Below are 57,671 nucleotides of genomic sequence, written 5' to 3' on the forward strand. Positions count from 1 at the left end.
AACATTTTCACATCATTAGCATAATAGGCCATTTTAGGGACGAGGGTTTCACCTAGGGCGGTCACAATGACAATCAACAATAACGTAAATTGCAAGACAGATTTAGCAATTCTAAGGACAGACATCCCTGCGGCACGCATGACAATTAGCTCTCGATGGCTAGCCATCAAGCCAAGACCTACTAGGCTGCCTAATAGACAGGCAACTGGAAAAAATAAATAGACTTGATAAGGGGCTTGTAGCAAGACAAAATAGGCCGCGCGAGTAAGCGTAAATTCGGCTCGACCAATATCGTCGAGTTGATTAACAAACAAAATAAAAATCTGTAGCCCTGTTAACAACACGACCACTAGCGTGATCGATGCCAGAATAGTTTTACCTATGTAGCGATCAACCAGTTTCATAAACGCTTCACCTTGCTTTGCCAAAGGAGCAAACCTGCTAATATTAAGAACACCACGTGCAGCCAATTCATCCCCACCCAAACAGGGACTTTCCCTGCCTTCAACCAATCCCTAGCAATGAACATGAAGTTTGCATAGACCACATAAATTAGAATCGCAGGCATCAGTCGCGCAAACTTTCCCGAGCGCGGATTGACCTGGCTTAAGGGAATCGCAATGAGCGTCAAAATCAAAACCATCAAGGGAACGGATAACCGCCATTGCAATTCAGCCGCTTTATTCAAATTTGGGTTATTGTAGGGTAATAAGTTCGCGGTTGGTTCGGTTCGGATATCTTGTTGCAAATTCACAGTTGGATGCGGCAACCGGGCACGGTATTGACCAAAATGCACAACTCGATAATCCGCTCGGCCAGGTTTGCCTTCATATTCCTTCCCTTCATTAAGGATAACGTATTCCTCACCATTTTCTACGTCGGTTTGAGCGTGTGCATCCTTAGCCCACATAATATCCCAACTCCCTGGATTACTTTTTGACTGTTTAGCAAGAAAAATATGGTTTGCTTCATCATGATCTCGGCTAATCGATTCAACATAAAACACTTCTTTTCCACCATGAAACGCTTGGAATCGGCCTGGCATAATCGTTTGAATGAGCGTTTGAATGCCGGTTGATTTTAGCAATTTTGTGCGTTCTTGATTGATGTAGGGACTTAAAAAAAGCATGACACTTAGAACGAGCAAGAACACTAAACTTGCCATAGTCATTGTTTGCTTTAGCAAGCGACTTTGGCCATAGCCACAAGCATGTAAGACCGTCATCTCACTTTCTGCATACATACGGCCATAAGCAATCAAAATGGCGACATAAAATCCTAACGGAAGTAATAAACCTAGCAAATTGGGAAGTTCAAGCATCATGAGCTTTAAAATCACCATGCCTGGAATTTGACCACTCGCAGCGCGACTGAGATAACGAACAAACTGGTTGCTCATAAAAATAAGCAATAAAATACCCGTTAGAGACACTAACGTGATAAAGATTTCTTTGGCTAAATAGCGAAAAATGAGCACAGTTGCGATTCTTCTTGCAGTGGAATATTTTGTTTACACTGTGTAAACTACCAGTTTTTGGCAAAAATAGGAAGTATTATGCACTATGGTATCAGCAAAAGCCCCGAAAATTTTCAACAAGCAGAGGTACTCGTTGTTGGTATTTTTGATGATTTTGAAAGCAAAGACCTTCCCCTGACCAATAATCAACTGACTCAAATCAACCTGCTCGCTAAGCATCTCTCGAAGGCCAAACAGCATCGCTCATTTTATACGGAAGAAGGACAATGCGTCATTGTGATTCACTGTGGGGATCGTTCCAGCTATGATATTTTATCCTTGAAAAACCTATTAAAAACCATTTTTGAGCGCCAAGAAATTGAGCAAGCACTGAGCATTCACCTTCTGATGCCAACCATTGAAGGGCTATCCAATTCTGAAATGTTGCATCAGTTGGTTGTGCATACTGATTTTAATCTATATCAATTTAATCACTTTAAAACCAACGCCAAAGAACAACCTACCCATCATGACAAAACCATCCGCTTTTATATGCCTGATTGTGAAGACAGCATCATCGCAAAAGCGAGCGCCTTGTGTCATGGCATCCGCTTAACGCGTGATTTAGCCAACCACCCTTCTAATGTTTGCACGCCAAGTTTTCTTGCTGAAACAGCCAAACAGCTGGAAAAGCAATTTGCCAACGTCGCTTGCAAAGTGATGGGCAAAAAGGAAATGAAAGAGATGGGTATGAATTTGCTATTATCCGTCTCCCAAGGCAGCTCAAAAGAACCCCAATTGATTGAGTTAACGTATGAAAACGGTGGTGCAGAAGCGCCTATCGTGCTGGTCGGAAAAGGAATAACCTTTGACACGGGCGGCTATTCCATTAAACCTCGTGAAGCCTTAGAGGAAATGAAATTCGACATGTGTGGCGCTGCGACTGTCATTGGAGTGATAAAGGCCATCGCTGAAGCGAAGCTACCTGTTAATGTGGTGGGTATCATTGCGGCAACTGAAAATCTAGTTAATAGCGAAGCAACAAAACCTGGGGATGTTTTTACATCCATGTCTGGCAAAACAGTTGAAATTGTCAACACAGACGCCGAGGGAAGACTAATTTTAGCAGACGCACTCACCTATGCGGAACGTTTTAAACCCGCTTTTGTGATTGATATCGCTACGTTAACTGGGGCGATTGTTATATCCTTGGGCTCGGTTTATTCAGGTATTTTTAGTCAAGATGAGCAACTCGCTAATGATATCATGACCGCCTCGAAGCAAACCCAAGATCTTTTTTGGAGAATGCCCATTCACCAAGAATACGCTGATATGTTAAGCAGCCCTGTGGCAGATATGGCTAATGCAACCTGGGATCGAAGTGCGGGTGCTATTACAGCTGCTTGGTTTCTGAGTAATTTCACTAAAAAATACCGTTGGGCTCATTGCGATATTGCAGGCACTGCTTATCAATCAGGCAAAAAACGCAATGCAACGGGGCGCCCTGTTTCCATGCTATTCCAACTGATTGAAAATCAGGTCAAACAATGAAACAAGCTGATTTCTATTTATTAAGCGTTGACAAGCCAGCCGCCCGCTGGAAGCTTGCTTGTCAACTCACGGAAAAAGCCTATTTGGAAGGTCGTCGCGTTTTTATTTATTGCCATAATCAAGATGACGCTTACCATATCGATGAATACTTATGGTCCTTTCGCCCGCAAAGTTTCATTCCCCATAATTTACAAGGTGAAGGCCCCCTACCGCCGCCCGCGGTACAAATTGGATTTGGGCCTGAACCGCGAGGATTCAATGATATATTGCTTAACTTATCTCCCACGATTCCTGATTTCTTTCAACGTTTTGAAAAAATTATCACGGTAGTTAATGGCAATGAACAGGATAAGCAATATGCTCGGGATCATTATCGTTTTTATAAAAAGCATGGTTTTCACCCAATTGCTCACCCTTTCGAGGAAGAACACCACGAAAGCTAGGTTCACACAGCCTAGAGGTAAGCGATTTGATTTTTTCCTTTCTTTTTACCAATGACGAGCGCAGCATTGGCTGCGTTGATTAATCGCTGTGTATTATCTTCTTCTGGATTAAATATACTCGCACCAATGGTAACATGAACCACGATAGGATTACCCTCATCGTCAAGAAATTTCATGGTCGTCAGTCGATCAAAGATTCGTTTTAAAACTGAACGAATGTTTTCTTCGACACTGATATCAATTAGGCATATAAAATCATGCAAATCACTTTTTGCAATCGTATCATTATCTCGACTAGATTGTCTCAGCGCTTTGGCAGCAGTACGCATAATCTGGTCGCCAAAGGCTTCACCATATTTTTCATTGAGAACAGATAAATTATCGATATCAACAACGGCACAACAAAAGATTTTGTTACTTCGTTTGCTTTCATCGACTTGAAAGTGAAGTATTTTTTTAAACGCATGATAATTCCAAAGCTCCGTTGCCTGGTCGATGTATTGCGATTTATCTTCCTTTTCAATCGATTCGAGCATCAGACGTTGAGCAACAGAGAGTTGATAGCTATTAATTTCCGATTCGATAATCCGAATAATATCATCCAAATTCGACTGATCTAAGTTATCAAATCCTCTACGAGAAAAGCTAGCTAACGCTAATTGCCCCACTTTTCTACCTGTTTTTTCAACAATCGGTGCATTCAAGTAAAATCGAATTTTGGGATCAAGGTTAGTAATGATATCAGAATACTGATCAGCTTGTTTAACCGTATCATTAATCACTATCATTTTGGGGACACCCTTCATATCATGCAGTGACAAGCCTGTCGTTTGCTCTAATTCCGCCAAACCCATATTCGCTTCGATATGAAAACGCCGATCATCGACTAAGTGAATTGCCACAACTGGCACTTGAAATACATTATGGGCAACTTTTACTAGCCGCTCAATATGATCTTGAAGCGGGGTTCTTACCCAATTCGTCAGCTGATTAAAAAGCCCCTGGTAAGTCCTTTCAGCGTTATGCAGCATGTTAATTCCTATAATTCGATAATTATTATTAAAGATAGATTATTATATTTATAGCACATTTATAAATCATTCTTGTTGTTTTTAACGCTTATTTAACACGCGATGATGGAATTATTTGCGCTACCATAGCATTGAAGTATCTTGGGTATATGAGGACACGCCCTAGACAATCGCGAGCGGTAACATCACTGACTGCCATTGATCACAAACAGCCCGGTCAGCAACAGCAACTAACTCGCCATCAATGAATAAGAGTGGCAAGCTATCGCGCTGCCAGGGTGGAATACTCCAGTCTTGAAGTAATTTTTTTAACACCCGGGTCTTCCCTCGCCAGTATAGGCGTTCCCCTCCTTGGCGGAATCGAATTTCTGCTTGGCGAAAGCTGGGTAATTCACTTAACAGTGTTGCATGGAGCTGTTGACATCGCTCAGGCAACACCAAGGGTTCTGGAAAACGTTGCCAAGGCACAGTTTTGGTAGGAAATTGCAGCTGGGATTGATGGAGCAAATACAGGGCGCCATCATAACGACGTGCAACGAAATCGCCGAAATGCCAAGATGGATTTGCATCCTTTTTCGCATGAATCATGGACTGAAAAAATTGCTCGAGTTGTAATAGTGTCGGCATCTTAATATGGTGTTGCTTCAACCAAAGACGAAGCACATTTTTTTGTTCAGTCTCTGATAATTGCAACAACGGTTTAATTGCCAGCCGGTTGGCTGCCTCAAGGCACTTCTCTAACAAGTTTAATGCATTGGACTGCTCGGATTGATAGCTCTTCTGTAATAGGCCGATGCTTCTTAAAATATTCGTGGGTGCCTGCGGCCAATGAGGCTCAAGCTGTGGCAACCATTCCTGGCGAAGCCAATTTCTACGATACCGGCTATCGTCATTACTTGGGTCTTCAATCCACTGCAATTGATGGTGCCTTGCATAAGCTTCCAGGGTCTTTTTTGGGTGGTTTAATAAAGGTCTTAACATCATCCCTTTGGCGAATCGCTGCCGTTCTGGCATACAAGCCATACCGGCTATCCCTGCCCCTCGAAATAAATTAAGAAAGAATGTTTCCACTTGGTCATCGGCATGATGCGCCGTCAATAATGCATCCTCCGAGCCAATTAGGCGTTCAAATACGCCATACCTCGCTTCTCGTGCGCAAGCTTCAATATTGCTTTGATGAGGGATCGCTACTTTGTGGGCAATAAAGCGAATATGCCATTGTTGGCAAAGTTGGAAACACTGATGTTGCCAATCATCAGCGAAGGGTTGTAGCTGATGGTTCACATGCACCGCTATTAACTTGCAAGACAGTTCAGGTACTGAATTTAAGGCATGCAATAGGACAGTGGAATCTAACCCGCCGCTAAATCCAACCAAGAGATGTTGATATAACGTTAGCCATTCAGTCCAGTCATTGGTTAATATTTTAGTCACAGGCACCCATGGCCATTAACTTTTGGTAGCGTCCATCTAACAACTCAGGGATTTTAAGCTGTTTGAGTTCACTTAGATGCTCAACCAGTGCTTTATTCAATCGCGCCACCATTTGACCAAAATGACGATGAGCTCCCCCTAAAGGTTCTTGGATAATGCCATCCACCAGCTTATGGTTAAAAATATTTTGCGCAGTTATGCCCATTGCTTTAGCCGCATCAGGGGCTTTGGCTGGATCTTTCCATAAAATGGAAGCACATCCTTCAGGGGATATCACTGAATAAATGCTGTACTGAAGCATTAATACCCGATCTCCTACCCCAATAGCCAAAGCGCCCCCAGAGCCTGCTTCGCCTGTTACTGTGCAAATAATCGGGGTTTTAAGTTGTGCCATCTCATAAAGATTGCGAGCAATCGCTTCTGATTGATTGCGTTCTTCTGCCCCAATGCCGGGGTAGGCACCAGCTGTATCAATAAATGTAAAGACCGGCATATGGAATTTTTCAGCTAGTTTCATTAGCCTTAGCGCTTTGCGGTACTCCTCAGGCCTTGCCATGCCAAAATTGCGATACACTTTCTCTTTTGTTTTCTTACCCTTTTGGTGACCGAGTACGACGACCGGTTCATCATGGAATCGAGCTACCCCACCGATAATGGCAGGTGCAGCTGAAGCATGTCTATCGCCATGTAATTCTTGGAAATCTGTAAATAGATGTTCGATGTAATCCGTTGTTTGTGGACGCATTGGATGGCGCGCCATCTGAGTAATCTGCCAAGGTTCCAAATTTGAGAAAATATTAGCAGTCAGCTCTTCTGCCTTGGCTTCAAGGCGGTGAATTTCTTCACTCAAGCTTATTTCGCTATCACTGCTAACCATACGCAGTGCTTCGATTTTTTGATTTAATTCTTCAATCGGTTGTTCAAAATCTAGAAATTGTCCAGTCATGGCCTTATTGCTTCAATTACCAATAATCGTTTATGATAACTCCTTAGCTGAATAGATGCTAGTATTAATCGATATGTTCCCCTTTGTTTCTGATAGTCAAGCAGATTGGCAACTTGCTACAGCACAGATCGATATTTGGCGATTTCGTTTATATCAGGATCCCACATCCCTATCAAGCTGCCTTAGCAAGCATGAAATCGAGCGTGCTAAACGATTTCACTTTCCCAAGCATCAACGCCGATTCCAAGTCGCCAGAGCAACTTTGCGTCACATTTTGAGCCATTATCTTACGATTAAGCCCGAAGCTATCACATTCCAATATGAGCCTAATGGTAAACCAACGGTGGTATCGCCCCTGCCATTAACGTTCAATCTGAGCCACACGGGTGATTATGCCTGTCTTGGTATTGGGTTAAGCATGCCGTTAGGGATTGATGTTGAGCAATTTTCAGCACGTCACTACTTAGGCATTGGCCGCCATGTATTCTCAAAGACCGAACAACAGCAATTACAAAACATCCCTGATTATCTTCTGCCGTTGGCATTTTTTTCCCTTTGGAGCCAAAAAGAAGCGGTCATCAAATGCATTGGTCTTGGCATGAAATACCCCTTAAAAGAACTAACCCTTCCTCTTTTTTCAAGCCCTGGGGAGGTGTTTATCGATGCTGTTGATAACAAACCTCGAAAAATTTACCGCTTCACACCCTTTATCGGCACTGCCGCTGCCATATGTTGCCATCCTCATGTCACCACGTTGCGGTTTTTTGACTGGGGTAGTTGAATGATCACGGGTATAATTTACAAAAGCCCCTAATTTTGTTATTTTATCTAGTATGAAAAAACTCGTCCCGTTCATATTAGCCTGCCTTTTAACCAGCTTTTTTATCTCAAGCTGGCAATTTAGCATGAGCGCCTCTAACACAAATGTGGGCCATGTTTATTCAATTTCCGAAGCTCAGCAAAGCAGCAACCAAACCTCAACTTTATCAGCGCGATGCATGACATACATGGCTAGCATGCTTCAAGGAAACTCATTTATTTTGCTTGGCGGTATCTGTTTATTCGTGATCGGTATTTTGCGCCTTTCAAATTGGATTAAACCTTATCAAATTCATCCCTCCGCTTTATTTCGTCCCCCCATCGTTTAGCCTTTCAGGGGGTCCCCTGAGCAACCTATGTTATTTCGATATATTTAAATTGGATGTTAGATTCATTTCACTTTTATAATAAGGAAAAACGATGAAACGATTATTATTTTTGATGGCGATGATGTCTCCGATGTCATTATGGGCGGCAGAAATCGGTTGGAGCAATCCAGCAGCGCTAGCCACCTATATTAGCCAACAAAATCATTGGCTATTATTTCTTGCCTTTTACGGCTTAGGTATTTTATTAGCCTTCACCCCTTGTGTTTTACCCATGGTACCCATTTTATCCGGCATTATCGTGGGCCAAAATGCGAAGAGTGCAAAACAGGGCTTCCAGTTATCATTAGCCTATGTCGCTGGGATGGCTATCACCTATGCTATCGCAGGCATGTTGGCAGGCTGGATGGGATCAACGGTTCAGACCTTAATGCAAACGCCTTGGGTAATCATCACGTTTAGCTTGATGTTCCTATTTTTAGGCTTCAACTTACTCGATTGGGTTAGCTTGCCGATTCCAGGGTTTAGCGGAGCAAATCGCCGTAAAACTCAAAATCAGAAACCGAAGAGCCTCTTTTCCGTTGCCATGATGGGGGTCATTTCAACCTTAGTTGTTTCGCCTTGCGTCACCGGCCCGCTGATTGGCATTTTGACTTACATTGGTCAAAGTGGCCAAGTGGCTCAAGGTGGCTTGTTTTTGTTTATACTAGCGTTAGGAATGGGTACACCCCTGCTATTAGTAGGGTGTGGTTATGGAAAATTCCTCCCCAAAGCAGGTGGTTGGATGCTGATGATTAAAAAGCTATTTGCCTATATGATGTTTGCATTGGCTATTTGGTTAAGCTCACGCATTTTACCCGCCACCCTGACCTATATGCTGTATGCCTCATTAGCCCTGATTGCTGGATTAACGTTAGGTATCTTCCGTCAGGCAACCCATGCGGTTGAGCGTGCCGGGCAGGTTGTTAGCGTGTTCTTATTGATGTTGTCAGGCATTCTTGCCTTCCAACTAATACAACCGATAAGCCTACAACAAACCAGCCAAGCAGCAGCACCCTTCATTCCTGTCAAAAAAGAACAAGATCTGGATCGCTATTTACAGACAGCAAAACTGGCTGGTCAGCCGGTATTTATCGAGTTTTTTGCGGGTTGGTGCAGTGATTGCCAAGCGATGGACAAAAACGTGTTTAGTCTAAACCGGGTTCAGAAAGCCATGGCAAACAGCTTGAACTTACGTGTTGATATCAGTAACAACACACCTGAGGTCAAAGAACTGAGAAAGCGTTTTGGCATTCTAGGAATCCCAACGATGCTGTTTGTGAATAGCTCAGGGGACCTTCAACAATCGCTAACAGCCGTTGGACAGGTCTCATCTGATATCGTTGTTTCTAATTTAGACATTATCAACAAGCGCTAATCTTTAGCCATTGACAGATATATTCTCAATGGTATCTGCAATGGCTATTTTTATATATATACCCGTGATCATTCAAAATGCGAGGATTTATAAGCCTGTATTTTTTGATCCTACAAAACGTTAAAAATCCCACAATGGCTCATTCCCTTGTGTGTTTTTAAACGTTTAGCAGGGCGAAAAAGAAAAAGCAGAAAACTCGCTTTTTGAATGATCACGGGTATATAATCAAACAAGAGTTATAAAAGAGGATATCATTATGTTTAAACAGGCATTAATTGGAATTATGCTCGCTGGCTTATGTATGCAACCACTTTTTGCATCCACAAAAACCATTACCATTTATTCTGCAACAGATGCCCAACAATCCCTTGGGACGGTGACTTTTAAAAATAGTCCTTTTGGCGTTTTGATTTATCCCAATTTAAAAGGGTTACCCCCAGGACTTCATGGGTTTCATCTTCATGAAAAGCCCAACTGTGGTAAGGACGGGATGGATGCAGGGTCACATTATGATCCGAATCAAACCAATACGCACCTTGGTCCCTACGATAAGGGCCATTTAGGGGATTTACCGGTGTTATATGTCAATGAAAATGGGGAAGCAAACATACCAACGTTAGCTCCGCGTTTAAGCATGGATGACCTGCATGACATTTCACTCATGATTCATCAAGGCGGCGATAATTACTCGGACGAACCACCTTTAGGTGGTGGCGGGAAACGAATTGGGTGTGGTGTGTTTAATGGTAAAGATTCATGATTAGGGAGCAACATTGGAAGCTCGAAAGCTCCCATTACGATTAATAAACACCTTCTTTATGGTCGTGGCAGTCAAAAAATAACTCTTGATCTTTGACTTTCAAGGAAACATATCCACCATTGACTAACCGGCCAAACAACAACTCATCAGCCAACGGTTTTTTCACTTGCTCTTGAATTAAGCGAGCCATTGGGCGAGCACCCATGGTTTTATCATAACCATGATTTGCCAACCATTCTCGTGCTTCATCATCGACAGATAAACTAACACGTTTGGCATTTAATTGTTCTTCTAATTCAACTAGGAATTTATCCACCACTAAGCCAATCGTTTGTTTATCCAGCTGTTCAAAATTAATAATGGCATCTAAACGATTTCGAAATTCAGGCGTGAATGAGCGTTTAATCACTTCCATGCCATCGCCTTTCGTATCCTGATCAGAAAAACCAATCACATTGCGTCCAATCTCAAACGCACCTGCATTACTAGTCATCACTAAAACAATATGGCGGAAGTCAGCATGGCGGCCATTGGTATCAGTCAATGTTCCGTGATCCATAATCTGCAAGAGTAAATTAAAGACATCCGGGTGAGCTTTTTCGATTTCATCAAGCAGCAATACCGCATGGGGATGTTTGGTCACTGCTTCAGTCAATAAACCACCTTGATCAAAGCCAACATACCCGGGAGGTGCACCAATTAAACGGGATACGGTATGCTTTTCCATGTACTCCGACATATCAAAGCGAATCAACTCGATACCAAGCAAATTAGCCAGCTGTTTTGTAACTTCCGTTTTACCAACCCCCGTAGGACCCGCAAATAAGAAACAGCCAACGGGTTTTTGCGGCTCTCTTAAACCCGAACGTGCTAGTTTAATAGCTGATGATAACGCAGCAATGGCATTGTCTTGTCCATACACAAGTAACTTGAGGTCTCTCTCAAGATTCTTAAGAACATCTTTGTCGGTCGCTGTGACTTTTTTGACGGGGATACGGGCAATTTTAGCCACGACGCTTTCTATCTCATTCACGGAAATGATTTTCTTTCGTTTACTTGCAGTCAATAGATTTTGATAAGCCCCCGCTTCATCGACAACGTCTATCGCTTTATCCGGCAAAAATCGATCATTGATATATTTTGCGGATAGTTCGGCGGCTGAGCGAAGAGCAGGAATGGAAAATTTCACATTATGATGTTCTTCTAGACGGCTTTTCAAACCCTTCAAAATCTCAAATGTTTCATCAATGGAGGGTTCCTCAATATCTATTTTTTGGAATCGTCGAGCCAAGGCACGGTCTTTTTCAAAGATGCCTCGGTATTCCTGATAGGTGGTCGAGCCAATGCATTTTAAATCGCCATTGGCAAGCAATGGTTTAATTAAGTTTGACGCATCCATTACCCCGCCGGAAGCAGCACCCGCTCCGATAATCGTATGAATTTCATCAATGAATAAGACTGCGCCTTTTTGTTGGCTTAGTTGCTTCAGCACTGCTTTCAATCGTTTTTCAAAATCACCACGATATTTGGTTCCGGCAAGCAACGCGCCCAAGTCTAGCGCGTAGACAACACAGTTAGCAATTGCCTCCGGAACTTCATCGGTGACAATTTTTCTAGCCAAACCCTCTGCGATAGCTGTTTTACCAACACCCGCTTCACCCACTAATAAAGGGTTATTTTTTCGTCGTCGACAGAGCACTTGAACGGTTCGTTGGATTTCTTCATCTCGACCAATAAGCGGATCAATGCGACCTTGTTTTGCACGTCGATTCAGATTAGTGCAATAACTTTCTAAGGGGGACTCGCCTCCTTCGGGTTCCATCATCTCATCATCCATGGATGAATGATTATCATGTAGGTTATCTTTTTGATATTTTGAAATGCCGTGCGATATATAATTGATGACATCTAAGCGTGTGATGTTTTCACGACGTAGAAAATATACGGCCTGACTTTCTTGTTCACTAAAGATAGCCGCTAAGACATTCGCACCCGTTACTTCCGTTTTACCTGCTGATTGCACATGAAAGACTGCTCGTTGCAGTACCCGCTGAAAACCAAGCGTCGGCTGTGTTTCGCGTTCACGCTCATCTGCTGGGATTTTGGGGGTTGTTTCGTCGATAAACTCAGTCAAATCACGACGTAATTTATCGATATCCGCATCACACGCTTGTAAGACATTACCAGCAGCTGGATTATCAAGCAATGATAACAATAAGTGTTCTACCGTCATAAATTCATGACGTTTCTCTTTGGCATCCTTAAAGGCTAGATTAAGGGTAAATTCTAGTTCTTTATTTAACATGATATTTGCTCCTTTCCAGCCAATTAACTATTCAGGTTCCATAGTGCATAAAAGCGGATGGTCGTTTTGTCTGGCAAAATCTGTTACCTGAGCAACCTTTGTTTCAGCTATATCCCTTGTATACACACCGCAAATCGATCGTCCAACGAGATGAATTTGCAGCATTATTTGCGTTGCCTTTTCTTCCGTGTGCAGGAAAAAATGTTGCAACACCCTCACAACAAAATCCATCGGTGTGTAGTCATCATTTAACAGAATGACCTTATATTTTCTGGGCTGTTTGACTTCAGTTTCGGTCTGTTTTTCTGTTTCAACGTGCCCAACAATTTCTGCTAAAAATTGACCACTCATTTTTGACACCTCTTATATAATTTTATAGACGTATCGGAGCAATTTAGCCAGTAAAATCTATGTAAAAATTTCATTAATTCAATGTGTGTTAAGCATGATATCATGCTGGTTAACACTCAACCACAAAGCTGCCTTCTTCTTATTTAGTAAGAGCAGATTTCATTCACCACGACAATTTCTATCCTAACTTAGTTTTTAACCACTTAATCCATCCAGGGCTATACGTGAATCAAGTTGTCCATTATCTGCGCTCTGGAACGATTGGCTGCTTATAAAAGCAGCCAATAGAGTCGATATCGGCCAACTACTTCATGTTTTCAATGAGGACATCACCAAACTCAGAAGCACTGACACAGGTTGCATTATCCATCAATCGCTCAAAATCATAGGTCACTTTACGGCTAGCAATTGCTCCATCCATGCCATGGATGATGAGATCAGCAGCTTCTAACCACCCTAAATGGCGCAACATCATTTCAGCAGAAAGAATTAATGAGCCAGGGTTTACCTTGTTTTGGCCAGCATACTTAGGCGCTGTCCCGTGAGTTGCTTCAAAGACAGCCTCATTATCGCCGATGTTAGCGCCGGGGGCTATACCAATGCCACCGACCTGAGCAGCCAATGCGTCTGAAATATAATCCCCATTTAGATTGAGCGTTGCAATGACAGAATAATCTTCCGGACGTAACAAGATTTGTTGTAAAAATGCATCGGCGATGACATCTTTAATGATAATCTGCTTACCTGTTTTTGGATTATCAAAAGCCATCCACGGACCGCCTTCAAATAACGTCGCCCCAAACTCTTCAGCGGCAAGCTGATAACCCCAGTCTTTAAAGGCACCTTCGGTATATTTCATAATATTACCTTTATGAACTAAGGTGACTGAGTCCCGATCATTATCGATAGCATATTGAATAGCAGCTCTCACTAAGCGAGTGGTTCCTTGTTTCGAAACTGGCTTAATGCCGATACCACAGTTTTGTGGGAATCGGATATTGGTGACGCCCATCTCACCCGTTAGATAGCGAATTAATTTATCAGCTTCCGGCGTGCCGGCTTTCCATTCAATACCAGCGTATATATCTTCTGAATTTTCACGGAAGATAACCATGTCTGTTTTTTCGGGCGCCTTCACAGGGCTAGGAACCCCTTGAAAATAACGCACCGGGCGCAAGCAGGTATATAAATCCAATTTTTGTCGAATGGCCACATTCAACGAACGAATACCGCCACCAACTGGCGTAGTTAAGGGCCCTTTAATGGCAACAGCGTATTCCCGAATAGCATCGAGTGTTTCATCCGGTAACCATTGATCGTCGCCATAAACAGTCGTTGCTTTTTCGCCGGCATAAATTTCCATCCAAGCGATCTTCCGCTTTCCGCCATATGCTTTTGCAACAGCGGCGTCGACTACTTTTTTCATAACCGGGGTCACATCAACACCGATACCATCCCCTTCGATATAAGGTATGATTGGCTGGTCAGGAACAGACAAAGATAAGTCTGCATTCACTTTGATAGCTTGCCCTGTCGCCGGGATGGTGATTTTATCGTAAGACATAGAACTCTCCGCACTAAAAAATTTGATCGGGTCAATATACCATGAGCTAGCCTATATTGCATCAATCAATGTGTATACCCGATTTATTTGACGTGAACGTTTGCGTTTTTCGTCTGCATTACCGAAAAACCTTAGCTCCAGCAATAAATTTTGATTAATATAGTAATAATTGAATGTATTCTGAATTGTTATTTTAAGATTGGAGCAGTAAATATTTTTTTATCTGATTTTTAACCATTAATCTTATCGTAGGCAATTGCTTCGGTAACGCAGACGAAAAACGCAAACGTTCACGAATAAGTCTATATATTTCTTGCATTGGTCGTAGAACGGGGCTTTCTCTCCTTTTTTGTCGTATAATACTATCACTGTTATTCATACATTAGCATCCTCCATGGCGGATATTATTTTACTTAACAAGCCCTTTGGCTTTCTTAGCCAATTTAGTGGTGAACCATCTGATAAGACGTTAGCGCAGCTTATTCAAAATCAACCCGGGTTTTATCCAGCGGGTCGCCTCGATAAAAAGAGTGAAGGATTATTGTTACTCACTAATGATGGACGACTTCAGAATCAACTTTCACACCCAAAATTTGGCAAATTCAAACGCTATTGGGTGCAGGTTGAGGGAGAAATTAGCAGCGAACAATTAGACCCTTTAATCCACGGCTTAGCCCCCTTTTTACCCGCGCAGTGTCAGCCCATTTCACCGCCACCACTTTGGCCAAGAAACCCACCCATTCGCGAGAGAAAAACCATTCCAACAAGCTGGATTGATATCCGCATACAAGAAGGAAAAAACCACCAAATTCGACATATGACAGCAGCCATTGGTTTTCCGACCCTACGGTTAGTAAGATATCAAATAGGCGATTATAAACTAGGAACGCTTCAACCTGGGGAATGGCGAAAAATAAGTGATTGATTTTAAGCCATTATTCTTTTCGGACCAAAATACAAATGCACTAAAGGCCAGCAAGCAGCGGAACTTAACGCCCCTAAGAACAGGGGTGTCCAAGCAATGGTATTACTAAACAACCAACCGATTAGAGCGAATAGCGAGTTATTCAGTAACACTAAGAAAAAGATGATCAAAAACTGTTGGGGCTCGGGAAAAAATTGAAATCGCATTGAACGCTTAAACATCACCAGACAAGTGATTAACACGGGTAATGCATTTTGGCCAAGCACATTGGCGTGCATCACATCCAGTAATAAACAAACAAACAATAGCAGGGACACATATAAATAAGCATTTGCAAACAGCTGCAGGTATAGAAAGATTAGCAAAACAAATTGTGGTCGAAGCGGTGCAATAATTTCAGGTAACGGAAAAATAGAGATTGTCACTGCAAATAGCAACGCTAGGGCAATACGCTGAACAAAACTCATTGATCCTCCTGTCTTTTTGATCGGTCAAGACGATTCTTAATTTGTTCATTTATCAATTCTTGCTCTTCACTGGGAGAGATAATTAAAACTAAACGATCACGGTTTAGATTCGCCATCGGTTTCACACTCACTTGATAAAACCCTTCACCCGGCATCTCGACAACTTGCTCGACCTTCCCAACTGGCAATCCCGAAGGATACCGCCCTCCTAATCCGGACGTAACAAGAAGATCCCCTGGCGAAATCGCAGCTGTTTGTGGAAGGTTTAATAATAACAGCTGGCTGATATCATTTTTTCCCACCAATATCGCCCGTTGGCCTGTTTTATTATTAACGACAGAAATAGCAGATTTAGCATCCGAAATCATTAAAACGGTACTGGTTGCATAGCCCACATCAATAACCTGCCCAACCACGCCCTTGGCATCAATCACAGGCCAGCCAACGGCAATACCATCTCGTTTGCCCTTATTGGTGATAAATATTTGACGCGTGGTATTGGTATACACGGCCATGATGCTGGCAGCGACTGCCAATCCTTCATTTTGGTGAGCACTCGCTAGCAAGGCTTTTAACTGTTGATTTTCTTCTTGAAGGGCCATCATTTTTTGAAGCTTTGCATCGAGTAAGGTCTGCTGATAGCGCAAGCGCATATTTTCTTGGATTAAATCGGTTTTTGCTGTCACTAATGCTTGCACCCATTCAGCAACGCTAAAAGGGTAATCAACCAATTTTTGCAAAGGATACACAAGGTAGGACGCATAATAGCGAATGCTATCGAGATAATGGTATCGATAATCCATCACCATGGTAGAAATCGCCAGCATAATCGAAAAAATTAATGCTGGCAAAGTTTGCTTATCAGCAACAAAAAGTCGCCGTTGATGTTTATTCAGTTGAGAGGAAATCACCGCCACGCAAGTCCATGGTTTCTAATGCTTTACCACCACCACGTGCAACACAAGTCAGTGGATCTTCAGCAATCAGTACTGGCAGGCCAGTCTCTTCCATTAGCAAGGTGTCCATATTTTTTAATAAGGCTCCACCACCGGTTAAAACCATCCCCCGCTCCGCTATATCAGCGGCTAATTCAGGAGGGGCTAATTCTAATGCGGCACGTACCGCTGCAACAATGCCAGACAAAGGCTCCTGTAATGCTTCAAGAATCTCTGCACTGGTTAGGTTAAATGAGCGAGGAACGCCTTCTGCCAAATTGCGACCACGCACTTCAATTTCATACAAATCTCTCGTTGGGAAGGCCGATCCAACTTCATGTTTGATTCGCTCTGCAGTTGTTTCACCGATTAAGGTTCCATAATTTCGACGAACATACGCTGCAATTGCATCATCGAATTTGTCACCACCAATACGAACGGATTGATGATAAACAATACCACTTAAGGAGATAATAGCGACTTCCGTGGTTCCACCACCAATATCAACCACCATTGAACCGCTTGCCTCTTCGACTGGCATGCCAGAACCTAAAGCGGCTGCCATGGGCTCCTCAATCAAAAAGACTTCGCGTGCGCCTGCACCCATCGCAGATTCTCTAATCGCCCGCCGCTCCACTTGCGTTGACCCGCAAGGGACGCATACTAATACTCTTGGTGACGGTCGTAAGAATCGATTCTCATGCACTTTGTGGATGAAATGTTGCAACATTTTTTCAGTGACATGAAAATCGGCAATCACGCCATCTTTCATGGGGCGAATTGCATTGATATTTCCAGGGGTCCGGCCTAACATTCGCTTTGCTTCCAACCCAACAGCCGCCACCCTCTTTTGGCCTGACTCATTGCGAAGAGCCACGACAGAGGGTTCATTCAAGACTATGCCCTTATCCCGAACATAAATCAACGTATTCGCTGTTCCTAAATCAATCGAAAGGTCGTTGGAGAAAGCACCCCTTAGTTTTCTAAGCATGGTAAATCGTCCTAAGAATAAATATATGCAATACTCTAACTCATCTACATGGAAAAATCGATAGTTTTTTATCCTTAAAGCGTGACTGCAAGTGATTGAAAATTTTAATTTGCTTTTCTATACATTCTTGCCAATAATTAATAGTGAAGCTCGCTAAAAATGAAATAACCATGGATGAAAACTACAAGCATCAATCAAATCTTATTCGGTACCAACTGTTACGCGCCCGGGTCAATAAATACACCCTACTTGGATTGATCTTATCATTGATTTCTATATTAATCGCATCCCTGATTGTGTCTTGGCAACTCACAGGACATATCACGTTAGAGGGGATCATCCTTGCACATAAAACAAATCCAGCCTTATGGTTTCTCGACATCACCCCTTTTATGTTCACATACTGGGGTCAACGTTTCTTTTATAGCTTGGTGTGGGAAGCTGATTCGATTATCGAAACCAGTACGAACAAGTTCGAACAATTCACCAAAGAGCTAGAAAATAAACTTAAAATGTCGTCCATGTTTGACAAAATAACAGGCCTACCGAACCAGGACTATCTCCTCCAGTATTGTGAAAAAGCCGCCGCCGCTTGTGATGAAGACGATTCAATTTTATTTTTAGTGGTAGCCGTTAGTAATTTACAATTTATCCAATTTCATAAATCCGGTTCGGATGTGGCTAATAGTTTAAGGATATTTTCCGATCACCTAACCAAAGCTGTCCAACAACCAACCGTGGCCGCGCTATCTTCCGAGCTCCCCTTCATTGCAAGGCTTTACAGCAATGATTTTGCGATAGTTATTCCTCGATATAATAATTTCGCCCCCCATGAAGAGGTTTTGAAGAAGCTGAGCACTTTGTTTTCTTTGAATGAAAAAGACGATGAACAAATCATTAAATATAACCCAATTATCGGGGCAACGATTTATCCCAATATTAGTAAAGAGCCAACCTCTCTCATCAGCCATGGCTTAATTGCCATTTCTCAAGCAATTAATCGACATGAGCAGTATGCGCTTTATGATCCACAATCAACAGAAGCATATCAAGCGCAACCGTTAATTTTAAATGAAGTAAAAAATGCCATTGAAAACCGAGATATACAAATCTATTTCCAACCCACCTATGATTTTAATACCTTAGAAATTATAGGTGCTGAAGCATTAGTCCGAATTACCAATACTGAATTTGGCATTTTGGATGCTAGCCAGTTTATTAATATGCTAGAAGGCACATCGCTCATCCAACAATATAGTTATTATGTGTTAGATGTGGCCATCCAACAAATCGCCACATGCCACCAAGCAGGACATCGTATTTTTATTACCGTCAATTTATCGATTGATGATATCCAGGATACCCGTATCGTTAACTATATTGCCACGTTAATCAAGCAATATAATATCGACCCCCACTATCTACATCTTGATTTCAGTGAAAAAGCCATTGTCGCTGATTTCGCAAGAACGCTAAAAACGTTAACGCCTCTTGCCACCATGGGCGTTGGTATTGCTGTCGATGACTTTTGTAGCGGCTACTCATCATTCGTTTACCTAAATAATCTCCCAATTAACGAGCTAAAAATTGATAAATATTTCGTCATGAATATGGAAAGCGATACTGCCAAAATGAGAATGGTCAAAGCCATTGTTGCTCTGGCAGACATTTTTTCAATACGAGTCAGTGCCGAAGGGGTTGAATCAAAGAATATTGTTGAAAAACTGACATCCATGGGGTGCACCCGTGGCAAAGGCTATTTTTTCTCTGAAGCAGTTTCTAAAGAAGATTTTGAACGCATGCTATAGATTTATTGCTCATCCTCTTCTTCAATCTTCAGCTTGCTATCCCCATCCAGGTTTTTGCCTTTTTCGGATAAACGAATTTTTAAGCCGACATTATTTTTCGAATCGGCAAAACGAATCGCATTTTCTTCTGAGATTTCTCCGGCGAAATACAAATCTAGCAATGCTTGGTCAAAAGTTTGCATGCCCAACTCACGACTTCGCTCCATGACCTCTTTGATTTCATCAACTTTTCCCTTTTCTATTAAATCCGCAATATAGGGTGAGTTTAACAAAATTTCGACGGCTGGCACCCGTTGATCTTTAAGGCCAGGTATTAAGCGCAAGGAAATGACTGCTTTTAAGTTGAGGGATAAATCCAGTAATAAATGCTGCTTTGCATCAGAGGGGAAGAAATTAATGACGCGCTCCATGGCTTGGTTTGCATTGTTGGCATGCAATGTCGATAAACATAAATGGCCTGTCTCCGCATAAGCAATAGCATGTTTCATTGTATCTCTATCGCGAATTTCCCCAATTAAAATGACATCAGGGGCCTCGCGCATCGCATTTTTTAGCGCGTTGGCAAAGGAGAGTGTGTCTAATCCTACTTCACGTTGATCCACAATCGATTTTTTATGGTGGTGTAAGTATTCTATGGGATCTTCGATGGTTAAAATATGGCTGCGATGGTTTTCGTTTCGAAAATTGATCATCGAGGCAAGCGTTGTTGATTTACCAGAGCTGGTTGAACCAACTACTAATACCAATCCACGCATTTCCATGATAATTGATTCAAGAATTTTAGGTAATTTCAGCTTTTCTAGTGACAAAATCTCTTCGCGAATGTATCGAATTACAATGGCTTTTTCACCTCGCTGACGAAAAACATTGATACGAAATCGGCCAATATTGGCGAGTGATAGTGCCATATTCAATTCTAAATTTCGTTCAAACTCCACTTTTTGATCATCGGTCAAAAGAGACTCAACCAACTCCGACATTTGTTGTGGTTTCATCGGAGTTTTGCCAACCGGTGCGATTTGTCCCTCAATTTTGATACTAGGCGGCGCACCCACTGAAAAAAATAAATCAGAGGCGTTTTTATCAACCATCAAACGAAAAAAGGGCGTTATATCCATATCGTTTATCCATTTTTATTTTGGCAATGTCCCTATCGTTTCACGAACAGCAAAACATCGACGCTTTTTGGAGCGTTCTCTATAAGTTTAGACATCGTTTTGCTATTGAGCAAATCCAGCTTTTGCAGGACTTCTAAATCACTTGCTTCCTGTTCCCTTCTCCCCAGATATGGGGAGAAGATGTCCAAAGGGCAGATGATGGGTTGCTGAATCGAAGTTATTATTCTGATGTATAGCCGATTCCGTTTGAGATGCTTGTGATGCGCTATACTCAAAGTAGAATCCATCCAACCAAGCAGGTCATATTATGAGTAAGGAAGATTTAGCGATGCAAATTAGCAATGCTCGCCTGATATGTGCCATTTATTTTGGGCTATTAGCCGTTGTTGCTACAATCGTTATCGACACGTCCCTATATCTGCTGGGTGTTGAAGAGATGATCCCGATGTTTTGGGCAGTTATTCTTGCCACCGTTACTGCCGCAAGTTTTGGCGCACTGTTTGGTGAAAAAATCATTCATGTCGAACGTCAACATGCAAGCCGCTCTTTTCAATGGGGTTTTATCATGACCCTCGCCGCTTTACCGGTTTACGATTTAGGATTTTTCATTTTAATGCATATGCACCAACCCGAAACCTTCCGTGGTGAGACAGTCGCAGGAATGTTTGGCCTCTATGGCGTATTGTTGCTTTATAGTTTCGCGCTCGTTGGCTTATGGCTAGCCATTGTCGCGGGTTTTGCTGCAATGTATCTGCGCTCAAAGCTGGTATATGACATACTCGACACCGATGAATATGAAATCAACGCGTCCGTCAAAGGCCATTCTAAAACAGCAGCTAACATGCCAAATGATGAGAAAGGAAGTCACGATTCCACAAAGAATTGCGCTTGAAATTAGTTTACGCCATAATGCTAGGCAGAACTGGAGTTCACACTTCTGAAATACTGCCACAGGCTTTTTATGTCTCCATTATATGACCTGTTATCAACCGACGCGACGATTGTCACACCTAACCAACGACTTGCCCAAATTCTCATTCAACAATGGAGTAACCAGCAACATAATACAGTCACCCAATATCCACACTGCTATGCCTATACTATTTGGCTACGTCATTCATTTAATCAAGTCATTGCAAAGACCCCTGCTTCGTCTCATCCAATTTTAATTGATAACTTATCGGCTGTTCGCCTCTGGCATAAACTGATGATCGAACAGGGGCATACGAATAGCAGTATCACCTTGGCAGAAAATCTCTATCAAGCTTGGTGTCAATGCCAAGCCTATCGATGCACCATTGATTTCGATCAATTCAATTACAATCACCAAACACTCTGGTTTGCAAAGCTGGCCAAACAATTTGAAGCCTATCTGAAAGGAGCCAATCTGATCGTTGAATCGCAGCTAGCCGATTTTCTCTGCCATCACGCCAATGTGTTTGCTAAAAAGCATTTGATTTTTGCCTGCTTTGATCAACTGACTCCACAACAGTTATATTTGTTTGATTGCTTGACGAAACAAGGTATACAAATAGACCAACGTGATGTTGACCGCAAACCAGCTGTCAAATTAGGTAAGGTAACCTTAGCGGATACTAACCAGGAAAACCAAGCCTGGATCGATTGGCTGGTCAACCAACACCAATCGGGCAAGCAATCCATTGCTGTGATACTTCCCAACTTGCAAGAGTGTGCAAAAGACATCCAAAGGCTGCTTCGATATCATTTTAAACCTGAACAATTTAATATTTCGATGGGACAATCACTGCTGGATTTCCCCCTGATAAGCCAAGCTTTAGTGTTATTAAAGCCAGCAACCCGAACATTTTCTAGTCTTGATATCCGCATCTTCTTAACATCGCCGTTTATAAAGGGTAGTCAGAGCGAATGGTTAAACCGGGCATTGCTTTTAGAAACGAATCGCCAACTCAAACAAACGGTCATAGCGAAAGAAATATGGAACACACTTATCGAAAAACACTGCCCAAGCCTTCATCAACTTTTTCAGGGCCTTCCCTCCTATCCTGAAAAAGCGTTACCCAGTGAATGGGCGAACCACTTTCATCAACGATTAAACCATTTTGGCTTTCCTGGGGATTATGGGCTCACGTCAACGCTTTATCAATGTTATGAAAAATGGCTGGGTGTTTTAACTGACTATGCCCAATTTGATCGCATCGAATCCGCTCTCAACGTGAATGAGGCCATCGAACTTCTGCAAATGCACTTAACAAGGACCATCTTTCAACCACAATCGGCCATGTCGACCATCCAAATCCTGGGGATGTTGGAGGCAGCCGGTTGTGAATTTGATGCCTTGTGGATGGCAGGACTGACGGATTTAACTCTGCCTGCCACCGGTCAACTAACCCCTTTTATTCCCATCCCCCTTCAACAAAAATTGGGGATGCCTTATGCCTCTCAAGCAAAAGAATATGATATCGCCCAAAAACGACTAAACCGCTTTCACCATAGTTGTGAGGAGTTTGTCGTTAGCTTCGCCCATTTAAGTGATGACCGACCCAACATGCCCAGTCCATTAATAAGCCCCTATCCTGAGCTGGAAATTCAATTGTCCTCACAGAAAAACAAGCATCCACTCAATTGGCAAACCTATACGGATCCTCAAACAATACCACTGCAAGAAGGCGAAAGTATCCGCGGCGGTTCTCGTATCCTAGCGAATCAAGCACAATGCCCTTTTAAAGCGTTTGCTGCCCACCGATTAGGGATTCAAGACAGTGAAAAAGCCATTGATGGGCTTGATAATCGTGAAAAGGGAACCTTAATACATCTAATTTTACAAACAATATGGCAGAAAATAGAAAGCCAAAATACGTTGAATACGATGAATCGAGAAACCCTGGTGCAATTGATTAACGAAACTATCAATCGTTGTGTATCCCAAGTATTTAACCAACCCCAAACTGACTTTGAAAAATCAGTCATCGCCTTAGAAAGACATAAGTTAAGCAAATTAATCTTAAGCGTACTTGAAGAAGATAAAAAAAGACCCCCTTTTCATCTTACTGCCGTTGAGCAAACCTGCCAGTATGACTTTGAACAGTTTTCCATCAAGCTAAAATTTGACCGACTCGATACCACGTTAGAAGATGGCAGCAAATGGATAATTGATTATAAATCAACGATTCCAAGTGGTACACCCTGGCTAGATGACAGGCCAGATGATTCACAATTGCTATTATATGCCCTACTCGATGAAGATATCCGCACGATCAGTTATATGCAAGTGCAGACAGGCGATGTTAAGCATCGGGGTTTTGCCGAACACCCACCGCCTATCCATGGTATCTCTGCTGCCAAAAAGAAGACTTGGGCAGATTATCGACTACAATGGAAAAGCGTGGTAAACGAACTTGCCAATGAATTTTCTCATGGGGTTGTTCGCCCGCACCCCAAAAAAAATACAATCTGCCTCACCTGCCCTTATGGCCAATTATGCCGCTATCCTTTACAAACAGAGGATAGTGAATGAAACATTTGCTCATAGGCTATGGTTATACGGCCTCTTATTTATTAGAGCAGTTAATTGCGCAAGGTGAGACCGTCGAGGCTTATTCGAGAACCCCAAAACCCATTCCAGCAATGTCTGCGCAGCTAATAGTTGGTGATGTCATAAACCAAGGCATTGGCCAGCAAGCAGATCCTTTCTTTCTATACTATTTTATTTCGCCTCCCAATCAGGGTACCGACGATGCGTATTTACGACAATTTTTGCAACGAACGGATTTAACACGCTGCCAAGGAATTATTTATATCAGCTCGAGTGCCGTGTATGGGGATCATCACGGTGAAAGGGTGGATGAAACCAGTGACTGCTATATTACAACGGATCGGCAAAAAAGACGGTTAGATGCTGAAATGCAGGTGTTAGCCATCAGCCAACAGCGGAATATACCCGCGTTGATATTGCGTTGTGCAGGCATTTATGGACAAAATCGCCTTCCTATTGAGGCGGCGCGGATACAAAAGCCAATCATCCTCTCAAGCCAAGCTCCTCTAACCAACTTAATATACGTTGCAGACTTAGCTTATATCATAAACACGTTGGTTAAAGAGAGAGTTTCAGGCATTTTTAACGTTGCCGATGGGAAACCACGACCAATGGGGTACCTACAACAAACGATAGCACAGCAACTAAACTATCCAGCTCCTCATGAGCTGCCATACTCCCAACTGCTCGAACAAGCCACGGAAATGAAGCGATTTTTTATGGAAAGCAGCAAACAGTTAGATGTTAGAAAACTACTTGCTGTCCTGCCAAAAGACTTCCAGTTCACCCAAATGACGGATGTCATCCACCAATGTTTCCCAAATCAAGGAGATAACTAATGCATATCCTCATCGCAGGGGCATCCGGTTTCATTGGCCGCCATCTTATTAATCACTGGTCAAGCAAGCATCAAATATCGGTATTAGGGCGTAATAAGGCAACTTTACATCGTCTTTTTCCGGATAAAATCGCATGCTATCATTGGGATGAGCTTGAAAAAATCAACCCCCATGATTTGCAGGTAGTCATTAATCTATGTGGTTATAATATTGGTAAAAGGCGTTGGTCTGAAGCCGTCAAACAGTTAATCATCGATTCTCGCGTTGAAACGACGACATCCTTAATTAATTGGTTATCACATCACCAAGCAACGCCACACTTTTATTGCGCCAATGCCATTGGATTATATGGCCTACAAGATCAACCATCTGATACAACTAAAGACGAAGAAACCCTCGTTGAAACAAATAATCCATCTGACTTTCTTAGCCAAGTGAGCATTTTATGGAAGCAAGCGGCTGAAAAGGCATTGGAACATGATATCCCACTGACAATCACCTGCTTTGGTGTCGTTTTAGGCAAGGGAGAAGGCGTGCTTAAAAAAATTGCGCCTTCTTTTAAGTTTGGCCTCGGTAGCATCATGGGCACCGGCGAGCAAATGCTCTCTTGGGTTCATATCGATGATATTGTTAAAGGCTATGATTTTTTAATCGAAAATCCAAAAATCACAGGCATCATCAACCTTTGTTCTCCAAATCCTGTGCCTCAAAAAACGTTTGCCCAAACTCTAGCCAAAGCCATGAAACGCCCTTTGCTACTAAAAACGCCTGAATTTGTCATTCGAATGCTCTTTGGCGAAATGGGAGAATGCCTGATTATCCATGGCCAACGTGTGATCCCTAAACGATTACTTGCCTTAGATTTTGTGTTTGTTTATCCAACCATTGAAGAAGCCTTAACCGCTGAGTTTCAGCCATCATGACTTATCCATCACCTTATCAACTGTTAAATTATTTAAGTCATGATTGTTGGGTATCGGGTCCAAATTTGGCTGATAAAATGGGGCTATCTCGGACCGCCATCTGGAAACAAGTTAAAAAACTACAATCTAATGGTGTCGCGATTGAGAACAGTCATCACGGCTACCGCCTAAGCGACTCGTTAATCTTGCTTAATCAAAGTTCGATTGATAGTGGCATTGATGCCGAGTGGCATGAACAAGGCATTGAGTTGTTAGTATTACCAACGATAGACTCGACCAACACCTATGTCAAACGCCATGTCAAAACTAAACCTTGGACTGTCTGCGTCAGTGAACAACAAACAGCTGGGCGAGGACGGCTGGGACGTTCTTGGGCTTCACCCTTTGGTGAAAATATGTATTTAAGCATCGCCTGGCGAACCACCGTAAGCCTAGCAAAATTGTCTGGGTTAAGCCTAGCTGCTAGTTTGGCCTTGCGCAATGCACTGCGCCCATGGATAGATAATTTAAAAGTAAAGTGGCCAAATGATCTGTTTTGGCAAGGAAAAAAGGTTGCGGGGTGTTTAGTTGAGGTCACCGCTGAAAGCCACGGTAACAGCTTAATTGTTGTTGGTTTGGGTTTAAACATTAATACACAAACTCGTGATCGCCCCTTAAGTCATCTCCCCCACTGTTCCCTCCGTGATATTGTCAAACGCTCGGTCAATCGGAATGAGATAATCGTTGCCACAATCAATCACTGCCTGCATGCATTTAAACAATTTGAGTTTCAGGGTTTAACGCCGTTACAAAATACATGGAAAGAAGCTGATTATCTCTATAACCAGCCCATTACGATTTACCAATCCCAAAAGCAAATACAAGGCATTGCCAAAGGCATCAATGACCTGGGGCATTTGCTGGTTGAACAGGAAAATGGATTGATTGAAGAAATCAGTAGCGGCGACGCGACGTTAAATCACCCTTCATAAAAAAAAACAGCTTCAGGACGTCTAAATAACTTTCTTCATTGTTCCCCTCTCCCCGGAAACAGGGAGAGAGTGCCCAAAGGGTGGGAGAGGGGTTTTTGAAATGAAATTATATCCTGATGTGTGGCACCGAGTGCCTAAAATGCTTACGAAAAAGCCCGAATTAACGGGCTTAGTAGGATGACTTAGGCCTTTTCCAATTCGGCCATATGTATAATAGCTTAGCGCAATTGTCTCAGGCTTTTTAAAAGTTAATTACTAGCGACAATGCGGTAATGAACTCATATCAAAGCGATTAATTGACACGATTGGATGTGTTATTAGTCACTGCTCTCGTCAGCAGGTGCACCTTCTTTCTCTTGTTGAATACGAAGGTAAATCTCTTCACGATGAACTGAGACATCTTTAGGGGCGTTAATACCCAAACGAACTTGGTTCCCTTTGACACCTAATACGGTGATATTTACGTCGTCGCCAATAATCAAGGTTTCGCCAATTCGCCGAGTCAGAATTAACATATCAATTTCTCCATTACATACTTGCCACCATTCTTCCGTAACGGATCCCATGGCGATAAGATATAGCTCAACTTGTATAATATTATAACATAATTATCGTTATTCAGGGTTTATTTTACACAATAAACCTTAAGGAAATATTAAGGGGAATTTAAAATCATTTCTTCTTCTTTCAGTGTATCCTTTTTACCACCTTCAAAATACAACACTAAAACCACAATGGGCATATAAGCAATGCTCATAGCCAAAAGGGGATTTATCATACCAAAGGACACAGCATAAGCCCAGGGAAATAACCAAACTAGATTAATAGCAGTTACGCCAAGGGTAACGGGAATATGGCTTTTATAATGTCGGCTTGCATGTTGATAGGCATGAGAACGATGTGCCTTAAAAACATCTTCTTTTAAGTAGAAACGTCTCAGTAACGTCATTGTGGCATCCGTGATGAAATTTGCGAGCAAAATGATACACACAATAAATGATACCCAAGATATCGTCGCTAGATAGAGGCTAACCATCGCAATAAAGGCCCCTAAAAAACTGGATCCAACATCGCCCATAAACAGTTTTGCTTTTGGAAAATTCCATACGAAAAAACCAATCAACAAGGGGCAAAGCATCCACGTTAGTTCAGCCAAGGGGAAAAATAGGCGATCATGATAAAAAAAGGTAATACTTAACAGAAAAAATAAGGCTTCTGCTGCAGCAATACCATCAATTCCGTCCATAAAATTATATAAGTTGGTCATCCAAATCAAAAACAAATAACTAAAGCCTACAAACAATAAATAGCCTGCTTTTTCATTGACGAAATGAGGCATCAGGCTTCCTAACAGTGGTCCGACTAACAACCAATATAAAAAAATGGAAAACACGATAATCTGGCAGGTTAATCTGAATTTCGCAGATAGCTGATAGCGATCATCCACAAAGCCGAGTGCTGCTATGAGCAAAGCGGAGATAAACATATAGCCATTACCTGGGTTGCTATATGCATGATTCATCATTTGCCAAAGTAGGATCCCAGCCCAAATCGCAACAATAAGGACGACAAAAACTATCCCACCACCTCTTGGTGTTGGTAGCGCATGGGAACTTCGATCATTGGGCACATCCAATAACCCTTTTTGAAAGGCGTGGCGGCGGAAAATTCCCGTGCACAAAAAACTTAAACCAAAAAGTAAGGCAACGGTAACGGCATGAACAATCATTAGGCTGAAACTCTCGCAATCAATCGCTTCTTGGTTTCTTGATCGGCAAAAGAATCAACAATCGCCATTTTGGTAATTTCATTCATTTGTGCATCCGTAAAACTATAGGCGTTTTGAACTTTCTCATATTCACCGGCCAACGTGCAATCCATGAAAGGTGGATCATCCGAGTTAATGCTGACTTTGATACCCATTTCTAATAATTTCGGTAATGGATGTTTTGTCATATCCGGATATAAACCTAAGAAAATGTTACTTGTTGGGCATACCTCTAAGGCAATATCTTTATCTCGCACACGCTTAAGTGTGTCCATTGATTCGATACCCCGTACACCATGGCCAATTCGTTTAATTGGCAGTGTATCCATCGCCTGTTCCATGCTTTCGGGTCCTGCAAATTCTCCCGCATGAACTGTGCAGGATAAGCCACCATCATTGGCAATCTGGTAGGCACGTTTGAACAAGGGTGCAGGATAGCCAGCTTCATCCCCCCCTAAACCAAATCCAACAACACAAGGAACACTATTGGTATGAATTGTTTTGGCAATTGCTTCAGCAGCCTCAGCACCGTAATGGCGAACAGCCGTCACAATGATTCGGCCCGAAATCTCATGCTTTTCTTCCGCATCATCAACCGCTTGTTGAATTGCTTGTAAATGTTCTATGGATGGGATACCACTCGATTTTTCAGCATGGTCTGGTGAATACATCATCTCAATATAAATGGCCCCTTTCTCCGCATTGCGCTTTAAATAATCAAAGGTAATATCATAATAATCTTGAGGATATTTGATTAAATCCGCCAACTGATCATACACCGATAGGAAATGAATAAAATTATCAGAAGGATAGGTTTTACCATCCGGTGAAATTAATTTTTCAGGAATAGACAATTGATTACGTTTGGCTAGCTTCCTCGCTAAATCTGGCGCAACTGATCCTTCCAAATGAACATGTAGTTCGACTTTTTTTAACATATAACATTCCCAAACTGAAAATTGGCTTTATGGTAGCGGAAAAGAATTTAAAATGCGAGTCAGAAATAGGAAATGTCGTTAGTATGGGACAAAAATTCGGGCACGGGCACGGGCACGGGCACGGGCACGGGCACGGGCACGGGCACGGGCACGTATTAGAGTTTTCCCCGTCCAAAGAGAAATGTCAAGCCGTGATGTTACTTGTTACAAATTAAGTGCCGCTAACCATCCTTGGTATTCTCCATCCACTTCGGATTGTGCACGACTGGGTGACCATTGATGGGATGACTTCGCCTTTTTAGCGATAGCGTCAATCCCAGAAAATGCGCCAGCCCCAACACCCGCTAATAGCGCCGCCCCTTTGGCTGTCACCTCAATACCATTGGTGATTTCAACTTGACAACGACACTGGTCAGCTAAAAATTGTAAAAACCAATGATTGGCAGCCATGCCACCATCAACACGGCAGACATCTAAGGTTTTATTCATATCCGCTTGCATACAAGCCAATACATCTCGCGTTTGATAGGCCACGCCTTCCAGGGCTGCCCGAGCAATATGAGCGGGTGTCGTATCCAACGATAAGCCGACTAACTTGGCCCCGGAAGCATTATGCCAATGGGGGGCGCCTAGCCCTGTAAAACTCGAGACACAATAGACACCGCCATTGCTGGATACTTGCCTGGCCAAGATTTCACTTTGCTCCAAAGAATCCAACAAACCTAATTTATCATGTAACCATTTAATGGTCGTACCTGCATGATAGATACTGCCTTCTAAGCCATAGCAGCGTTGGTTTTTAACTTCATATGCGACAGTTGAAATCAAGCCATGCTTTGACTGCACCGGCTTATCACCCGTATTCATTAGTAAGAACGCGCCTGTTCCAAACGTGGCTTTGGCCATGCCAGGTAAAAAGCAATATTGCCCAAATAGAGCAGCTTGTTGATCACCCATCACCCCGGTAATTGGAATTTCTTTACCCAGTATATCGGGCATGATATTGCCAAAATTGGCATCGCACGCTCTAATCTCCGGTAAAACGGACTGGGGAATTTGCCAGAAATCAAGTAAATCAGCATCCCAAACGCCCGTGTTAATATCCATCAACATCGTTCGTGAAGCATTGGTGATATCGGTTGCGTAGACCTCTCCCCCCGTTAACCGCCAAAGTAAAAATGCATCGATGGTGGCAATAGCTAGCCGCTGCTGCTCAATGAGCGTTCGCCACTGTGGGTTATGCTTGAGTAACCATTCTATTTTACTGGCTGAAAAGTAAGGATCGATGCGCAAACCTGTTTTATCCGAAACCCAAGACTGATGATCTTCCAGCAACGCGTCACAAGTTTTTTGGGTTCGTCTATCTTGCCAGACGATTGCTGGCGATAAGACCTCACCAGTCAACTTATCCCAGGCTACGACCGTTTCTCGTTGATTGGTCAGGCCACAAGCAATAAAGTCATTGGCAGAATAATGATGGAGAACATCTTCCAAAGCTAGGAGTGTTGTTTGCCAGATTTGCTCCGCATCCTGCTCCACCCATTCGTGCTTTGGAAAAAAAGACTTCATAGGGTACTGACTGTTATAAAGGCTCTGTCCTTTCAGATCAAAGACCATCACTCTTGAGCTACTGGTTCCCTGGTCGATAGCTAGTAATAAATTAGACATGTCGAGTGCATTCATCCCTTATGAATATCGATATTCCCGTATCTTAGCGCGTTTGCTGTATTAAGAGCAAATTAAAATACCTGTCAAGGGCCCTGTCAATTGTTCAGAGCCAAATACTGATATTGTAAATAACGAAACAATAATCATTTGTTATAATTATAATACACAGTGTGTATTTGTCGCGGGTTTTAGTCTTAAAGATTAATCCATTGAGGAACACCATGGGTAAAAAAGTGATAATTTGCTTTAACCGAGAGGAAGAAAACGAGGTCAAAGCATTAGTAAGACGATTTCGAACAGTGCATGAAGACATGGGCTATGATGCCGATGATCTAGAAGTCGAAATCATATACCCTTGTGACATTGCTGCCGGTAAATATATGACTTGGGAAGGCACTGAACCATCAAAAGAAGATAAAGAAATTCTCAACAGTTTAACACCAGAAGATACTGTTTATGTGTGGGGACATGGTGCCCCCAATTATGCTTATATACCGGGTGCATCTTATGTTGAATTAGCAGATTACCTTGAAAAAGGCCTCAATAAAGACAATTTTGGACCCGGAAAAGGCCCCCTTAATATTAATGTCGAAACGTGTAACGGTGGGCGTGGTGGCGAACAAGGTAAAAGCAGTTTTTCTGCTCGGCTACATAGCTTGTTAGGGAAAAAAGGGATCCATGCCACAGTGACAGGCAGGTTAAAAAATGTTGTTGTTGATACTTCCTTATTGCCTATCGAAGGTATTAAAACGATTGACAGAGCTTATGATGGCTTACTTCATGCAGGGTTTACCATAGCTGACAAACGATATAAGCGCATGGCTCCTCGCAGCAAGGTCACCTACCGATGGGATCCCAGCAACCCAGATATCCAAATTAGAGTCGACAGTTATAGGCGTTCGACGCTAAGAGGATTCATCAAATTAAAAGAAAGCATTTTAGAAAAACTCAACTCATCCGACGTGAGGCCTTTAAATCCAGGGCAGCTACACCGAATTATGTTAACTATTGAGCTCAATCTTGCGCAATTTGATAAACCATTAGATACTAACCTGGTCAAAGAGCAGGTCCTGCAATTACAACAATACTGCCTTACTAGCGGAATAACCAGTAAAGAGTTACAGGAATTCGGCTTAGATTATTTTCTTGGATCATTGGGAAAAAAGGCAACAAAAGATGGTTTGTTAGTCGAAAAAACAGGTGTTCAAAGAAATGATCCCCTTTTGGAAATAGAAAAACAATCCTTTTATGAGTTTATCAATGACCATCCGGCTTTTAAAGAGCTGGATAGGCTGAGTCATTTACTGCAAGAAAAAAATTTACCTAAAACAACCAAGTTGGCAGAAATCATTGGGTCAAAAGAGACCTGCGATGGGGATGATTTATATGCCACTTTCTTTATCATCGCTCGGAGCCACAATTTAATTAAAAATGATGGAAACCTGGTTGTACCTGACTATGTTGAAAAATCGATGGGAATATTAAATAAAATGATAAGCCTTGCCTATGAAAGTGATTTAGATTATACGCAAAAAATAAAAGAAATTGACGCCCTGAAAAAACAAATGGTCTTTTATAAAAATGCGGATTATCAATTTGAAAAGATGGCTGATTTACAAAATCAAGAGCCCAAAGAAGGTGCAATCTATTTTGAAGTTAGTTCCCCTGGCATTTTGAAATATAGATTAAAATCGAATGAGGAAGAGCATGTTGATGAAATTAACATCGCTAGTTTGACAGGGATAACACAGACCCAACGTGAACAATTAATGGGTGGGGAACTATCGGTTCTAAATTCCATACAACAGCAAATACTTGATATCACTTCTCAGCGTGGGCATACGAAAAAGGAACTCACTTTTTGGGGAAAAATACAAGCAATATTCAATGGATTATCACGAGGATTTAGTGATTTTTTAAGCGAGCGTCATGAAGCGAGTAAATTAGAATTAATTGGAAATATTTTCTATCAACCTTATCAAAGTGTCAAAAGCACACTCGAATCTAAAGCAGAAGAAGCCAATACATTACATAAGGTGATTTATGCTTGTGAGCACCATGTGAAAACCTCAAATGTATTGAATAGACAATCGCTTTTTGACGCCCTCCACAGGGAACAAGAGCCCGCCCCTGAATTGCCACAGCCAGCGAGCAATCTGAACAAATCCAGTTAATTAGAATTGCTTGCTAGGATTCGACTTTCTCGGAAACGCGGCCATAGTGATCATTAAAGCGAACGATGTCATCCTCACCAAGATAAGGACCTGACTGCACCTCGATTAACTCCAACGGCACTTTGCCGGGATTTTCTAAGGCATGAATTTCTCCAACCGGGATATAGGTCGAATGATTTTCGGTGACTAAAAATGTTTCATTCCCACGGGTTACTTTGGCAGTACCCCTCACAACCACCCAATGTTCAGCTCGGTGGAAATGCATTTGCACCGATAAGCGGGCACCGGGATTCACCGTGATGCGTTTCACTTGGTAGCGATTGCCTTGATCAATGGAGTCATACATCCCCCAAGGTCGGTAGACTTCGCGATGAGAGTAGCACTCGCTTCTGTCTGCTGCTTTTAATTGTTCAACCACAGCTTTAACGGATTGAACTTTATCTTGATGAGCAACCAAGACAGCGTCTTTTGTTTCAACCACAATCACATCATCTAAACCAACAACAGCCACTAATCGACTATCTGCTCTCACCAACGAATGGTTGGTATCCTTGGCAATAACATCTCCTTGCAACACATTCCCCTGCGCATCCTTTTCGGAAATATCCCACAGTGCTTGCCATGAACCAATATCACTCCAAGCCGCATCCAATGAAACAACCACCGCATTATCGGTTTTTTCCATGACAGCATAATCAATGGAATCTGAAGGACAAACAAGAAAAGCCTCTTTATCCGCACGAATAAAATCACTATCTTTCATAGCACAAGCCATCGCTTGCTGGCATGCAGCTATCATCTCTGGTTGGAATTGGGTAAGCGCATTCAAATAATCACTGGCTTTAAATAAAAATAAGCCGCTGTTCCAATAATATTGCTTGGATGCAACATATTCTTCTGCTGTTTGAGCATTTGGCTTCTCCACAAATCGGTCAATGTGAAAAGCCGACGAGGTTATCTTTTTACCACGATGGATATAACCAAATCCCGTTTCAGCATAGGTCGGTTCAATGCCAAAAGTAACCAGACGACCTTGTTCTGCTTGTTGAATGGCTTCTTCAACCGCTTGTTCAAACGATTGCTGGTTATCGATGATATGATCAGCAGGCATCACTAATAGGTAAGGGTCTTGATTCAGTGATTGCGCATAATAGGCCGCCAAGGCAATGGCAGGGGCTGTTGAGCGTGGCTCTGGCTCGAGAAGAATCGGATGGGTAACATAATCCATCTGCCGAATTTGTTCTGCGGCCAAGAATCGGTGTGTTTCATTGCAAATAATTAATGGCTTATCAAACTGAGATCCTGACACTCTCATGAGTGTTCGTTGCAATAGGCTGTGTTCACCTTTTAAGTGTAAAAATTGTTTTGGATACCATTGACGAGACAAGGGCCACAACCTTGTCCCTGAACCACCGGCTAATATAATTGGAAGAATCATTTGACACTCATTGTGTTATCGGCAATATAATCGAAGTAATTTAGCACACCCTTGCGCAACAAGCAAAAGACCCGGACACACCCTAGGGTCTTGGTGCAAATTTCTTTTCCACCTGATGATGTCTATTATCAATGGCAGCAATATACCCATCAATTTGAGCCATTAGATGATACTGAATAAATGCTTTATGTTTTTCACAATGGGCTCTTATATAATTTACATTATCCTGAGGATAACCCTTAGTTGACTCTAATATATCATTTGTTCGCCATAGAACAGAATCGCTACTAATTCTATTTCTATCCACGGCTATTCTTGAAGGTCGTAATTGCTTGTCAAAAGGAATCGTTAGGTCAAACCATCTTTGCAGAAGATGGGCAGGTAATGATTTTTGCGCCAGGCCTTTTGTGCTACTTGATAGTTCCGTGTGCAACCTCTCATAATCAAAATGGAAGTTAGGCTTACCTAATTGTTCCTTTAAAACTGACTTCAAAGCTAATAATAAGGCTCTTCTACTTTGCGAGCCGACCGCATTGACTATGGCCTGACACATAAAGCTATCTAAATTGTAAAGTGCGTATTTAAACGGTGAAAATGACTTGAACTTTTTGCCTTGATTTTCTGAGTTATAATTTATTTTGGTTAAACTTAGTTCAGGATACTGGGTTAAAAAGAATGTTATGGCGTCTTCGTTTCCCTGGGAAATAGCATCCATTACTTTAATTAACAGACTTCTCGGTCGTATTTCACTAGCGAATAAACTGTGGTTAACTGCGCTAAAACGACATGAGTCCTCATATGTCCGTAGCTTATCGTCAATCGCGCGGAGTATCTCAATGGGTAACTCATTAAACCCTTGATAGTCATATGCTGCGCTCGTGTTATCGTAGGTAACAGAGAGATTAGGCTGTGTGGCGATATGAAATGCAATTTGACGCCTTAACAAGGGGTTATTTGCGCTATAAGCACACTTTTGGAAACACAGTGCCTCACAGCGCTTAAGGAACGAAAAAAACATGGCGCTAAAGGCTTTGGCATCTGGCAACCGACTGGGATCTGAGTTTGTTAAAGTAAGGGTTGTAATATAAGGGCTTAGCTTTATGAGACTTTTAAAAAAAGTATCGCCCCCAAAATGAGCCTTATCGATGCTTACATTAACCTTAATATCGCCATTTAATTTTTTTATGCGTTCTAACGATTTAATCTCATCGTCAACTGACCAATTTCTTAAGGGAGAATAGGACAAATTAGTTGTGAGGTTAAGTCTGTGTATGGCCGTGATAAATGATAAGATAGGATCATCCACTTCGTTTAAGTCGAGAGAAAATTCGGGGCTATTATGCGTTTTTAAAAAGCAAATGAAATCAATGATATCGATAGAGTTGGTTATACGGTTACTGGGCTGGTAATCCGGTGGCAGGTCCAAAAACTGTTTCCTTCTCCCCAGACATGGGGAGAAGGTGCCCAAAGGATGAGGGGGTTGCTGAATCAACGTTATTATTTTAATGTATGGCACATTGTGCTTGAGATGCATTCAAAAAAGTAGGCTTTAAATGGAAGATTGTTTCCAAATAGATCATCAGTATCAGGACTTAATAAACATCTTTCATGCATGCTTTTTTAAGTCGCATAATACCAAACTGGTTCGCGGCGGAAGTGAGCCAATTTATTTGCCTGCCGATAATCAACGACCCTACCATGCGATTTATTTTGCCCATGGCTATTTTAGCAGTGCATTGCATGAGGTTTCCCATTGGTTAATTGCTGGGGATAAAAGGCGGCAGCTTGAAGATTTTGGCTATTGGTATGTACCGGATGGTAGAAGCGAGTCTGAGCAAACATTGTTTGAACAAGTTGAAGCAAAACCACAGGCGTTAGAGTGGATTTTATCCCGTGCGTGTGGTTATCGGTTTCAGATTAGCGTCGATAATTTAAATGGCGCACCGGTTGATTTGGCGATGTTTAAGAAGGCAATTTTGCTGCAAGTGAAAGCATATTGCATGAAGGGGTTACCCGAGCGTGCGCGAATTTTTCATGAGGCGTTGGCTTTGTTTTATGGTAGGCCTTTAAGTTTCAGAATCGAAGATTTTCAATAAATTTATCTTATTCGGTAACGCAGACGGTTACGCAAACGTTCACGTATGACTCAATTTATTTCCATGGATCTCTTCGCTATCCTCATGGATTATAGAACTTTTACGTGATGCTCAACTTTTCTAAATATCAAGCTTCTTAAAAATATACCAGGGCAAATGTCTAATGATAAACATCAAATATCGCCATTTCCATGGGGTATAGATAACTCGTCGTCCTTTGGACATCCCTTTGACAATGTCAGTGGCAACGGTTGATACCGAGGCTAATTTCATCCCTTTTAATTCAGTTGTCATAGGCGTTTGCGTAGGGCCTGGCTTAATCAAACAAATTCGTACATTCGTTCCGACTACCCGATGTTGCAGACCTTCACTGATAAAGCTAACCATTGCTTTTGCAGCACCATAATGATAATTCCGTTTTCGCGCTTTATCGCCTGCGACCGAACTAATGATACCTAACGTCCCCTGCCCCTGTTCAATCATTTTCGTCACAATAGCCTCTGCAAAAAAGGCCACAGACAAGGCATTGACTTCAATGACTTGCCGCAAAGACGTCAGATCAGTTTGGGTTTGTTTTTGTTCGCCCAATGTGCCCTGGGCGATTAATGCCATATCAATGGGCCTTATTGACAAGGATTGGATTAGCTCACCAATGGATATTTCATCACAAAAATCCGGAAGCCGTTCGGAAACTACTTTTAGGTTAGTTGCTCGCACCGATATATCGTCTAACAAGGCCTGTAACTTATTCTTATCCCTTCCGACCAGAACCAATTCTTGCACATCCGGTTGCCGTCCCCATAAACGAATACAGTGCGCAGCAATCGCTGACGTTGCGCCAATAACAACTATACGTTTACCCATATCAAACCTCATCCATGACACGATTAGAAAAATTGGAACAAATTCCTGGATCACGAAAAGCTTGAAATTTTTTCAACCCAGGGTAAGACAATTGGAAACATGCAGCAGGCATTAATGCATCCTTAGCAGTGTAAATCCTTCCTCCCATATCAACCACTTGTTGGGTTAAATTGACCAGTAAGTTTCTCTCTTTTTCATTGGCTGCAAAGTCAACTGCTAAGGTGACACCATGCATGGGAAAGCTTAAAAGCCCTGGGGAAGACTTAGCTGAAAACGTTTTTAACACCGATATAAAGCCGCCTAAGCCAGATGATTTGATTTTGTCTAAGAGTTGTTGAAGGCCTGCTAAGCGATTGCCATAAGGGATCACACATTGAAATTGGTACATCCCTTGATGACCATAAAATTTGGACCAATGCTTTAAGCGGTCCAATGGATAAAAAAAACTGACATAATCTTTAACGCTCTGCTGATTAAATCGATTTTTATTAAATATTGCCGCGGCCATGAAGCGATTAACCGGTCGATTAATCAAATTTCCTTTAAAAGGATAAGGCAGATCAAAGGCTGATTTTAATTTCAGTGGCCTCATTTCTCTCAAAAAATTTGCACGCATGAAAACACCCCGCCCTGCCTTGCGGGTGACACAGTCTAACCAGGCAACGGTGTAATCCCAATCCTTTTCGGAAGAATCTGCCAACTCAAAAAAATGGGCTAATGACTTAAAAGGTATTTTTTCTTGTGAAAGATAATAACTCCTACAGGGTATCAGTTGCAGTGTTGATTCAATAATGATACCTGTTAGCCCTAAACCGCCAATAGTAGCAGCAAACATATCGGCATTTTCTTCTTGGCTACAATCCAGCGTTGTCCCATCACTGCGCACGAGTTTGAGATCAATGACATGGCAACCAAACGTGCCTTGGCGATGATGGTTTTTACCATGCACATCATTGGCAATCGCCCCGCCCACGCTTATCCATTGGGAACCTGGGGAAACAGCAAGGCACCATCCATGAGCCATGGCAAATTGTTGAATCTCACCAACGGTCACACCGGCTTCACACCGCAGTTTTCCCTTTTGATTGTCAAATTCGATCAGCTTATCAAGCCATTGACAGGAAATCAGTGTTCCTGACTGATTTAAACAAACATCCCCATAACTGCTACCAAACCCATAGGGTAATATGGGTTTTTTTTGCCTTTGGATCAATTCACTGGCTTGAAATCTATCCACAAGATAGGTCATGGATTGTTGGTTAGGTGCTGGGCGCCCCCAGGATGCACCGATGCGTTCAGTCATCGAATTCCTATTTAAAACCAGCAGGTTGACCTGCTCAATTTTTATGGTTAATAATGGTTAATAAGGCTATCTGTTAGCCTTATCAGGGAATATCCCCTTATTTCAAACGGCCAAAATAATCATAACATTGAGACAGAATGAATAACAAACAATTATCTTTGTCGCGTATCGTTATCCCAGGATTACTTGGTAATGTCCTTGAATGGTATGATTTTGCCTTATATGGTTATTATGCCGCTACTATTTCACCCTTGTTTTTCCCTGCACAGAATAAAACCGTATCGCTGATTGCTGCCTTTGTCGTTTTTGCTATCGGCTATATCATGCGGCCATTGGGTGCCATAGTCTTTGGTCATTTGGGCGACCGAATTGGCCGAAAAAACGCCTTATCCATGGCAATTTTATTGATGGCTATACCCACGACCATCATCGGACTGCTACCGGAATATGATACCATTGGTATTTGGGCAACCTGGGGGCTTATTGCTTGCCGATTACTACAAGGTTTGGCGGTGGGTGGCGAGTTCACCGGCGCTATGGTCTATATTTTGGAACACGCGCAAAACAAACATCAAGGCTTTTACAGCGCACTTGCCATGTCGTCAGCGTTTTTAGGTCTTCTACTGGGTTCATTAGCCTGCAGTATCACCAGTTTATTTTCAATTTCCTGGTTGTGGCGAGTACCCTTTGTGTTTAGTTTGTTACTTGGTTTTCTAGGCTTGTATTTACGTCTACGCATGCCAGAAACACCGGCATTTACCCAACTTATACAAACACATACCACCAAACATGCCCCTGTTAAGACACTATTTAAACACCATTGGCGAGATGTCATCAGGGGAGTTGGGTTTGTCATGCTTCCAACGGCATCCTTTTATATGTGCTTTTTGTACTTACCCACGTATTTACACCATTTCTATCAAATACCCCATGCCCTGGTGCAATGGAGCAATAATGCGGGTCTTATCGCTTTAATCTTATTAACACCGGTATTTGGCTTGTTAGTCGATCGCTTTGGCAAGGTTAATCTACAAGTGCTTGGGTTGGCATGCTTTATTAGCCTTAGTTTACCGTTATTTATAGCGCTAACAAACCATTCAACCTGGTCTATTCTTTGTGTTAGCTTAGTGTTTTCATTGATGGTTGCCATTGTATTTGCTGGTATTCCCGCATTATTATATGACTTATTCCCTGCACCAATTCGTTATTCAGGCTTATCATTTCCTTACAACCTTGCAACCGCTTTGTTTGGAGGGAGCACCCCAGCCATCAATACTGCCTTAATTAATCATTGGGGTGATATGTACATTCCTGCTTATTATTTAATCGCTTTAAGTGTGTTTAGCCTGTTATTTTTTATCAAACCGCCCCTAAAAAAGGCGTTGATAGAAAGTAAAGTTGAGATTAAAAGTTAAATTTTCAACCAATCAGATCACAACCCCATTCTTTTTAGGTATACTAAAGGAACTGCTAATCAATTAGGATCTTGTTTGACATTAAAGGCTATGTATAACGCTATCGCTAAGCGCTATGATATTGCCGATCAATTTGGATCAATTTCAAAGAGCCACACGATAGCAATCAAGCAAATCGAAACTGTCATGAAAGATCATCACCTTCCCGTTAAAGTCTTGGATATGGGTATTGGTAATGGTGCTTTCCTTCAGCAATTATTGCCTATCCTCAAACAAGCAAAACTCACTGGCATCGATATTTCCCCCGAAATGATTAAACTGGCGCAAGAAAATTTACCCATTCTTTGTATTGAAGGTTCCGCTACGGAAGCCAGTCATTATTTACCAGCTCATAGCCAAGATTTAATATTAGCCCATTTTATTAATGCGTATATTCCCATTGATACGTTACTCCAGCAAGCCAATTTATTAACGCGTTCTAATGGCTACTTTTCGATGATTACAACAACCTATGAATCGTTCCCCGAAGCGCAAAGAATGATTGCTGAGTTTATCAATGATGGTAGCATTGTTGGGCGCTTGGTAGGTCACTATTATAAAAATTTGGTACGAAACACCACCGTTTCTTCTGGCTTAGAGGATTTGTTTTGTTCTTTTGACAACCATGGTTTCAAGGTAGTTGAGCATCAACGGTTAGAAATTCCCTTCCAACTGAACAACATTGACGATCTTATTTTGTTTGGCATTGATGGCACCTGGTTTTTAAACTCCATTTCCATGCGCATGCTCCCTAAACAATTTCTTATCGAACGCTTAAAACGTCTATTTGAACGAATTTTCACCTTCCCCTATAAAGACACCCACATCATCGATATTATCCTAGCTAGTAAATAGGACAAGCCTTTCGCATCTTAGCCATATTGCTACTTACCAAGAATCACTGAAATGCACTTAATTGGCAAAAGGATGCTTTTTTTTGGCGAGCATAGCCGTAATAACAGGCAAGTCCGGTGATACAGGCAACAAGCATCATATACCAAGCCGGCGCAAACACATTATTCGTCCATTCAATCAGTAAGGTGCAAACAACGGGACTAAATCCCGAAAATAGTGCGAACGATAAATTATAGCTCAATGCGACCCCTGAATAGCGAATAGCGGTAGGAAACATCTGTGGCAATATGGCACCATAACAACTTGGAAAGATGCCAAACAACAGCGTAAACAGAAAATAACTGGTGTACACCAACGGCATTTTTCCAGTGCCAAATAACAAGTATATTGGATAAGCAACAACCAACATACCAATCACGCAGGTAAAGTAGACTTTAATATGACCAAATCTATCTGAAATCAAACCACCCAAGACAATAGCAAAACATAACATGAGAATACCGAGCGTATTTAAATGCGTCACTTTGCTAAAATCATAATTTAGATATTTATGCAGATAAGTCGGCCAATATAAATACATAAACAAGCATACGGAAGCGAGTGCTACCAAACACACACCTTGCAATACCTGAGGGTAATACCCTCTTACTAAATCAAGCAAAGGAATAGCCGGTTTTTCTTCCTGTGTTAACGACTTGAAGGCGGCTGTTTCTTGTAAATGTCGACGCAATACGATTGCTCCAATGCCAAAAAAACCTCCCAGGATGAAGGGTATTCGCCAAGCATAGGCTAAAATTTCCTGCTCTGTAAAATAGGTCGTTAACAAAAAAGCAGCCAATGAGCCCATCAATAAACCGATGTTGATCCCAAAAAATAGCACAGCCATCGCAAACCCAAGGCGTTGTTTAGCCACATGTTCAGAAATAAACGTCATTGCCGCAGGAATCTCCCCGCCAATGGCCAATCCCTGCATCAAGCGAAGGATTAACAATAACATGGGAGCAAACATACCAATTTGAGCTGTTGTTGGTAGGATACCAATCGCAAAGGATGGCACAGCCATAAATAACACCGTTAGCAAAAATACCACTTTACGCCCGTAGCGATCGCCAAAATGGGAAAAAATCATGCCACCTAACGGCCGAATAAGGTACCCTGCTGAAAACACCGCCAAGGTTTTTAACGTGGTGACAAAGGAGGATCCCGTCGTAAAAAACAGTTTTTCGATATAAGGGACCAGGAACATGTAGATGATGAAATCGAAAAATTCTAAAACACCACCCAACGAAGATAAAATCAAAACCTTTTTCTGCGCCTTGGTAAGATTTGATGTTGCTTGATTCAAGTTAAAACCAACTGATAAAAATAGGCATTTTACCAAACTCCCTGTGTGGATGACAATCCTTGGTTTAATGAGAAATAGCCCTAACGTGAACGTTTGCGTTACCGTCTCCGTTACCGACGCTATCATTGACATTCCCATAGCTTTATACAATGATAAAAATCTATCAGCATAAATATCTTTCTTCATTCCCTCTTCTCCCCAAACATGGGGGGAAAGTGCCCAAAGGGCAGATGAGGGTTGTTGAATCGAAGTGACTATTTTTGATGTTTAACGCATTGAGCTTGAAATGCTAACGAAAAATAAAAGGAACACCATGACGGACACCATGACTAATTTTGGCGCAGGCCCTGCTAAATTACCGTTACCTGTTTTGCAGAAAATTGAAGAAAACTTATATAATTGGCAAAATACAGGGCTTTCCATCTTAGAAATCGGTCATCGCAGCAAACCGTTTCAAGCGTTAGTCGACAAGATGGTCTCATCGGTGCGCCGCATCCTTTCAGTACCCAATGATTATGCCATACTATTTCTGCCCTCGGGTGCTCAAACTCAATTTGCCATGTGTAATCTCAATCTCCTGGGCACGCACAAAACAGTGAACTACCTCGAAACCGGGCACTGGTCTAAAAAAGCCATTTCTGAAGCCCAAAAATATGCCCACGTTCATATCGTTGCCAGCAGTGCTAATCAACAATTCAATCAGATCCCCAATGAAGATAGCTGGGATATCCATCCAGATGGGGCCTTCCTCCATTTCACCGATAATGAAACCATTGGCGGACTGGAGTTTCCCTTTAAACCGAATGGAAATGGGCAGTTTTTAGTGAGTGATATGAGCTCTAATTTATTTTCTCGTCCCATTGATTTTCAGGATTACGGTTGTATTTATGCCTGCGCTCAAAAAAACTTCGGCATTGCTGGCATGAGTCTTGTGATTATTCGAGAAGATCTATTCGATAGAGCGTCCCCCCAAACACCTGCTGTGTTTGATTACAATCAACAGTGGCAAAACAACTCGTTATTGGCGACCCCGCCAACTTTTGCCTTCTATGTGGCATCACTGATGTTTGATTGGATTGAAGAAAATGGTGGTGTTGAGACGTTTGCCAGGCTTAGCATGCAGAAATCCCAGCTTTTATATGATTGTATTGACCAAAGCGGCTTATATCATAATCCAGTTGACAGTCGTTACCGCTCTCGCATGAATGTCCCCTTTATTTTAACGCAGGAAGCATTAACAGAGGACTTTTTGCAACGAGCAACCAAGGCAGGATTTGCCAATCTAAAAGGCCACCGAAGCGTTGGTGGTGCCAGAGCAAGTATTTACAATGCCATCACGCTTGATGAAGTCGAGTCCTTAGTGGCGTTTATGCAGCAATATGAACAAGACCATGGATAAATTAATTCAACATGCTTGGATTCCACCTAAACCCTTTCAATATGTGTTTTTTGATGTGGATAGCACCCTATCTGCCATTGAAGGGATCGATGTTTTAGCCAATTGGAATCATGTCGGTGAAGAAGTTGCTGCTATTACTGAGCAATGCATGTCCAAAACGGGGATGAATCCAAAAGCTTATCAATATCGTTTGGATAAGGTGAAACCTACGTTGCAGCAAATCAACGAACTAAGTGAATTGTATATCCAGCAATTAACACCCGGCGCTAAAGAAGTTATTGCTATTTTACATCAATTAGGGAAAACCCCTTTTATTATCTCCGCGGGCCTTAAACAAGCATTGATACCACTGGCACACCATCTATCCATTCCTTTAGCACACACCTTTGCCGTTGATATCTATTTTGATGAAACGGGAAATTACCATCATTTTGATAACACATCGTTACTCGCCAAAAAACAGGGTAAATCAAGCATCATTGAACAGGCCTGCCCTACTCGTGACACCGTGTTACTAATAGGTGACGGGTTAAGCGACCTTGAAGCAGAGGGTGTGGTCAGTCGTTTTGTTGGCTTTGGTGGTCACTGTCTTCGAGAAAATGTGCAAAAGGCCAGTGAGTTTTATATCAAAACACCGCATTTATACGCACTTTTACCTTTGTTACTAACAGCAAACGAAGTAGAAAAGTTAAATCAGCAAGCATCTAACCTGTATATGAAGGGACTAACAGCGATTCAGACCAATCAAGTTATCATGAAGGAGCTAGGAAATGTTCAAAATTAAGATTATCGATCATTACCCACAAAAGACCTTAGCCAATTTTGACTCGCAACAATTTGAAACGGGTGAGGACTTCGATAACCCAGATGTCATTCTTGTTCGCTCTACGAAATTACATGACCACCCTTTCTCCGATAAACTCAAGGCCGTTGGCCGAGCGGGTACGGGTATTGACAATATCCCGGTTGAAAAGTTAACCCAACAAGGTATTCCGGTATTTTATGCCCCTGGTGCGAATGCAAATGCAGTTAAAGAGTTAGTGGTTGCAGCAATGATCATGGCATACCGCAATATTCGACCCGCCCTGTCTTTTATTGACACGTTAAAGCAGGAGTTGCCAAGCGACCTATCCAGCAATATCGAACAAAACAAGAAACGATTTGCAGGCCAAGAATTGTCTGGAAAAACCCTGGGCATCATTGGGGCTGGTAATATTGGTGTAAAAGTGGCCAACATTGCCCACCATTTAGGTATGCATGTGATAACCTATGATCCGATGATGACCCTATCCAGCGCATTAGCCCTGATACCCGATGTCAATCAAGCAGAATCCATTGAAGCAGTGTTGTCACAATCGGATATTATCTCCTTGCATGTCCCTTTAGTGCCCGAAACAAAGCATCTTATCAATCAACATACCTTATCCTTACTAAAACCAGATGCCGTGTTAGCAAATTTTTCGCGCGAAGGGATTGTTGATGAAAAAGCGTTGCTCAATGCCCTTGACCAAAAGCAACTGAAGTCCTATATGACCGATTTTGCAACAGCCGAGCTGGTTAAGAGAGAAAGCGTCATTTGTTTTCCCCATTTAGGGGCGAGTACGCAGCAAGCACAAGAAAATGCTTCCTCGATGGTCATTACCAATGTGAAAAACTTTTTAGAATTTGGAACGGTTTCCTTTTCGGCAAACTTTCCAGAGACACGACTCGTCAAACCGGATAGTTTCAAGGGGTATCGACTGGTGATCGCCAACGAAAATAAACCGGGGGTGATTGCTGAAATGACGCAAGCCATTTCACGCTCCAATTTAAATATTGAACGAATGGTTAACTCTTCTAATGAAGCCATTGCATTCAATTTAGTCGACATCACTGGCGATGAAGGGGAACTTCAACAAGTCATCAAAGAAATTGAACAATCCAATCATGTACTCAATGTCAGATTAATAAACTATCAATGATTGGGTTATGTGGTTTCATTTTTTTTGTGAAACAAACACGTATTTTTATAATTTTCTGTCGTATCAAAATAACCAATTACAAACGATTCTTCATTGAATACCAGCTTATCCCCATCCAGGCTAAGCGTTATCTTGCTTAGTTTTGATTTAATACTTTCTCTATCAGCGTTCATTGCTGAATTAGTTATAAAATAAACTAAATTTAAGCTATTAGTATCAGCATCCCATTTAGCATGTCTTGTGGTAATTTCTTCAGCATCTCGAAATGAGTCATGGGAATTTTTGAAGCCACCAATGATAAACTCCACTTTATAACTGGGTGAAAAGGGTAGCGTTAATTTAATGTCAAAACGTGCGTGTTCAATTTGAACCCGAACCTCATATTGTTGATTGCTGTCACATTGTCCAATCCAATCGCCTGAAAAATTGATATTGTTTTTGATGCTTTTATTGATAATCTTTTGAGTATTTGTTTCATCCATTAAAAATGCAGGTAATTGAGCTTGAGCAATCGTCGTTACACCAACAGATAAAACTACAGCTGCTAATTTAATTTTATTTAACACGTCATTTCCTATGATAGTGACAGCACATAACTAGAATAAATCAGATCCTTATAATACAGGAACTAGTTATAATTTTAAATTTATAGACGAATTTTTGTGGTGAGTTGCCGAAAGACAAGGATTAATTAACGATCAATCATGGGCTAAGTGGCCTGCGCATACCGAGCATTGGATTTCGTTTTTTCCAGTAGTTTTTTGGGAAAATATAATTTGAAGTGGGTATACTCACCCAGTTTAGAATCACAGCGGATATAGCCACCAAATCGGTCCATCACTAATTTGCAAAAAGATAAACCGATTCCAGTGCCCATAAACGTGGTTGTGTAAAAGTGCTCAAACAATCGTGATAATTGTTTTGGGCCCATCCCTTTTCCGGTATCACGAAAATGAAGCACATGATATTTATCTTGCGTTTCTGCCCAAATTTGGATAGTCCCTTTTTGCGCTGTTGCGATAGCGTACAGGGCGTTTTTCATTAAATTAAACAGGACATGTTGCATTAACAATGGCGAGCCAACAAAAGCAAAATCGCCTTTGCAATCGATTAAATCTCGACCCTGGCTATATTGGAACGGATAACGACTTAATGCCTGCTCTAAACACAAAGCCATCGAGCACAGTTCCAGTTGGCAATTATCGAGTGAATTTTCCCGCCCCGCTTTGACTAACAGCATGTCGATAATGGTATTGGCATAATCGATTTCGCTAATGATTCGCTGACTGACACCCGACAAATGTTGCAAACGTTGATTTCGGATAGGCTTATCTACCAATCCAGCATTTCGCGCTTGTTCATACCCATGAAATAAGGCCGGAGAATAGCGCGCTAACGCTTGTGCGCCACTTTTGATGCCTAATAACGGTGTTCGCAACTCATGGGCAATCATCCCAGCTGCTGCTGCCATTCCATCTAGTCGCTGTTGCTGTAACATGGCCGTTTTATAATTTACCGTTGATCCCGCAATGACAATGAAAGCCATGACAATCAACATTTCCATATGTTCTTCACCAAAATACAGCTCGGGTGTTAACAGATAATAACAAAAAAGTGCTATACCCCACCCTAAAGCCAACAACACCGATAAACTAAATAAATCAACTAATAAAACCAATAAAAAGATACTACACAACAAAGACAAAGCCGAAATCACAGACGCTTGATTCATTAAAAAATAGAATGCAAAGAAAAATGATAGCGTATAAAGAATGGTTACAAACCAATACCACGGGAGATATCGGCGAAAGCTTGTTGGCCAGACTGGCGTTAAAATCAATCCTAATCCTAACCCACTACCTATGATTCTTAAAGTCAAGTTTTCATAATATTGAGGAAACCACGACGTCCATACAAAATGAAATAAAACAAAGCCAAATAAGGCGATAACACCAACGGCCACCAACTGATGGGAGGCATATGCCAGCGAACGCTGCATGTTGTCATCAAGGTATCGAATAATCTGTCGCAATTTCCCTATCACAAGCTTTCCTATTCAAACTAAACTTGTGCATTTTGAAGGATTCATCCTACCCCTGTCAATCTTGCCTTTTATTCTAATAAGCCCGATGCATTAATTATTTATTCGGATGCGGGTATAGGCACGTGAACGTTAGCGTTACCGTCTGCGTTACCGAATTTAGTTAAATCAACAGATATCAGTCTTTTAAAAATCAGAAGCAATAGGCTGCGTGTTTCATCATGTTAAATTTAATTACCGAAAATAAATCAAGCGAGTTTTATTGCTAGAATCAAGTCATCTCGATAACGCAGACGTGAACGCAAACGTTCACGTATATGCAATACTATTACCACTATTGACTAAGCGCCCAGGTTACATGCTACCATCTTGCTTTTTTGTTGGAATCAAATGGCCAAACCAATCATCATTGCTACCCGTGAAAGCGAATTAGCCCTTTGGCAAGCAAATTATGTCAAACAACAATTGACCAATCTATTCCCTGACAAGGATATTCAATTGCTGCCAATGAAAACAACAGGCGATAAATTTCTTAAAGACAAATTGCAAGCAATCGGGGGTAAGGGGCTATTTGTTAAAGAGTTGGAAGAAGCGATTCTCGATGGACGAGCCGATCTAGCTGTCCATTCTATGAAAGACGTTCCCGCCTCTTTCCCACAAGGATTAGGCTTGGCTGCGATTCTTGAGCGCCACAATCCTTTCGATGCATTACTTTGTCATGCAAATGAGAATCTCGCATCATTGCCTCAAGGCGCTGTCATCGGGACTTCCAGTCTACGTCGAGAAGCGCAAATTCGGATGCTTCGCCCTGATTGTCAGGTACTCCCTTTGCGTGGCAATATCCATACACGTATTCGAAAATTACAAAATAACGAATTTGATGCCATCATCTTAGCGACATCTGGTTTGGAGAGAATGGGCTTAAGCCATCTGATCCATGAACAATTTGATGCAGAAAGCATGCTGCCTGCTTGCGGTCAAGGGGCGTTAGGCATTGAATGTCGCACTGCGGATGATGAGTTAATTAAGATGATTCATCATTTAGCATGCTCTAAAACCTCTGTTTGCATCAACACAGAACGGCAGGTCAATGCCTTGCTGGGCGGAAATTGCCATGTCCCTATCGCGGTGTATTGCCATTTCATCAACAGCAATCGATTAAATTTACGCGCAAAAATATTTGCTCAAGACGGTAGAAAATGCCTTTCGTTTGTAGCGGATGCACCCGTTGAAGACGCTCATATCCTTGCCGATCGTTGTGCCAACGATCTTCTGGCACAAGGCGCTCAAGCGCTTATAAACCAAGCAGGTGCACATGACTGAGTTTCCCTTACAAGGTCTCCATATTATTAACACCCGCCCCAAACACCAAGCCCCTGCATGGTCTCAACCTTTACGTGCGATGGGGGCAACCGTGAGCGAACTGCCTGCTATAGAAATAAAAGCCATAAAACCAAACTGGGAATCAAGCGTTTTGCCCCTAGAACAATTCGATCAATTGATATTTGTCAGCGCAAATGCCGTGCATTTTTTTTTCCTGGCATTGACAAACCAGCAAACGCTTAGCGATAAAACCCAAGTCAGTGCCGTTGGTCAACAAACAGCCTACCAATTAGAAAAATTTTCTGTGAATGCAAGCTATCCCACAATGGCAGATAGTGAACATTTATTGGCAATGCCACACTTCCAGCAAGTCAAAAACCAGCATATTTTGATAATCAAAGGGGTTGGCGGACGCCCCTTGTTAGCCCAGACGTTAAGGCAACGAGGCGCACAGGTGCAGCAAGTCAATGTTTATAAACGCTGCTGTCCAAAGCCTATGAACAATCTGGATGAACTCTGGCAGGATCAGCAAGAAACGATTATACTGATAACCAGTACGACTGCGATTGATAACTTATTTCATATGATGCCCGACTATCACCCACAGTTGTTGCAAACCACATGGCTGGCGCATAGTAAGCGTATTGCAACGTATGCCATGGAAAAAGGCGTCAAACACGTTATCATTTCTGACGGGGAAGATCTGTACAATACATTACTGAATTATCAACAAGGATTGGGACATGACCGATAAGATAAAAAAAGAATTAGACAACGCAGACAAACCCGAAAATTCCGAGGCAGTGGCCAATACCGATCATTCTAAGAAAAACACATCATTGACTGCTTATATCAGCTTAGTGGTCGCTTTCGCCGCTTTGTTTGCAGCCGCTTACAGCTTCAAACAAGCACAACTTCGCGATGCGTCTTTAAACGAGCAATTATTAATCACCAATAAAACAATCGGTGGCTTAGTTGACGAGCAACAAGAATTTAAAAAGGCCATTGAATCCGCCGATCAACTGTCCCAAAAGAAAATCACCCTGTTTGAGGAGAAGTTAGAGGGGTTTAAGAAAACGATCCAAGAAGTGGACAAAGGAAGCAGTGAAGTTGACGTCTATTTTCAATTAAAAAAAGCCCAATACTATTTGCAGCTAGCACAAATTAATGCCCATTGGTCGCAGCAACCGCAAACAACCATTGAGCTTTTAAAGCAAGCCGATTTATTATTATCTGGCCAACATCAAAGCGCTATTTATACCATCCGACAACAAATAGCCGAGGATATTTCGACCTTAGAAAAGCAACCAAAGCTTGATATTGTTGGCTTATTAACAAAAATTAACGCCATCCAAGCACAAATACACCAATTATCCTATCGTGATGATCCATTATTGTCGAAAAGCAACCATCAAGATGAGAAAGAGAAAGCCGATAAAGAAGGCTGGCGCCAACATATGGCGAATAGTGTCAATGCGTTGGAAAAGCTTGTTGTCATTCGTCATCATGACCACACGGTTAAGCCAATCTTGTCTGACAAACAATTTAGTTTAGTGAAAGAAGCACTCTATGGCGAATTACAGCAAGCTAAGTGGGCTATCATTAATGGCAATCAAGCCATCTATAAACTCACCTTAGATCAAACGGTAAAGGCCGTACAACAGCAATTCAATTCAAATCAAACGAACGTAGCAAAAATCCTTGGTGAGCTTGAATCCCTACAACAAGTACAATTCCCCCAATCAACCTTTGAACCGAGTAAAGCATTAATGCTACTAAATGAACAAATACAACCGAGTAGCCATCTTTCGAATAAAACCGCTACATCAGGAGGTAAACACTGATGTTTCGTGCTCTATTTTTATTCATCCTTTTAGCTGGATCCGTTTTTTTAGGAATACAATTACAACACGACCCCGGCTATATTCTCATTGCCGTAAATAAAATCACGGTAGAAACGACGCTGTGGGTTGGGATTTTTGCACTGATTTTAGCCTTTGTCCTTATCTATGCCCTAATCCAAATCCTTGGCTCGCTGTACCGGAGTCCTCGTCATTTTCGCCGTTGGCGTAAAAAACGTCATATCGCCATCGCACGACGAATGACGCGCAAGGGATTAATTGAGTTTAGTGAAGGTTATTGGCAAGAGGCAAAAAAACATTTACTCAAAGCCCTTCCCTACTCTGACACGCCATTAATCAACTATTTAATTGCAGCAAGAGCAGCTCAAGAAATGGGAGATTATACACTCCGAGACCATTACCTTCGGGAAGCCCAGCACTCCATGCCTGAAACAAAAATTGCGGTTGAATTAACCCAAGCACAACTTCAATTAGCAAATAAGCAATGGGAACAAGCACTCGCAACCTTAAGGCATCTGCAAGACTTAGCACCAAAACATCCCTATGTACTGAAGCTCTTAGCGAAATTATACGAAGCCGTGAAAGACTGGCCCCAACTGATTCAGTTACTGCCTGAGTTAAAAAAGCATCAAGTTGTCAGTAAAGACCAATATGATACGTTGTTAATACAAAGCTATTTGCAACAATTCCGAATTTTGATTGCACAACGAAGTTATGAAGACGTGTTAGATTTTAAAAATAATCTGCCTAAAATACTCCGATTTAATCCAAGTTTTATCGCTGAATCAGCACACTTTTATCTTAAACATCAACAACCCGAAAGAGCGGCCGCCATTGTCCAAAAAGGCTTGTCAAAATATGTCAATGAAAAGTTAATCCATCTTTATGGCGATATACCCGCCACGGAAAATTCGCTAAAATTTGCCGAGTCGTTGCTACAAAAAAACCCCCATTCTGCCGCTTTACTTTTATGTTGCGGTAAAATTTGCCTTCAACTAGAACTCTGGGGTAAAGCCAAAAAATATCTTCAACAAAGCATCGACATCACGCCAAGTAAAGAAGCCTATTGGCAATTGGGATGCCTGCTCGAGACCCTCCAACAAGACGAAGAGGCCGTCTTATTATTTAAAAAGGGGTATGCGCTATAAATTGAGCGCTATCCCTCGCACAATTTCTCACTCCGATTTGTATATCGTATAAAGCTTGTCTATAGTAAATTTATATAACCAACGGATAATAAATTGATTTTTTGCAGCAACGCTTCAAGCCGACGCAAAATTCAATGGAACACCTGTGCTATGAAGCAATTTTCTTAAACTCTAATTGTCGATGATATGAGGCGCAACAATGAAAACAAGAATAGAAACAGACAGCATTGGAGAAATTGCGGTCGATGCCAGCAAGTATTGGGGTGCTCAAACCCAGCGCTCTATCATCCATTTCTCCATTGGTGAGGACTTGATCCCCCATGAAATCATTAAGGCAATTGGGATATTAAAAAAAGCCTCCGCACTGGCTAATACAGAACTTAAAATTCTCGAAAAAGAAAAACGAGATTTGATTATTCAAGCTGCCGAGGAAGTCATCGAAGGAAAATTAAATGATCATTTTCCTCTGCATGTATGGATGACAGGCAGCGGAACACAGTCCAATATGAACGTGAATGAGGTGATCTCAAATCGTGCGATTGAACTAACTGGGGGTGCTATGGGAAGTAAAATACCCATTCATCCCAATGATCACGTTAACATGTCGCAGTCCTCTAATGACACATTTCCCACAGCCATGTATATTGCCACCGCCTGTGAAGTCAATGAACGGTTATTACCCGCCGTTCGCTATATGCAGAGCGACTTAGAAAAAAAATCACACCAATGGCGAGATATTGCGAAAATTGGACGAACCCATATGCAAGATGCAGTCCCGCTCACACTTGGACAGGAATTTTCAGGTTATGCGGCATTAATTAAGAAAGATATCGCCCGCATTGAATTTGCCCTGAAAGATGTTTATGAATTGGCAATTGGGGGAACTGCCGTAGGTACCGGTCTCAACGCCCCCCCTGGCTTCGCAAAAAGGGCGGCAAAGCACATTGCTAAAATAACAGGATATCCATTCGTATCCGCCCCGAATAAATTTGAAGTTCAAGGTTCGCACGACGCACTGATTGCAATGAGTGGCGCTTTTAAGACACTAGCAACCTCTTTATTTAAAATAGCCAACGATATTCGTCTTTTAAGTTGCGGCCCAAGAGCAGGGCTTCATGAGTTGCTTATTCCTTCCAACGAACCCGGATCATCAATCATGCCAGGCAAGGTAAACCCGACTCAATGTGAAGCGATGGCGATGGTCGCTGCTCAAGTGATGGGGTATGATTTCGCCAATACGATTGCGGGTTCTGGCGGCTATTTAGAAATGAATGTTTACAAGCCCATGATTGCATTTAACCTCATTCAATCCATTCGAACTTTATCAGACACCTGCATAAACTTCACCAAATACTTGTTAGAAAACACGGAGCCAAACAAGGAAAAAATAGAATATTATTTAGAAAACTCCTTGATGTTAGTCACGGCACTAACACCCATCATCGGTTATGACAAAGCATCGAAAATGGCTCATTATGCGGACAATCATAATTGTTCGCTGGCCGAAGCAAATCGTCAGTTAGGATTCTTAAGTGATGAGGAATTTAACAAAGCGATTGACCCACACAAAATGACACAAGGCGGTCGTTTATAAAGAGAATGCTAGGAATGGGGCAGGCGGTATTGTTTTCTATATGTTGACTCAAGCCCCTTTTGCCTCATCGCTTTTTTTAAATTGAAAAAAGCGCTCCCCTTCACGAACCATGCCCAGCTCAGATCGAGCTCTTCCCTCAACGGCCTCTTGATTTTGCTTGATTGCATCAACTTCCGAAGCAATGTGTTGGTTCTCATCAGCCAGTTTTTCATTACTTGTTAAGAGTTCTTGCATTAAGCGTTGCGTGTGCCGTTGTTCAAAAATACCAGTATCCCCAAACCACAACTTAAATTGCAATGCTAACAATAGTACAACCAAGCTGACCTTAAGCATTTTCATGGTAATATCCCAAACATCTTCCTAAAGAAATAGTCTAAAGCAGTTTTATAAAGAATCCAATATTGAATCGAGGCTATTGACCAACACATTATAAAAGATATTAATGCAAACGTTTACGTACATTCTAGCCAAAACCTTGGAAGTTATGGTCCTAAACACTCCAAATTTGCCTACTAGAGCAACTTAAGGATTTCATTCAGATAACGGCCATCGCGCTTTGACCACAACCGATAAATCCTCATCGGTTTCACCCTGAATCAAACGTTTCCAACCTGCATAGGCAACCATAGCACCATTATCGGTGCAAAATTGCATCGAAGGGTAGGACAATTTAATATCGTGTTTATCAGTTAAAACCGCCAATTGCTGGCGTAAATATCGGTTAGCCCCCACACCACCCGCAACAATTAGCTGATGCATGTTCGTTTGCTTTATTGCGCGATGGCATTTGATGACAAGTGTTTCCACGACGGCTTGTTGAAATGCATAGGCAATTTGTTGTTTAGCAGCGTTATCTTGACTTGAATGATTCCACGCATTTAACGCGTGGGTTTTTAGACCACTAAAGCTAAAATCTAGCCCCGGCCTATCGGTCATCGGGCGAGGAAAAGCCGGCAAGGTCTGCAAGGCGATGGGGCACTCATCGGCTAATTTTGCTAACATGGGGCCACCAGGATAGTCGATTCCCATGAGTTTAGCAGTTTTATCAAATGCTTCACCCACAGCATCATCTAACGTATCACCCAACAGCTCATAGCTCCCAGCTTGATGCACCGCAATTAATTGGGTGTGCCCCCCTGATACCAATAATGCCAAATAAGGTGGTTCCAACGCGTTATCATCGAGTTGGGCAGCTAATAAATGCGCTTCCAAATGGTTGATGGCTAAAGCAGGAATAGCAAGTGAAAAAGCAAAGCTCTTAGCGAAGCAAGCACCCGTTAGGAGTGCCCCCATTAATCCAGGCCCTGCTGTATAAGCTACCGCATCCAAATCAGATTTGCTCATTTTAGCTTCTTCTAACGCTGCGGAAACTAAAGGCACCAAATATTTAACATGATCTCTCGATGCTAATTCAGGAACAACCCCGCCATACTGTTGATGAAGAGCAATTTGAGAATGGAGTTGATGGGCAACTAAACCCGCATGGCTATCGTAAATTGCTACCCCTGTTTCATCGCAAGATGATTCAATGCCTAAAACTTTCATAGTTAGATTATGCTAAAATAAAAGGCATTATATCAGATTTGAAATCATTTATTGACTATTGGCTAGAAATAATGTGTAAATTATCCGGGTTGAACGATAACAAAAACTTGACGTTATCAGAAACTGACACTACAATTGCCAACTTGTTGCTTTAATTTATTAATGTTAGAGGAAATTTGAATGCCCACCGTTCGAGTGAAAGAAGGTGAAAACCCAGAATATGCACTACGTCGTTTCAAACGTGCTTGTGAAAAAGCCGGCATTTTAACTGAATTACGCCGTCGTGAATTTTATGAAAAACCAACTGCTGAGCGCAAACGCAAACAAGCAGCGGCTGTTAAACGACACCTCAAAAAGATCGCACGTGATACCGTATCATCGAAGCGTGGTGGCCGCAAACGCCGATAAATTGAAATTATTATGTCGATTCGTGAACTAATCAATGAAAATTTAAAACAAGCGATGCGTACTCGTGATAAGCAAGTATTAGAGACGCTTCGCTTGATTAATGCTGCCATCAAACAAATTGAGGTGGATGAACGCATCACCGTTGATGAGGCAAGAATGCTTGTAATTTTAGATAAATTATGCAAGCAGCGAAAAGAATCGATAGCACAGTATGAAAAGGCTGGCCGGACAGATTTAGTTGACAAGGAACAAGCCGAACTCAGCATTATTGAAGCCTATCTCCCTGAACCGCTTTCTGACGATGAGATCAACGCATTAGTTAGCAAAGCCATTCAAGACACCCAAGCAGCAACTATGCAGGATATGGGCAAGGTCATGGCGATCCTTAAGCCGGAATTGCAAGGCCGCGCAGATATGGGTAAAGTCAGCCAGTTAATTCGTTCAAAACTCACTTAGCAGTTTTAGCGTCATAATAGGAAAGCACCTAGACGCAAAAAGTATTAGTAAAAATAGCCTCCCAAGCGTAAACAACGTGATACAATGAAAGCTTATCAATCGTAATTTTAATTCAAAAAGGTACCTGATGGCAGGCTTAATCCCCCGACCTTTCATTGATGAATTAATCAATACAACCGACATTGTTGAGCTAATTGACAGCTATGTGCCACTTAAAAAACAGGGCAGTAGTTTTGTTGCCTGTTGCCCTTTTCACCATGAAAAAACCCCTTCTTTCAACGTGGTTGCTAAACGGCAGTTTTATTACTGCTTTGGATGTGGTGCGAGCGGCAACGCCATCAGCTTTATCATGAATCATCTTAACCAAGAATTTGTTGACGCTGTTGAAACACTGGCGAGCCGTTTGGGGATGGATGTTCCTCGTGAGGGTGGGACAAGTTATGTTAAACAAAATAAAAGCCTTTATGAGTTAATGGCAGAAATTGCAACCCATTATCAAAAACAACTCAAACAAACCCCTCAAGCAATTAGTTATTTAAAGCAACGTGGGCTAACAGGTGAAGCAGCAAAACGCTATATGCTGGGCTATGCGCCGTCGGGTTGGCATCACTTAGAGCAAGCCTTTCCCAAACAAGCAAAAACATTAATTGATGCAGGCATGTTGATTGTGAAAGACGACGGCAGCCACTATGATCGATACCGAAACCGTATTATGTTTCCAATTCATGACAGAAACGGTCGAATCATTGGCTTTGGTGGCCGAGCCATTGAAGCCGATCAAAAACCCAAGTACTTAAATTCCCCCGAAACTGCCATTTTCCAAAAAAACCGTGAGCTTTATGGCCTGCACCAAATTATTCAAGAGAAAAACCATCCAAATGAGGTGATTGTTGTTGAAGGGTATCTGGATGTGATTGCATTGGCGCAACATGGGATAATCAATGCCGTTGCCGCGTTAGGAACGGCAACCAGTGCATACCATGTCCAATTGCTACATAAGCATTTCAAGCGAATCACCTTTTGTTTTGATGGTGACAATGCGGGTCGACAAGCCGCATGGCGCGCGTTAGAGAATAGCTTTTCTCAACTCAACAGTGGCATTCAAATCCAATTCAGCTTTCTGCCGGATGGTGAAGA

53 protein-coding genes (2 of these 53 cut by a window edge) are annotated in these 57,671 nt (G+C 42.0%); 28 read left to right on the forward strand and 25 right to left on the reverse strand.

The features are described 5' to 3' along the window. Positions 1 to 404, reverse strand: the beginning of a protein-coding gene (gene lptG, locus AB3348_RS05560; RefSeq protein ID WP_367606588.1) for an LPS export ABC transporter permease LptG. It extends 661 nt beyond the left edge of the window; 404 of the gene's 1,065 nt are visible here — the first part of the coding sequence; the start codon lies at positions 402 to 404; the stop codon falls past the left edge of the window. Next, positions 401 to 1,477: an LPS export ABC transporter permease LptF gene (gene lptF / locus AB3348_RS05565; RefSeq protein ID WP_367606589.1), complete on the reverse strand. Its 1,077-nt coding sequence runs from the start codon at positions 1,475 to 1,477 to the stop codon at positions 401 to 403. Before lptF ends, lptG begins: the two co-directional genes overlap by 4 nt. A gap of 78 nt (positions 1,478 to 1,555) precedes the next feature. Here lptF and AB3348_RS05570 point away from each other — a divergent pair, with 78 nt between their 5' ends. Beyond that, positions 1,556 to 3,007, forward strand: coding sequence for a leucyl aminopeptidase (locus tag AB3348_RS05570; RefSeq protein WP_367606590.1), 1,452 nt, complete (start codon positions 1,556 to 1,558; stop codon positions 3,005 to 3,007). Continuing rightward, positions 3,004 to 3,450: a DNA polymerase III subunit chi gene (locus AB3348_RS05575; protein ID WP_367606591.1), complete on the forward strand. Its 447-nt coding sequence runs from the start codon at positions 3,004 to 3,006 to the stop codon at positions 3,448 to 3,450. Before AB3348_RS05570 ends, AB3348_RS05575 begins: the two co-directional genes overlap by 4 nt. 11 nt (positions 3,451 to 3,461) lie before the next feature. Here AB3348_RS05575 and AB3348_RS05580 read toward each other — a convergent pair whose 3' ends face one another. The 3 genes from AB3348_RS05580 to AB3348_RS05590 all read right to left on the reverse strand — a co-directional run bounded on the left by AB3348_RS05580 (position 3,462) and on the right by AB3348_RS05590 (position 6,861). After that, positions 3,462 to 4,481 (reverse strand): diguanylate cyclase, encoded by a 1,020-nt coding sequence (locus AB3348_RS05580; RefSeq protein WP_367606592.1) that lies wholly within the window; start codon positions 4,479 to 4,481, stop codon positions 3,462 to 3,464. Positions 4,482 to 4,643: 162 nt separating this feature from the next. Next, a complete protein-coding gene (gene tilS, locus AB3348_RS05585; protein ID WP_367606593.1) occupies positions 4,644 to 5,915 on the reverse strand; it encodes a tRNA lysidine(34) synthetase TilS in 1,272 nt (423 codons plus the stop codon). Beyond that, positions 5,908 to 6,861: an acetyl-CoA carboxylase carboxyltransferase subunit alpha gene (locus AB3348_RS05590; RefSeq protein WP_367606594.1), complete on the reverse strand. Its 954-nt coding sequence runs from the start codon at positions 6,859 to 6,861 to the stop codon at positions 5,908 to 5,910. Before AB3348_RS05590 ends, tilS begins: the two co-directional genes overlap by 8 nt. 55 nt (positions 6,862 to 6,916) lie before the next feature. On the opposite strand from AB3348_RS05590, the gene AB3348_RS05595 reads away from it, so the two are divergent. From AB3348_RS05595 to AB3348_RS05610, 4 genes are all read left to right on the forward strand, one after another. Next, on the forward strand, positions 6,917 to 7,642 hold the full coding sequence (locus AB3348_RS05595; protein WP_367606595.1) for a 4'-phosphopantetheinyl transferase superfamily protein: 726 nt from the start codon (positions 6,917 to 6,919) through the stop codon (positions 7,640 to 7,642). Positions 7,643 to 7,694: 52 nt separating this feature from the next. Next, a complete protein-coding gene (locus tag AB3348_RS05600) occupies positions 7,695 to 8,009 on the forward strand; it encodes a hypothetical protein (protein WP_367606596.1) in 315 nt (104 codons plus the stop codon). Positions 8,010 to 8,100: 91 nt separating this feature from the next. After that, positions 8,101 to 9,423: a protein-disulfide reductase DsbD gene (dsbD, locus tag AB3348_RS05605; protein WP_367606597.1), complete on the forward strand. Its 1,323-nt coding sequence runs from the start codon at positions 8,101 to 8,103 to the stop codon at positions 9,421 to 9,423. 256 nt (positions 9,424 to 9,679) lie between these two features. Then, positions 9,680 to 10,183, forward strand: coding sequence for a superoxide dismutase family protein (locus AB3348_RS05610; RefSeq protein WP_367606598.1), 504 nt, complete (start codon positions 9,680 to 9,682; stop codon positions 10,181 to 10,183). Between the two features lie 40 nt (positions 10,184 to 10,223). Here AB3348_RS05610 and clpA read toward each other — a convergent pair whose 3' ends face one another. From clpA to icd, 3 genes are all read right to left on the reverse strand, one after another. Further along, positions 10,224 to 12,488, reverse strand: a complete 2,265-nt coding sequence (gene clpA / locus AB3348_RS05615; RefSeq protein WP_367606599.1) for an ATP-dependent Clp protease ATP-binding subunit ClpA — start codon at positions 12,486 to 12,488, stop codon at positions 10,224 to 10,226. A 27-nt stretch (positions 12,489 to 12,515) separates the two neighbouring features. Next, the gene (gene clpS, locus AB3348_RS05620) at positions 12,516 to 12,839 is read right to left on the reverse strand and encodes an ATP-dependent Clp protease adapter ClpS (protein ID WP_367606600.1); all 324 of its coding nucleotides are present in this window, start codon (positions 12,837 to 12,839) and stop codon (positions 12,516 to 12,518) included. A gap of 304 nt (positions 12,840 to 13,143) precedes the next feature. Further along, complete coding sequence (icd, locus tag AB3348_RS05625) at positions 13,144 to 14,403, reverse strand: NADP-dependent isocitrate dehydrogenase (protein ID WP_367606601.1); 1,260 nt, start codon at positions 14,401 to 14,403, stop codon at positions 13,144 to 13,146. 394 nt (positions 14,404 to 14,797) lie between these two features. Here icd and AB3348_RS05630 point away from each other — a divergent pair, with 394 nt between their 5' ends. Next, positions 14,798 to 15,328 carry a pseudouridine synthase gene (locus AB3348_RS05630; protein ID WP_367606602.1) on the forward strand — a complete coding sequence of 177 codons (531 nt, stop codon included), beginning with the start codon at positions 14,798 to 14,800 and terminating at the stop codon, positions 15,326 to 15,328. Between the two features lie 2 nt (positions 15,329 to 15,330). On the opposite strand, the gene mreD is transcribed toward AB3348_RS05630, so the two are convergent. From mreD to AB3348_RS05645, 3 genes are read right to left on the reverse strand one after another with little or no spacing between them, the layout of a single operon-like run. Further along, positions 15,331 to 15,795, reverse strand: coding sequence for a rod shape-determining protein MreD (mreD, locus tag AB3348_RS05635; RefSeq protein ID WP_367606603.1), 465 nt, complete (start codon positions 15,793 to 15,795; stop codon positions 15,331 to 15,333). Next, a complete protein-coding gene (mreC, locus tag AB3348_RS05640) occupies positions 15,792 to 16,712 on the reverse strand; it encodes a rod shape-determining protein MreC (RefSeq protein WP_367606604.1) in 921 nt (306 codons plus the stop codon). Before mreC ends, mreD begins: the two co-directional genes overlap by 4 nt. Further along, complete coding sequence (locus AB3348_RS05645) at positions 16,684 to 17,721, reverse strand: rod shape-determining protein (protein WP_367606605.1); 1,038 nt, start codon at positions 17,719 to 17,721, stop codon at positions 16,684 to 16,686. The genes mreC and AB3348_RS05645 overlap by 29 nt, the downstream gene beginning before the upstream one ends. Positions 17,722 to 17,891: 170 nt before the next feature. Here AB3348_RS05645 and AB3348_RS05650 point away from each other — a divergent pair, with 170 nt between their 5' ends. Beyond that, positions 17,892 to 19,529, forward strand: coding sequence for an EAL domain-containing protein (locus AB3348_RS05650; protein WP_367606606.1), 1,638 nt, complete (start codon positions 17,892 to 17,894; stop codon positions 19,527 to 19,529). A 2-nt stretch (positions 19,530 to 19,531) separates the two neighbouring features. Here AB3348_RS05650 and AB3348_RS05655 read toward each other — a convergent pair whose 3' ends face one another. After that, positions 19,532 to 20,647 (reverse strand): PilT/PilU family type 4a pilus ATPase, encoded by a 1,116-nt coding sequence (locus AB3348_RS05655; RefSeq protein ID WP_367606607.1) that lies wholly within the window; start codon positions 20,645 to 20,647, stop codon positions 19,532 to 19,534. A 307-nt stretch (positions 20,648 to 20,954) separates the two neighbouring features. Here AB3348_RS05655 and AB3348_RS05660 point away from each other — a divergent pair, with 307 nt between their 5' ends. The 5 genes from AB3348_RS05660 (at position 20,955) to AB3348_RS05680 (ending at position 26,894) form a co-directional block, all read left to right on the forward strand. After that, on the forward strand, positions 20,955 to 21,539 hold the full coding sequence (locus AB3348_RS05660; protein ID WP_367606608.1) for a hypothetical protein: 585 nt from the start codon (positions 20,955 to 20,957) through the stop codon (positions 21,537 to 21,539). Positions 21,540 to 21,608: 69 nt separating this feature from the next. Then, entirely contained in the window at positions 21,609 to 24,143 is a 2,535-nt protein-coding gene (locus tag AB3348_RS05665) for a PD-(D/E)XK nuclease family protein (RefSeq protein ID WP_367606609.1), read from the forward strand. Then, positions 24,140 to 25,000: an NAD-dependent epimerase/dehydratase family protein gene (locus AB3348_RS05670; protein WP_367606610.1), complete on the forward strand. Its 861-nt coding sequence runs from the start codon at positions 24,140 to 24,142 to the stop codon at positions 24,998 to 25,000. Before AB3348_RS05665 ends, AB3348_RS05670 begins: the two co-directional genes overlap by 4 nt. Then, positions 25,000 to 25,923, forward strand: coding sequence for a TIGR01777 family oxidoreductase (locus AB3348_RS05675; RefSeq protein WP_367606611.1), 924 nt, complete (start codon positions 25,000 to 25,002; stop codon positions 25,921 to 25,923). The genes AB3348_RS05670 and AB3348_RS05675 overlap by 1 nt, the downstream gene beginning before the upstream one ends. Beyond that, positions 25,920 to 26,894 (forward strand): biotin--[acetyl-CoA-carboxylase] ligase, encoded by a 975-nt coding sequence (locus AB3348_RS05680; RefSeq protein ID WP_367606612.1) that lies wholly within the window; start codon positions 25,920 to 25,922, stop codon positions 26,892 to 26,894. The genes AB3348_RS05675 and AB3348_RS05680 overlap by 4 nt, the downstream gene beginning before the upstream one ends. A gap of 317 nt (positions 26,895 to 27,211) precedes the next feature. On the opposite strand, the gene csrA is transcribed toward AB3348_RS05680, so the two are convergent. The 4 genes from csrA to AB3348_RS05700 form a co-directional block, all read right to left on the reverse strand. After that, entirely contained in the window at positions 27,212 to 27,409 is a 198-nt protein-coding gene (gene csrA, locus AB3348_RS05685) for a carbon storage regulator CsrA (protein WP_367606613.1), read from the reverse strand. A 140-nt stretch (positions 27,410 to 27,549) separates the two neighbouring features. Then, complete coding sequence (locus tag AB3348_RS05690) at positions 27,550 to 28,623, reverse strand: glycosyltransferase family 4 protein (RefSeq protein WP_367606614.1); 1,074 nt, start codon at positions 28,621 to 28,623, stop codon at positions 27,550 to 27,552. Beyond that, complete coding sequence (locus AB3348_RS05695) at positions 28,623 to 29,600, reverse strand: adenosine deaminase (RefSeq protein ID WP_367606615.1); 978 nt, start codon at positions 29,598 to 29,600, stop codon at positions 28,623 to 28,625. The genes AB3348_RS05690 and AB3348_RS05695 overlap by 1 nt, the downstream gene beginning before the upstream one ends. A 204-nt stretch (positions 29,601 to 29,804) precedes the next feature. Beyond that, a complete protein-coding gene (locus tag AB3348_RS05700; RefSeq protein ID WP_367606616.1) occupies positions 29,805 to 31,268 on the reverse strand; it encodes an FGGY family carbohydrate kinase in 1,464 nt (487 codons plus the stop codon). Between the two features lie 221 nt (positions 31,269 to 31,489). On the opposite strand from AB3348_RS05700, the gene AB3348_RS05705 reads away from it, so the two are divergent. After that, positions 31,490 to 33,442, forward strand: coding sequence for a hypothetical protein (locus AB3348_RS05705; RefSeq protein WP_367606617.1), 1,953 nt, complete (start codon positions 31,490 to 31,492; stop codon positions 33,440 to 33,442). 13 nt (positions 33,443 to 33,455) lie between these two features. Here AB3348_RS05705 and AB3348_RS05710 read toward each other — a convergent pair whose 3' ends face one another. Continuing rightward, positions 33,456 to 34,880, reverse strand: coding sequence for a mannose-1-phosphate guanylyltransferase/mannose-6-phosphate isomerase (locus AB3348_RS05710; RefSeq protein WP_367606619.1), 1,425 nt, complete (start codon positions 34,878 to 34,880; stop codon positions 33,456 to 33,458). A gap of 82 nt (positions 34,881 to 34,962) precedes the next feature. Beyond that, positions 34,963 to 36,306 carry a hypothetical protein gene (locus AB3348_RS05715; RefSeq protein WP_367606620.1) on the reverse strand — a complete coding sequence of 448 codons (1,344 nt, stop codon included), beginning with the start codon at positions 36,304 to 36,306 and terminating at the stop codon, positions 34,963 to 34,965. A gap of 127 nt (positions 36,307 to 36,433) precedes the next feature. Here AB3348_RS05715 and AB3348_RS05720 point away from each other — a divergent pair, with 127 nt between their 5' ends. After that, positions 36,434 to 36,976: an elongation factor P hydroxylase gene (locus tag AB3348_RS05720; RefSeq protein WP_367606621.1), complete on the forward strand. Its 543-nt coding sequence runs from the start codon at positions 36,434 to 36,436 to the stop codon at positions 36,974 to 36,976. 120 nt (positions 36,977 to 37,096) lie between these two features. Here the strand turns inward: AB3348_RS05720 and AB3348_RS05725 are convergent, their stop codons facing one another. Both AB3348_RS05725 and AB3348_RS05730 read right to left on the reverse strand, forming a co-directional pair. After that, positions 37,097 to 37,840 carry an SDR family NAD(P)-dependent oxidoreductase gene (locus AB3348_RS05725; RefSeq protein WP_367606623.1) on the reverse strand — a complete coding sequence of 248 codons (744 nt, stop codon included), beginning with the start codon at positions 37,838 to 37,840 and terminating at the stop codon, positions 37,097 to 37,099. Between the two features lies 1 nt (position 37,841). Next, positions 37,842 to 39,143 carry an FAD-binding protein gene (locus AB3348_RS05730; RefSeq protein WP_367606624.1) on the reverse strand — a complete coding sequence of 434 codons (1,302 nt, stop codon included), beginning with the start codon at positions 39,141 to 39,143 and terminating at the stop codon, positions 37,842 to 37,844. 137 nt (positions 39,144 to 39,280) lie between these two features. Here AB3348_RS05730 and AB3348_RS05735 point away from each other — a divergent pair, with 137 nt between their 5' ends. Further along, positions 39,281 to 40,558, forward strand: coding sequence for an MFS transporter (locus AB3348_RS05735; RefSeq protein WP_367606625.1), 1,278 nt, complete (start codon positions 39,281 to 39,283; stop codon positions 40,556 to 40,558). 75 nt (positions 40,559 to 40,633) lie between these two features. After that, entirely contained in the window at positions 40,634 to 41,452 is an 819-nt protein-coding gene (locus AB3348_RS05740) for a class I SAM-dependent methyltransferase (protein ID WP_367606626.1), read from the forward strand. Positions 41,453 to 41,495: 43 nt separating this feature from the next. Here the strand turns inward: AB3348_RS05740 and AB3348_RS05745 are convergent, their stop codons facing one another. After that, positions 41,496 to 42,983: an MFS transporter gene (locus AB3348_RS05745; RefSeq protein ID WP_367606627.1), complete on the reverse strand. Its 1,488-nt coding sequence runs from the start codon at positions 42,981 to 42,983 to the stop codon at positions 41,496 to 41,498. Between the two features lie 100 nt (positions 42,984 to 43,083). On the opposite strand from AB3348_RS05745, the gene serC reads away from it, so the two are divergent. From serC to AB3348_RS05760, 3 genes are read left to right on the forward strand one after another with little or no spacing between them, the layout of a single operon-like run. Next, positions 43,084 to 44,196, forward strand: a complete 1,113-nt coding sequence (serC, locus tag AB3348_RS05750; RefSeq protein WP_367606628.1) for a 3-phosphoserine/phosphohydroxythreonine transaminase — start codon at positions 43,084 to 43,086, stop codon at positions 44,194 to 44,196. Further along, positions 44,189 to 44,980 (forward strand): HAD-IB family phosphatase, encoded by a 792-nt coding sequence (locus AB3348_RS05755; protein ID WP_367606629.1) that lies wholly within the window; start codon positions 44,189 to 44,191, stop codon positions 44,978 to 44,980. The genes serC and AB3348_RS05755 overlap by 8 nt, the downstream gene beginning before the upstream one ends. Further along, positions 44,967 to 46,157, forward strand: coding sequence for a 3-phosphoglycerate dehydrogenase family protein (locus AB3348_RS05760; protein ID WP_367606630.1), 1,191 nt, complete (start codon positions 44,967 to 44,969; stop codon positions 46,155 to 46,157). The genes AB3348_RS05755 and AB3348_RS05760 overlap by 14 nt, the downstream gene beginning before the upstream one ends. Positions 46,158 to 46,162: 5 nt before the next feature. Here AB3348_RS05760 and AB3348_RS05765 read toward each other — a convergent pair whose 3' ends face one another. Further along, the gene (locus AB3348_RS05765; protein WP_367606631.1) at positions 46,163 to 46,723 is read right to left on the reverse strand and encodes a hypothetical protein; all 561 of its coding nucleotides are present in this window, start codon (positions 46,721 to 46,723) and stop codon (positions 46,163 to 46,165) included. A 143-nt stretch (positions 46,724 to 46,866) separates the two neighbouring features. Next, on the reverse strand, positions 46,867 to 48,201 hold the full coding sequence (locus AB3348_RS05770) for a sensor histidine kinase (protein ID WP_367606632.1): 1,335 nt from the start codon (positions 48,199 to 48,201) through the stop codon (positions 46,867 to 46,869). 387 nt (positions 48,202 to 48,588) lie between these two features. Here AB3348_RS05770 and hemC point away from each other — a divergent pair, with 387 nt between their 5' ends. The 5 genes from hemC (at position 48,589) to fumC (ending at position 54,125) form a co-directional block, all read left to right on the forward strand. Continuing rightward, a complete protein-coding gene (gene hemC / locus AB3348_RS05775) occupies positions 48,589 to 49,521 on the forward strand; it encodes a hydroxymethylbilane synthase (RefSeq protein ID WP_367606633.1) in 933 nt (310 codons plus the stop codon). Continuing rightward, positions 49,514 to 50,275, forward strand: coding sequence for a uroporphyrinogen-III synthase (locus tag AB3348_RS05780; protein ID WP_367606634.1), 762 nt, complete (start codon positions 49,514 to 49,516; stop codon positions 50,273 to 50,275). Before hemC ends, AB3348_RS05780 begins: the two co-directional genes overlap by 8 nt. After that, complete coding sequence (locus AB3348_RS05785; protein ID WP_367606635.1) at positions 50,265 to 51,365, forward strand: uroporphyrinogen-III C-methyltransferase; 1,101 nt, start codon at positions 50,265 to 50,267, stop codon at positions 51,363 to 51,365. Before AB3348_RS05780 ends, AB3348_RS05785 begins: the two co-directional genes overlap by 11 nt. Next, positions 51,365 to 52,531, forward strand: a complete 1,167-nt coding sequence (locus AB3348_RS05790) for a heme biosynthesis protein HemY (RefSeq protein WP_367606636.1) — start codon at positions 51,365 to 51,367, stop codon at positions 52,529 to 52,531. The genes AB3348_RS05785 and AB3348_RS05790 overlap by 1 nt, the downstream gene beginning before the upstream one ends. Positions 52,532 to 52,730: 199 nt before the next feature. Continuing rightward, positions 52,731 to 54,125, forward strand: coding sequence for a class II fumarate hydratase (fumC, locus tag AB3348_RS05795; protein WP_367606637.1), 1,395 nt, complete (start codon positions 52,731 to 52,733; stop codon positions 54,123 to 54,125). A 48-nt stretch (positions 54,126 to 54,173) separates the two neighbouring features. On the opposite strand, the gene AB3348_RS05800 is transcribed toward fumC, so the two are convergent. Next, complete coding sequence (locus AB3348_RS05800) at positions 54,174 to 54,464, reverse strand: septum formation initiator family protein (RefSeq protein WP_367606638.1); 291 nt, start codon at positions 54,462 to 54,464, stop codon at positions 54,174 to 54,176. A 192-nt stretch (positions 54,465 to 54,656) separates the two neighbouring features. Then, positions 54,657 to 55,670: a tRNA (adenosine(37)-N6)-threonylcarbamoyltransferase complex transferase subunit TsaD gene (gene tsaD, locus AB3348_RS05805; protein ID WP_367606639.1), complete on the reverse strand. Its 1,014-nt coding sequence runs from the start codon at positions 55,668 to 55,670 to the stop codon at positions 54,657 to 54,659. A 180-nt stretch (positions 55,671 to 55,850) separates the two neighbouring features. Between tsaD and rpsU the strand changes: the two genes are divergently transcribed. The 3 genes from rpsU to dnaG all read left to right on the forward strand — a co-directional run. Beyond that, a complete protein-coding gene (rpsU, locus tag AB3348_RS05810) occupies positions 55,851 to 56,078 on the forward strand; it encodes a 30S ribosomal protein S21 (RefSeq protein ID WP_367606640.1) in 228 nt (75 codons plus the stop codon). Between the two features lie 12 nt (positions 56,079 to 56,090). Next, positions 56,091 to 56,534: a GatB/YqeY domain-containing protein gene (locus tag AB3348_RS05815; protein WP_367606641.1), complete on the forward strand. Its 444-nt coding sequence runs from the start codon at positions 56,091 to 56,093 to the stop codon at positions 56,532 to 56,534. Between the two features lie 127 nt (positions 56,535 to 56,661). Beyond that, on the forward strand, positions 56,662 to 57,671 hold the 5' portion of the coding sequence (gene dnaG / locus AB3348_RS05820; protein ID WP_367606642.1) for a DNA primase. Its footprint extends 739 nt past the window's final position; the window shows 1,010 of its 1,749 coding nt (coding positions 1–1,010); the start codon lies at positions 56,662 to 56,664; its stop codon lies off the right edge, out of view.

This window comes from Legionella sp. W05-934-2, assembly GCF_964199965.1.
Classification (GTDB): Bacteria; Pseudomonadota; Gammaproteobacteria; order Legionellales; family Legionellaceae; genus JAFIFT01.

Excerpts from the sequence above, each read along its gene's own strand:
- AB3348_RS05675 (WP_367606611.1), top strand. The coding sequence starts at position 25,000 with ATGCATATCCTCATCGCAGGGGCATCCGGTTTCATTGGCCGCCATCTT.
- AB3348_RS05690 (WP_367606614.1), bottom strand. The coding sequence starts at position 28,623 with ATGATTGTTCATGCCGTTACCGTTGCCTTACTTTTTGGTTTAAGTTTT.
- AB3348_RS05570 (WP_367606590.1), top strand. The coding sequence starts at position 1,556 with ATGCACTATGGTATCAGCAAAAGCCCCGAAAATTTTCAACAAGCAGAG.
- AB3348_RS05735 (WP_367606625.1), top strand. The coding sequence starts at position 39,281 with ATGAATAACAAACAATTATCTTTGTCGCGTATCGTTATCCCAGGATTA.
- csrA (WP_367606613.1), bottom strand. The coding sequence starts at position 27,409 with ATGTTAATTCTGACTCGGCGAATTGGCGAAACCTTGATTATTGGCGAC.
- AB3348_RS05700 (WP_367606616.1), bottom strand. The coding sequence starts at position 31,268 with ATGTCTAATTTATTACTAGCTATCGACCAGGGAACCAGTAGCTCAAGA.
- AB3348_RS05760 (WP_367606630.1), top strand. The coding sequence starts at position 44,967 with ATGTTCAAAATTAAGATTATCGATCATTACCCACAAAAGACCTTAGCC.
- AB3348_RS05600 (WP_367606596.1), top strand. The coding sequence starts at position 7,695 with ATGAAAAAACTCGTCCCGTTCATATTAGCCTGCCTTTTAACCAGCTTT.
- AB3348_RS05800 (WP_367606638.1), bottom strand. The coding sequence starts at position 54,464 with ATGAAAATGCTTAAGGTCAGCTTGGTTGTACTATTGTTAGCATTGCAA.
- AB3348_RS05645 (WP_367606605.1), bottom strand. The coding sequence starts at position 17,721 with ATGCTTAGAAAACTAAGGGGTGCTTTCTCCAACGACCTTTCGATTGAT.
- AB3348_RS05630 (WP_367606602.1), top strand. The coding sequence starts at position 14,798 with ATGGCGGATATTATTTTACTTAACAAGCCCTTTGGCTTTCTTAGCCAA.
- AB3348_RS05720 (WP_367606621.1), top strand. The coding sequence starts at position 36,434 with ATGGAAGATTGTTTCCAAATAGATCATCAGTATCAGGACTTAATAAAC.
- AB3348_RS05660 (WP_367606608.1), top strand. The coding sequence starts at position 20,955 with ATGAGTAAGGAAGATTTAGCGATGCAAATTAGCAATGCTCGCCTGATA.
- AB3348_RS05730 (WP_367606624.1), bottom strand. The coding sequence starts at position 39,143 with ATGACTGAACGCATCGGTGCATCCTGGGGGCGCCCAGCACCTAACCAA.
- hemC (WP_367606633.1), top strand. The coding sequence starts at position 48,589 with ATGGCCAAACCAATCATCATTGCTACCCGTGAAAGCGAATTAGCCCTT.
- AB3348_RS05790 (WP_367606636.1), top strand. The coding sequence starts at position 51,365 with ATGTTTCGTGCTCTATTTTTATTCATCCTTTTAGCTGGATCCGTTTTT.
- dsbD (WP_367606597.1), top strand. The coding sequence starts at position 8,101 with ATGAAACGATTATTATTTTTGATGGCGATGATGTCTCCGATGTCATTA.
- AB3348_RS05580 (WP_367606592.1), bottom strand. The coding sequence starts at position 4,481 with ATGCTGCATAACGCTGAAAGGACTTACCAGGGGCTTTTTAATCAGCTG.
- clpA (WP_367606599.1), bottom strand. The coding sequence starts at position 12,488 with ATGTTAAATAAAGAACTAGAATTTACCCTTAATCTAGCCTTTAAGGAT.
- AB3348_RS05595 (WP_367606595.1), top strand. The coding sequence starts at position 6,917 with ATGCTAGTATTAATCGATATGTTCCCCTTTGTTTCTGATAGTCAAGCA.
- icd (WP_367606601.1), bottom strand. The coding sequence starts at position 14,403 with ATGTCTTACGATAAAATCACCATCCCGGCGACAGGGCAAGCTATCAAA.
- AB3348_RS05610 (WP_367606598.1), top strand. The coding sequence starts at position 9,680 with ATGTTTAAACAGGCATTAATTGGAATTATGCTCGCTGGCTTATGTATG.
- AB3348_RS05745 (WP_367606627.1), bottom strand. The coding sequence starts at position 42,983 with ATGAAGAAAGATATTTATGCTGATAGATTTTTATCATTGTATAAAGCT.
- AB3348_RS05575 (WP_367606591.1), top strand. The coding sequence starts at position 3,004 with ATGAAACAAGCTGATTTCTATTTATTAAGCGTTGACAAGCCAGCCGCC.
- AB3348_RS05670 (WP_367606610.1), top strand. The coding sequence starts at position 24,140 with ATGAAACATTTGCTCATAGGCTATGGTTATACGGCCTCTTATTTATTA.
- AB3348_RS05695 (WP_367606615.1), bottom strand. The coding sequence starts at position 29,600 with ATGTTAAAAAAAGTCGAACTACATGTTCATTTGGAAGGATCAGTTGCG.
- tsaD (WP_367606639.1), bottom strand. The coding sequence starts at position 55,670 with ATGAAAGTTTTAGGCATTGAATCATCTTGCGATGAAACAGGGGTAGCA.
- AB3348_RS05785 (WP_367606635.1), top strand. The coding sequence starts at position 50,265 with ATGACCGATAAGATAAAAAAAGAATTAGACAACGCAGACAAACCCGAA.
- AB3348_RS05815 (WP_367606641.1), top strand. The coding sequence starts at position 56,091 with ATGTCGATTCGTGAACTAATCAATGAAAATTTAAAACAAGCGATGCGT.
- AB3348_RS05665 (WP_367606609.1), top strand. The coding sequence starts at position 21,609 with ATGTCTCCATTATATGACCTGTTATCAACCGACGCGACGATTGTCACA.
- clpS (WP_367606600.1), bottom strand. The coding sequence starts at position 12,839 with ATGAGTGGTCAATTTTTAGCAGAAATTGTTGGGCACGTTGAAACAGAA.
- AB3348_RS05590 (WP_367606594.1), bottom strand. The coding sequence starts at position 6,861 with ATGACTGGACAATTTCTAGATTTTGAACAACCGATTGAAGAATTAAAT.
- rpsU (WP_367606640.1), top strand. The coding sequence starts at position 55,851 with ATGCCCACCGTTCGAGTGAAAGAAGGTGAAAACCCAGAATATGCACTA.
- mreD (WP_367606603.1), bottom strand. The coding sequence starts at position 15,795 with ATGAGTTTTGTTCAGCGTATTGCCCTAGCGTTGCTATTTGCAGTGACA.
- AB3348_RS05705 (WP_367606617.1), top strand. The coding sequence starts at position 31,490 with ATGGGTAAAAAAGTGATAATTTGCTTTAACCGAGAGGAAGAAAACGAG.
- AB3348_RS05680 (WP_367606612.1), top strand. The coding sequence starts at position 25,920 with ATGACTTATCCATCACCTTATCAACTGTTAAATTATTTAAGTCATGAT.
- AB3348_RS05655 (WP_367606607.1), bottom strand. The coding sequence starts at position 20,647 with ATGGATATAACGCCCTTTTTTCGTTTGATGGTTGATAAAAACGCCTCT.
- AB3348_RS05650 (WP_367606606.1), top strand. The coding sequence starts at position 17,892 with ATGGATGAAAACTACAAGCATCAATCAAATCTTATTCGGTACCAACTG.
- AB3348_RS05780 (WP_367606634.1), top strand. The coding sequence starts at position 49,514 with ATGACTGAGTTTCCCTTACAAGGTCTCCATATTATTAACACCCGCCCC.
- AB3348_RS05755 (WP_367606629.1), top strand. The coding sequence starts at position 44,189 with ATGGATAAATTAATTCAACATGCTTGGATTCCACCTAAACCCTTTCAA.
- AB3348_RS05725 (WP_367606623.1), bottom strand. The coding sequence starts at position 37,840 with ATGGGTAAACGTATAGTTGTTATTGGCGCAACGTCAGCGATTGCTGCG.
- fumC (WP_367606637.1), top strand. The coding sequence starts at position 52,731 with ATGAAAACAAGAATAGAAACAGACAGCATTGGAGAAATTGCGGTCGAT.
- AB3348_RS05710 (WP_367606619.1), bottom strand. The coding sequence starts at position 34,880 with ATGATTCTTCCAATTATATTAGCCGGTGGTTCAGGGACAAGGTTGTGG.
- serC (WP_367606628.1), top strand. The coding sequence starts at position 43,084 with ATGCTAACGAAAAATAAAAGGAACACCATGACGGACACCATGACTAAT.